The organism is uncultured Shewanella sp. (assembly GCF_947495455.1).
Taxonomy (GTDB): Bacteria; Pseudomonadota; Gammaproteobacteria; order Enterobacterales; family Shewanellaceae; genus Shewanella.
In genome coordinates this window covers 1-53,683 of the sequence record NZ_CANLZC010000029.1, presented here as the reverse complement: position 1 = coordinate 53,683, position 53,683 = coordinate 1, and the positions used below count along the sequence as shown (strand labels likewise).

Sequence of the window (53,683 nt, the reverse complement as noted above, 5' to 3'; positions counted from 1 at the left end):
GGGATTGATAAAAGACACAGACTTGTGTGACATGTCTACTTTGCTCCCTAATGTGACATCTTTAACTTGCCTTAACAAAAATACCGACCTTTACTCATTCTATGTGGGTATTCAAGCGGAACATTGGGTGCATTCATGCGGTTAAAAACAGCTCATTCATCAAAAAAGTGCCTATTGGATCAGTGCTTATTCACTATTTGGCGACCTGCTGCTATTGCCAAAAAAAGCACTGTTTTCGCCATTTTCGCACTGCTTTCTTTCACTGCTGACGCTTCCCCTTATCAAACCATTAGCGATGAATTCAAACTACAATTTCACCGACAGCTAAAGGCGAATAAGGTGCCAGGAGGGGCTTTTGTTATTGTAGAGGGCGACCAAATCCTCAAACTCAGTACTTATGGAAAGCGTCATAAAAACAGCAGATTAAATATCAATTCAAATACGGTATTTCGACTCGCTTCCGTGTCTAAAACCTTTGCAGCGACTTTAACCAGTCAACTGGTACATGAAGATAAACTTGATTGGCACCAACCCATTACTCAGTATTTACCCAAATTTAGCCTTGCAAAACCTGAACAAAGTCAAAAAATTACGCTGGAACACATCATAGGCCAAAGTACAGGGCTTATGCCTAACAGCTATGACAATATGATCGATGCTAATGTGCAACTTGATAAAATCATCCCTAAGTTTTCCAAGCTCAACCCCATGTGCTCGCCGGGTGAGTGTTATAGCTATCAAAATGTCGCCTTTTCTTTTATTCTGCCTGCAATAGAACAACAAACAGGTCAAAGCTACGCAAGTTTACTGCAGCAACGCATTTTTACACCATTAAACATGCATTCCGCTTCCGTCGGGTATGACGCGTTTAAACAACAGGCCAATCGCGCCGAACCTCACATCAAAACACACTCTGGCTTTAAGCAAGTGAAAGTGAAGCCTAATTATTATCAATTGGCTCCGGCTGCGGGAGTCAATGCCAGTATTAATGATATGGCTAAGTGGCTTATGGCTAATCTCGGTAATCAACCCAAAGTTATCAGCCCTTCAGTCCTTGAAGATATTACCACACCCGGTGTTCGAACCAGAAAAGAGCTAAGGCGTCGAGAATGGAAACAATATCTGAAAGATGCCCATTATGGTAAAGGTTGGCGGATCTATGATTTTGAGGGTCATCCCCTTATTTATCATGCTGGCTGGGTAGCCGGATATGTAACAGAAATCGCTTATTCACCCACACTCAAACTGGGCATGGTAATGTTATTGAATGGTGAATCTCGCGCCATTTCTACCCTTGGAGCCCATTTTTGGCATCGCGTCTTTGAGCAAAAAGACCATCTTGCATTGGAGTCAAGCAACAAGAAGCAATAAGGTTAATCAGATACTGACGAGGAAAGACACGTTACGTCACATTGACCACTCTATACGGCAAAAAATTCCCCCCGCATAGAGCCTACATAGCGTGAGTCACTATCATTTGAGCCAGTATTGGCAAAAATGATATTGACTTTAATTAAAATATTTTTATCAAGGTATGACAAAAACTGAGTGCTCCGCTGACACACTCTCAATACTTAAGATAAGCCTGTCCTAACAAAGTCATTCTCATTTTATTTCTTTAAAGCAAATGCATGCAATAAGGGGGTTAAGCCATAACATTATCCATGGCTTTTCATAAAATGGCTTTACGCTACACACAATGTTAGCTCAATAAGGCATACTCGTCCGACACGAGAATGAACATGCACCAATCAAACAGTATAGGTACTTGTAGACGACTGAAATCAAAAGCACTAAAAGCAAAAGATAAGCCTGTCCTAAATTATACTAAGCTATACTAATGATAAATATTACGAAACAGGATCATTACATTTACATTATTTGAATAGCCATTGCATAGATAAAATCAGATAATAATCCTCACCTTTTACTCAGAAGAGACCAACACTAGTGAAATTAGTGTGCTTCAGCGCTTTTTAAATGTATCGCTTTAGCCTCCTGCCGCCTTCGCCAGAACACACTGTTCATTCTAGAGACTTTTCGATACTCTTGCTCTCGATTTACGAGATAGCTTAAGTAATTGCGTTGGAGCAAGGTTTGATATACCTGTAAATATGCCGTGTCCCCTTTAAAGTAACGTAAAACGGCTTGGCTCCCATAAAAGGCGCTCGATAAAGCAGACGTCATACCATAAGAAGAGAGTGGATCAAAGCTCATCGCAGCATCACCCACTGCCAGCCAATTATGACCGATACATTGTTGCAATGCAGATGAATAAGCGGGACAACGTCTAAATGTATTAATCACAGGTTTTGATTGATGAAGGAGCTCTGTAAGCGACAATGTTGTTTGTGCTTGTTTTAACAACTCTTCTGCTGAAAGGGGTAAGCCAAGATCAGAGTCAGAAAAATAGCATAAGCTGCCTCTTGAATGTGAAAATTTAGCATAATACCACCACCCATTCATATCACTGACGATATTGGCAACACCACAGATACTTTGATCGGGAGTGTCAATATGGCAACAACTCGCCACCATTTTATCAAGCTGCTGACTTTTTATGCCTAATTGTTTGGTTAGCCCTCGCGCTCTACCACTCGCATCGATAACAAAATGCGCCTCTATATCAGGCATATCGACGCTGGCAAAAATGAACTGCCATAGACCATTCATTGTCTGCTTTATACGCTGAAATTTGCTTTTCCAATAGACATCTACATTACAGTCATAGCATCGCGCTAATAACAGTTCATCAAAATGGCGTCTATCAACAATCCAACCAGAGCCCGTCGGACTGGTCATTAAATGGCGCTCATAAGGCTGAAGCGCTCCCCAAATGACTCGATAAGATTGAAGTGATCTATATTTTGCTGCGATAAATTCATTCTCAAACCCTAATCGCGCCATAATGGGTAATGCATCAGCCATCAAACATTCACCAATATTAATCCTGTTATCTTGGCCACTCTCTATCAAGGCAACAGTGAGACCTTTACGCGCTAAAGCCGATGCGGCGGCCATGCCTGCCACACCGGCACCTATGATAGCTACATCATAGTACACTAACGATTACCTCCAAATAATTGTTTACGAGTAAATGTTTGCCTCGGCTTCACATCGCTATTTGCAAAATTAATATCATCTTGTTCAAGCTTACGTAGCATAGTTTGGTAATGGTTTGCGCCAGCATGCATTTCATTCTTAACATCTTGATTCGATGTCAAGCCTTCCATATGAAGTAACTCGCGATAGCTAGGATCATTCACGGTAAATTTAGTCGAGACTTCTGATTCGACCCAAAGAGAACTCAATTCATAACTGCCTAACGTTAAAGGTGGGTTAATAGATTGCTGTTTCACAATGCCAATTTTATCCCAGTCTTGCACCATGCCATTTATCTGAGTCTGATAATGGGTTGAATTGAAAAACCTAAGCCAATCTTGTCGATAATCAAGGTGTTTTAAACGCTGAAGCGGCGGTAAGGAAGGATCATTTAAACGCTCGAGACTACGCTGACTTAATACTTGATTCGGTACTCTGGCTGACCAAAAACTGGCCAATGGCAAATAATAAGCCGGATCATAATCTTGTCCAGAGCGGCAACTTGCCTCATCGGTTTGCCAAGGTATGCCCATAAAGCGAGTTAAGGTACCGGGACCACTGGCATTAAACATCTGTGCTAAGGCAATATCAGGCGTAAGCACAGGACCATAATAATCCTCTGGCTCTGTGGTCTCAGGCAAAATATTAAGACGCATCTTATCTATGATGTTGTCTGTATTCCACATGCTAATTAAACGCAGAAACCAAGTCAACTCAATACCGGGGTGAAAAGGCCCACCTAAACATTGCGCTAAATGTCCTTGAGTTAACGCCGATGGCTGATTCTGTAAGTCTAGATCGTCAACACCACCCACAGTGCAAACTTCACCATTATTGACAAAATCACCATCAGCCCAATATTTCAAGGCTCTATATTGTTTATCAGTGAGGCTCAAATTGGCCAGCGGATTATTCGAAAAGTCACCATATGTATCGCCATAAAATGGGGGTAATTGCTCCGCCTCAAGGGCTTCTTGACTCTCTGAAATCGCTTGTTTGGCAATCTGACCCACTTGTAATGTCAGACCGACATTCTTCTGCTGATTTATTAACATACACTCAATTTTAGCGATCAAGTGCTGTAATTTATCCCAAAAAATATCGGAGATAGGCATCTCCTTCATGGCTAGCAATTGATCTAACTCGGTTTGGGACACACTGGGATTCGGTAAGTGGGCTAATGCGTCAATTCGTTGAAACTGAGCAACAGTTTCGCTCGGCCTAAATTGTTTAAATAGTTTTTGCCTAAGTGGTAAATGGGCGGGATCATTACTTGATAACTGAGGTAGCAATGCCTTAGAGGTAAAGTCAGCAGGTGAATTCTCACCAAAAGAAAAATAAAAACCTGCATTCACAGCCTGATTATCGACGAGACTCTTAAATATGGGATAAATATCACGATAGAAATCAACCTCTTTTTGCGACTCAATCATACCTTGCTTCTCAAACAAATCGGCAACCACATCATACATGGTCACCGCTCCCTGAATACCCGGCGCAAAATTCGGCGGCGTCACGGCAACCATTGCTGGCTCCGCTTCAAAAACTTCGCCGTTAATGGTAATGCTCGCCCTGACCGTCCCATCAGACACATCATCATACCAACCGTCATTATTAGCAAATGTGACAGCGGGTTTTCCATCAAAACTGGCTGATTTTCCTTGACCGCCTAACACTAACAGACGTCCCTTTTCATCAGTTCTTAACTGGCCTAAATACACCTTTTGCTCATGGGTTGTTCCCTCAAAAAACCTTGCGCTATCAAAGCAAAAATTTTCCGTCTTTTCTGCGTTACTGGGCGCCCGAGATCGCCCAGAAATACTTCTAACACCTGAATCTAACAAGAGTTTTCGACGTCGTTCATCTTGTTCTGTGATATTTGCATTACGTAAAGGACAATCTAGAGCGAGCTGCTTACCCAGATCCATTGCATTTTGAAACTCGTAGTTAATCGCCTTACGGTTTGCTAAATGCACTCGCCATTCAATGGATTGAGTGTTATCTGCGGTCACTTCTTCTATGACATTGCCATCAAGATCAATGGCATAAATTCGAAACTTGGCCGCTTGGGGCTTCACTCTTCCCTCTTTATCTTTATAATTAATATCAGTCTCTAAGGCCTGATTGCTCACCTCTGGGGAGATTAAATGTTCAGTGTCACTGTTACCCACTCGCGCAATACCAATCGCTGGATAAATTAAATATTTTACGCTTGACGTGTTCATGGCTCTTCCTTAATCCCATTATCATGTTAATAAAAAATTATCAGTATTTCCTAACGCTGACCAACAGGAACCTATTCATGGTAATGTGTTTTAATAAAAAAAACGATTACACCAAATGACCAAAACGTTAAATTCAAACAGAGATCAAACCAACTTTGCCATCACAGCATGAACACCTTATACATGAACACCTTATAAAAGTGAGCTTGCTACTTTATCCTGACTCATTCATTCCACAATCAGTCTGCAATTAGAATCAACACCCAAAGTGGTACTTTTGACCAAGTATTAGCAGGACGATTTCGACGGTTTTTCGGTAAGAAAAAGGGATTTTTTGAAGCTTAGAAGGTGAATATCAACTGAGTGCTAAAGTTGCTGAGGGAAACTATTTGCTCTGTTAATTGGCTCAGTTAAGTGGAATTATTAAGTTAGCCCGTCTCTCATATCAATTGGGCTAAAAAGCGTTTTAATGATTTTTAGGTTTTGTTATGGGCTTTAATCAATTATTACATATCAGGCTTTTGACCATTCTGCCGCCCAGCCTTTAAGCTTCATAGGATCGACAATAGGATCACCTACCTTTGCTCCTCTTGTTGTTCGAGCCTCTTGTATAGACTTCTTGACATCCTGCCGAGTTTGAACTTTTTCGGCTACATACTCATCACCCCATATTTCCCAATCAAAATCACCGTCTAAATGTTTATTGCTTTTGATTAAGCTATCAATTGGAACCCATTCCTTTTGCTTGTTCACAGCCTCTGAATATTGGATTTCCCTTATACCGTTATTTATTCTACTATCTGTTATCAGTATCCAATGCGCAAAAAACAATTCTCTTCTGCGAGTTGCTACAGCGCCAGCATCAACTAGCTTTCTGAGCGAACCAAAATCTGCAACACTTATAGCTACCATTAAAGGGTTTGTACCCGATCCTTGAACTAGATTCCAAAAAGAGTCAGCGTCAGTAAAATTTTTAATTACCATATTGACTTCATTAACGCCATTTGCCAACGCTCTCATTTGCTCTCTAGTGAATATCTCACCAACTATTGTTCTTCGCGTCACATCTTGTTGGTCTTGTGCTTTGCGCAGATCAACAACCGAATGATTTTGTTTTACACCCAACTCATCAAATACATCTTGCAGAATAGCCGGACCACAAATACCTGAAGTTTTCAGCGCAACATCCCGAATTCGTTGGAGTGTATTTGTTTCAGTGTTAGAATAACTGGGAGAATTATTAATACCTGATATCAAGTGAGCGGAAAGCATTGTATTGCTTTCCTTTTTCTGAATGGATTGAGAAGAATATAATGATCGTATTTTTCTTTGTATAACACTCTCTGGCCTATGGTCAACAAACCGCACCCCCTGCTCCCTATTGTTTTTCTTCTGCACAACCGAATTACCGATTGCTCTACTTACATTCTCCTTTGGCTTCTCTACTTGTTTATACATATCTCATACCTTTTTAATTGGCTTTATCACTTGTTAGTCGAAAAGCTATTTCCTTCATTTTCGACATTTCCGATATACCTATCTGTCTAGGCTTTCCTTCATTGCCTTCGCGTCATGGATGGTGCTTATGACCGCTCATGTCAGAAACAATGCCCTTAATAACATGCGGTATTAGACCTCTACACTAGTAGTCTTTATTACGACTATATCTTTATCACTCATTATTTTTAAAGAGTGGCTCAATAACACCACTCTTAGTAAATAAAAGGTGGGTGTTATTAGACCAGTGCGTTACTATTCAATAATGTTAGCTAATGTAGATAGACTATAGTTCAAGTGACTTGGGGCGCTTTTGTTATCAGCAGAGACACCTTTATTTACAACATAATCTTCGATTAGCCATGAATGTCACATGCTCTTCAGTATATATTCCTCACTATCATTCAACTTGGTCAATATTAGATTTTAATGTGTAAGGTCTTGGGTCTTGAGTGTTTTAACATTGGGGTTTGGTGATGAATGCTTCCAGTGATAAGGCTCTTTATCACTGGTAAATTCAACTTATAAATGGACAAAATCAAGTTATGATTAACATTCTGATAATTAATAAATTATGGTAGTCAAATACACGGTAGCACCTGTTTAACTACTGCTGATTTCTGAAAGCCAAGAGTTGACTTTGATTATCATGTTCTCAGGAGTGCGAATTCTACTTATATTGATTTCGTTATCATTCAACATTCTTCTTCGTATATCATCATCACCTAAATCGAAACGGATTAGTTTATCTAAATGCTCTAGTGAGGGAAATAGACCATCATCTGTAAATTTCTTTAGACCACTTTCCTGGATAAAAGTCATATAATCTAGTTTCTCGTTAACCACCTTCAACGCATTTGGCTTACAGGCTTTGAGGTAACACACTATAGCTATTATATACTGTTCGTTTGATAAATAAGGCAAACTCCCCCTCATATTGTTAATGATAGAAAAGTAAGAAAGAACCCTTTCTATTTCTCTAAATGATGGTTGATAACACCTAACTAGATCGCTTAGTACCATAATAGCTTCTTTATTCACAGCACTTTCATTCTCATCTCTCATTGCTTTCAAAGCATATTGAAGGAATTGGTAACCGTGATCATTATGCTCGCTCGACGATCTAGGCATTGATAGCCAAACATTGATAAATTTATGAAGGTAATTAGTAGGATTAATACCCTGCCCATATCTTTCTTTAATCGATTCTTCTAGTTGCGTTCTATTTGTTACTAAAAGAAACGTTATCCCCTTAACAGAGAACAAATGTTTAACTTGCTCCAATAGTTCCAAGGCAAAATCTGGTTTACACCGATCGAGTTCATCAATAATGAATACAATAGGCTTACCTGTATTAGCTTCATGAGCAAACTTTGATAAATATTCCCTAAACTCTTTTAATGCTAGCTTGTCCTTCTCAGCATGCTCAAACCTTTCTTTCACTAAATCATCAACTTGGTTAGCAAGCAAATTTGAAATCTCTTTTTCAGCCTCATCAACAATACTACCATCAACAATACCTGCCGTACCCATTTTTACAGCAACTTTCATCCCCCCTCTAGCAAGAGACTTAAAAGCCTTTGTTGCCTTATCCTTAAAATCACTCTTTGTTTGTTCGTCTTTATCAGATATGAGCTGATAGATTTCAGATGCTAATGTCAAAAATGGATCTTTTTGATAATCGTTTTCAAAAGCATCAAAGTAGATAGATTTAATTTCTGTTTCTCGGTTATTAGCTAAGTAACCACGCCACATTTTTATAAACGTACTTTTACCTTCCCCCCAACCAGAATCCAAGGCTATTACTGGATTTCCACCGGAGTTTTCAATAAGATTGGCAAGCCTTTCTCCAAAATCTTTACGTTTAAATATATCTATATTCGAATTAAAGCCACAATCATCGGAGAACTCAATTTCTGGTACTACTATCTTCATATTAATCCTTATTATTTCAATTTGCGGAGTTGTCTATCGAGGTGGTGTAATCGATTATTCAATGGCAACAAGATTACGTTTTGACTGCTTACTTTATGAAGTAGACTACACTCACACCCCATTGTTGTAAAATCGTTAATTTCTAAAATAAGCGATTGATAAGCATGAGGCAAGACAATAAAAAACAGGTAGGTTGATGATGGCTTTTGCACGATAAAAGCCTACCAGTGATAACTGGCCTTATCACGGGTGTAGTCAAATTGGCTGTATATTCCAGTAATTATTTTTAAGGCCATTTTATGATAACTATCCATAATCGATAATTTTAGATATGGGAGAATGCCAACATCATCCTCGAAGAATAAGCCTTTGGGGTTAAGTTTCAACCCATTGTAATGGTATCACCCCCTGAGCGAGGTATTTATGGGTGGCAAAACTGACTTTATGACAAAGCGGAGTCCAAGGTGCAGGATAAGCCGCATCATAATTGAATCCAATACCTTTAATTTCAGTAAGGTAGAAGATATTTTTTAATTCTTTTTTTGAATTTAACATAACTGAAGCCTTATTATAAGGCTCAGGGGGGGCAACTAAACAATACCGAGATGATAATTCGGAACAGAAAAGAAGTCCCTACTAAGCAGTAGGTACACATGCCACACTAACACACTTTATAGATTTCTGGTTAATTTAATTGTATATCGGCCAAATAAGGCTTCTATTTATAAATAGCACTCATTTCTCTACCAGTGATAATAGTGCTTATCACTGGCTTAAGCATTTCATTTAGAAGGGGTATTACTTTCTTTAAAATTTTTATCTTTATAAATGAAGCATTTACCATTGTACAATTCCGCATTGTAGGCACTTTGCCCCCAAATACAAACCTTGTTACTTAATGCATTAAATTCAACCTTAAACGCTTGAACGTCAGAAGCGCCGATAAAATCATCAGGAAGACTGATGAACTCATTAAATGATGGATCAAATACCGATCCACATACCGCAGCTCCCCCACATGAGTACGTGAATAAATAATCCTCCGTATTAAAATTAGGTTTTTGATCATATATGTTGATAAAAGCTTGTTTGAATACACTTGAATAGTCTTCTTTATTCAAAATAGAATCAACATCTAGCTTTACCTCTCCAGAATGCGCGCAAGAAGAGATAAGTAAAAGAAGAGGTAATAATCTCATTGGCTGTTCTCTTTAGATTTACGTAATACGTCTTTCATCTTTTCAATTGATAAATGTGCTTTATTTAAACCATCTCCGGAATAATAAGACTCTCCACCGACTGCAATCCTCCCTTTGCTAATTTTTCTTCCTTTTTCTACCCCAGCTGAAGCAAACTCTTTAGCCCAATCATAGATAGCATCTTCAATTGACCCATCAGATTCTAAATAATTAATGATTTTAGGCCGCTTCACTTTAATTAAATATTCATTAAAGATCCTATCTTGGATCAATGCATCAAAAGTGTCATTTTTATTAATCGATAAATGTCGTACGGCTTCTTGCAATGTAATAGGAATAAGCTGAAACCGCCCAACAGCAAATGCCTCTCTTGCTTTTTGTAACTCAATGACTTCTGTAACAGTCTTTTGATCTAGGTCAGTATTAAAAAATGATTTCAATCCACCTTTTGTTCGATTATAAGCTGAATAATCATTTCTTGATTCCACATGACCTAATAACATACCAAACTCACTATTTGCCCAATCATATCCTTTGAACTTCCAGTTTTCACATAAGGCCTCATCTAATGCTAAGATAGTGCCTCGATCAACCTCTCCATGAATAATATTGAATTCATACTGCTCATGTGTATTGTGCGTGGGCTTATACCTTTTCTGAAATTGTTTGACGACTCGAATTGTTTTCTGACCAAAATGGCCATCAGCACCTCTATTGCCTAAATCAAATCCAACCGCAATCAATGCTTCTTGTGTCTTTAATACTTCAAAGCTTTTTATGCCCATTTTAAGTGAAGAAAAAGCACCTAAAGCCAATGAATTAAGATTTTCCTCATTTTTTAGTAATTGTGATTTAAGAGGAGGAGCCACATTTTTATCATCAAACCTAGCTTTACTTTCTTGTTCTCTTTTCTTTATCCGTTTCTTTATCCGTTCAAGTTTTTCAATGTTACTTGCCATACTTGGGCACGGTTTATAAGATTCTGTCGCTTGTGCTAAGCGTTTTCGTTCGATATAGGCTAGATTTTCCCTGTTTTTGAGTTCACGTATAGATTGTCCTGCCGTTGGTAATGGTGACGTGATTGGCCTTTGCCTTCTCTTCGAAACACAGTAATGACATTGACAACTCATAACAATCCCTTGTTTTCATATGTGAATAAAAAAGGTAACAGAAATACAGCTAACACATTGCTAATTCAAGGGTTATTTTTAGGAATAATAAAAAATGGGGGGTATGTCGCAAAGTTGAAAAGCTAATTTCAGAAATGAGTTTTTTGGACAATACAAAAAATCATGGGTTATATTTCCCTACCAGTGATAAACAGGCTTTATCACTGGCACTTTTAGCTCAAACGACCCACTTACCCAACATTCGTCATACCGACTAATGAGTGAGATCCTCTGGTATGTCTTGTTTTAATGGAATAGGGGTAGGTTTGCGGCCTTTACCTTTTTGGTATTCCCGTAATTGATATACATAGGCTAACACTTGTGCCACTGCCGTGAAGAGCCCTTCTGGAATATCTTGGTTAATTTTGGTGGTGTGGTACACGGCTCGCGCCAGTGGCGGCGCGGACACGACGGCCACTTTATGATGCTTGGCTATTTCACGAATTTTAAAGGCCACTTCATCCACACCTTTCGCCACGACAAAGGGCGCTTTAGAGCGACTGACCTCGTATTTCACCGCTACGGCATAATGTTCAGGGTTGACAATAATGACATCCGCATTAGGCACGTCTTGCATCATACGTTGCTGCGCCATATCTCGCTGCATCTGCCGAATACGCCCCTTAACTTCGGGTTTGCCTTCCATGTCTTTATGCTCATCTTTAACTTCTTGTTTGGTCATTTTAAGCTGTTTATTATGGTTCCAAATTTGAAAAGGCACATCAATAATCACAATAAACAGAGTCGAAGCACATAAAAGAATAAAAATCCAAACCACTAAGTCCAATGCATGATAAATATTACCGGGTAAATGTTCTTGAGATAAGGCAAGAATGTCATTCAAATAAAGAATGAGTAATCCATAGGCCATTAAAGCCACCACGGAAAATTTGGCCAGCCCTTTAGTGAGTTCAACCAAAGCCTTAGTCCCAAACATGCGCTTAAAACCGGCAATGGGACTCATTTTACTGGGCTTGAGCATAAAGCCTTTTACCGAAAAAGACAGTCCACCTAATGCAATATTCCCCACGAAGGCAATCAAAGCCAAAAAAGCAATGAAGCCCAGTAACGGCAATGCCAGCTCACGGCCAATATCACGCCAGATAAGTAAGCTGGTATGATCGTCAAAAATTTGCGCGCGAGTTAAGCTCATGAGTGAAGACATAATGTGTTTCAGAGCAAGGGCTAACTCTTGTCCTGTCATCATCAAACCTAGGCCTGCCGAGATCAATACTGCCGATGTCCCCAATTCTTGAGAGCGAGCAACTTGGCCCTCTTTTTTGGCTTTCTCTAACTTATGGGCGGACGCTTGTTCGGTTTTTTCCTGACTGCTGTCATTCTCTGCCACTGATCATCCCCCCTTTAAAACTGCTCATCTTTTTGAAATAGACTCATTCGTTGTTCGGCTTTTTCCTGACATTCTTCTAACGACTCCCCTTTTCTGCCACTTAATTTTTCTTAGCAAAAAACCGATTAGATGCCACCAGTTATATTACAACTCAGCTGTAAAATATCGCAGAGAAGCAGCTGGCTTTGACGCCAAATGTCATCAAAATGGGCCATAATCGGTGACAGTGTTAACCATAAGATAAACAAGCCACTGACCATAGTGACCGGAAAACCAATAGAGAAAATATTTAGCTGAGGGGAAGCCCGTGTCATCACGCCAAAGGCCAAATTGATGGTCAATAAGGCTACGATGGCAGACAATGACATGGTCAGCGCAGCGCCAAACATATAACTGACAAACTCAGTCAGCGCTTGATAGCCACTTAAATGTAATCCAGCCATTGATACCGGAAGGGTGTCGAAACTGGCCACCAACATTCTAATAAACACTAAATGCCCATCGACACTTAAAAAAATGAGCGTAGTGAGCAGTAAGAAGAAATGACTGACCACAGGCGTTTGTTGACCCGAGCTAGGATCCACCATAGACGCGAACCCTAAACTGGTTTGCATGCCGATAATTTGCCCTGCAAGCACAAAGGTTTGCATCAATAAAATACTGACAAAGCCCATTGCCACCCCGATGATCACTTGCTGAGCAATCACAAACACCGCACTTAAAGACAGTAATTCAATGGGTGCCATCGGCGGTAAAATCGGCGCAATAGTAAATGTAACGGCAACGGATAGCAGCAAGCGTATTCGCTTAGGGGTGGTGGTCGAACCAAAAACGGCCATCACCATGAATAAACTGCTAACACGAATAAAAGGCCACAAATAGCTCGCAATGCCTTGCATTATGGTATCAAGCAGGAAAAACATCGATTAATGTCCCGCATTATTTTTTAAGAATAAAGTGAAAAGATTAAAGAAAATACAAAGCCAAAACCGATAGTAAGTACTTACTTTTTTATTTGTGGTCAACATAATCAAACTCAACCTATGACGCTTGGGATCATGTTCACCATTTCATAGAAAAACTCCATCATAGTGCGCACGAGTAAATGCCCTAACAGCATCAAAGCAAACAAGGTAGTGAGTAATCTCGGCAAAAAACTCAAAGTTTGTTCATTAATGGAGGTTGCCGCTTGAAACACCGCCACCACTAACCCCACAATGAGTCCCGGCACAATAATCATAGACACCATGACTACGATAACGCTCAGGGCTTCACGAAACACATCCACTAATGATTCTGGACTCATACGCTATCACCCAAAACTATTGACCAAACTATTCCAAGACTAGACACTGTGACAAGGATAACGCTCAGGGCTTCACGAAACACATCCACTAATAACTCAGGACTCATAGGCTATCACCCAACACTATTGACCAAACTATTCCAAGACTAGACACCATGACAAGGATAAGACTCAGAGCTTGACGAAACACATCCACTACATTCACTAATAGCTCAGGACTCATACGCTATAACCCAAAACTATTGGCCAAAGTGCCCATCACTAAACTCCAACCATCCACCAGCACAAATAGCATTATTTTAAAGGGCAAGGACACTATCATCGGCGATAACATCATCATGCCCATGGCCATTAAAATACTGGCCACCACTAAATCCAGTACCAAAAACGGCACAAATAACATAAAGCCAATTTGAAAGGCCGTTTTTAATTCACTGGTAATAAAAGCGGGAATGATCACACTCATGGGAGCCTCTTCAGGCTCTGTGATCCCAGGATAGGCTGAGATTTCCAAAAAGGTATCCAGATCTGTCATGCGCACTTGTGACAGCATAAAGGCTTTTAACGGCGCTTTTCCACGTTCAAATGCCGTATCGATTGCCATATTCTGCTCGATATAAGGTTGCACCGCATCGTCATAAATTTTATCGAACACTGGCGTCATAATAAAAAAGGTTAAAAATAGGCTGATCCCAATTAATACTTGATTCGACGGCGCCTGCTGTAGCCCTATGGCCTGACGCAAAATCGATAATACGATAATAATACGTGTAAAGGAGGTCAGCATAATCACCATGGCAGGAATAAAACTCAGTGCCGTCATCAAGAGTAAAATTTGCATAGTCACCGAATACTGGGTTGAACCGTCAACTCCGGTACTGACCGTAACTGCGGGTAAAATCCCATTATTGGCTAAGGCTTGAGATGGACAGCACAAACACACCAATAGCACTAAGAGAAAAAGATATGCATGTTTAACGTATTGAAAAGCCTGTGTTCTGTTTATTATTATTTTTATCAATATCATCAACTTATATACATCATCATAAGTGACGTTATCCCTAGCGCTCAAGCAAATTGCTGTACATGTTCTTAGGGATAACGGGATAACGCCCTTACGACTAAATTAAGGTTTAGTGGATTTTGCTTGCCGTAAACGACTGGCAAAAGACTCAGCTTGCTGCTCTATGGGCGTCTCTAATTTATCGATTAAATTCACTTGATGCGGAGTCACGCCTAATAAATACTGACGCCCTTCCACTTCAACAATCATGAGTTTTTCTTTTTGCCCCAAAGGTGAAGTAGCAATGGTTTTAATCGCACTATTACTATTAGGCGCTAAATTAAAGCGTTTCACTAAATAAGCTAAAAAGAAAATAATCAGTAACACCACCACTAAGCCGCCCAACATACTCGCTAAGCTGGCGATACTGGAAGGATCGTTACCCGCCTTATTGAGTGCTGAAGCATTATCAGGGCTCGGGCTCACTAACGTCTGCGCTTTGACTGTATTGTTGGCCGTTTCTGCCGTAGCAGGATCGCTGGCCAAGGCATAATTCACTTCCGTCCTCACTTTTTGTGCGCTATCCGTTGCGACTTCACTTGTGGCTGCTGCAATATTAGCCGTTTGCTTGTCTGCTGAAGGACTGCTTACACTCGCATTCATATCGCTAGCTGCCACTTCATTGTTAACTTGACTCGCAGCACTGTTGGCAACGAACAGGGTACTCATAGGCTCTCCGGGTTATTTAAGCTTTTTAATACGCTCAGTTTGGCTGATCACATCGGTTAATCGAATGCCAAATTTATCATTTACCACTACCACCTCACCATGGGCAATTAAGGTACCATTGACCATCACATCCAGTGGCTCACCTGCAATTCTATCAAGTTCTACAACCGAACCTTGATTTAATTGTAATAAATTTCGAATGCTAATATAACTGCGCCCAACTTCCATTGATATGGTTACCGGAATATCCATGATGGCATCAAGCTTTGCCGCCTCGTCATCGCTTAAGGTTTTTTTCCCCGTGGAAAAATCATCCAATGGCACTTTTTCAGTCTCATTTATTGCTTGCTCAGACATGGCCGCACTCCATTCATCCGTCACTGCTTCACCTTTCATTTCATCTCTGCCTTATTCTTTCAACTTAGCAATGGCTCATTATCGTCATTTCAGCTTTAATACACTCGGCAAAACATACTCTTCAAACCTGATTAAATATCCATAAATATCTCTAAATATCAAGAGTATCTCGCGTTCGTCCATGGCGTGTTACCAGTTGTAATTCCGATTTAACGGTTTCTGGTCTAGGAATTTTTTCGCAAATTTTTAACGCTAGATTTTCCCCCGAGCGACCCATTTTACAGCGATAACTCGGTAAATCTTCGACTTTTAATACCACATGCTCAGGTAATTCAACGGGAATCACATCCCCCTCATTAAGCTCAAAGACTTGCTTCAGGCTCATCTTATGCTCAACCACAGTGGCATTCATCGCCACATCTACATCCATGATCTCATCCCTTAATGCTTGAGACCAACGCATATCGGTATCTTGGGTATCACTTTGTACACCGGCGTCTAACAACTCCCTGATAGGTTCAATCATCGAGTAAGGCATAGTGATATGAAAATCCCCTCCGCCGCCATCCACTTCAATATGAAAAGAGCTCACTACCACCACTTCTGTGGGGCTGACAATATTTGCCATGGCGGGGTTCACTTCTGAATCTAAATACTCAAACTCAACATCCATCACTGGCGACCATGCTTCTTTATAATCTTCAAAAATAATTTTCAGCAGAAGCTGCACAATGCGTCGTTCGGTAGGCGTAAATTCACGCCCTTCAATTTTGGCATGAAACCGCCCATCCCCTCCAAAGAAGTTGTCGACTAAAATAAACACTAACCTCGCTTCCATAGTGATTAAGCCTGTTCCTTTTAACGGGCTAAAGCGCACCATGTTTAAGCTCGTCGGCACAAAAAGCGTATGAACATACTCACCAAACTTGAGCATTTGAACACCATTGATCGACACTTCTGCCGCTCGGCGCATCATGTTAAACATGCTGATCCGTAAATGGCGAGCAAAACGCTCATTTACAATTTCAAGGGTGGGCATACGGCCGCGAACGATACGATCTTGAGAAGAAAAATCATACGCGCGCAGATCTTGGTTAACGTCTGCCACCACTTCTTCTTCATCGACCCCGTGTAACAAGGCATCGATTTCATCTTGGCTCAATAAATCAGTCACAATTATGCCTATAAAATATTAAATACGATCCCATGTATTATTGAATAATAAAACCAGTAAACAATAACTTGTCTACAATTTTTTGTCCGGTTACTGGCTGTAAAGTATTTTGCAAATGTTGCAAAGCTAACTGGCGCATTGCTTCTTTTCCAGACTGAGTACTTAAACTTTGCAACTGGCTACGACTAAAGGTTGTGAGCAAGGCATCTTCTATGAGAGGAATATGCTTTCTCACTAACAGATCATGCTCTTCACCTCTGACTTGTAACTGCACTGTAATTTCAACTAATGCGGTGCGATGTTGTCCTGGCAAATTAAACAAAAATGGTCTCGGCATGGCCACATAAAACGCCTCTTGTTGGCGATTATCCATCACACTGTCTTCTATCGAGGCTGGGCTATCAGTGGGCTTACCTACAATCAACCAAGTCAGTACTCCCATCACCACAATGAGACTTGTGACTATCGCCCCTATAATAAAGGGCTTAGTCATTAAAAAATGTTTATTCCCCTTCAGGGCCGCTCCCCCTTTTCTGCCTTGTTCATTTTGCTCTAAGGTCAAAAACTCTTCTGCCATTCTCTTCCCTCTTCCTTAACGAATGTTCGACACCGTTTTTTATTCGACCAAACAGGTATCCTCTCTTAAACGCTTTAGGCATAATCATCGATTCCGTGTTTAAGAGTGTCGACTCCATTTTCTCCTCGGTTATTCAATTCGACTAAACAGGCATCCTCTCTTCAACGCTTCAGGCGTAATCATCGATTCCGTGTTTAAGAGTGTCGACGCCATTTTCTCCTCGGTTATTCAATTCGACCAAACAGGCATCCTCTCTTAAACGCTTTAGGCGTAATCATCGATTCCGTGTTTAAGAGTGTCGACGCCATTTTCTCCTCGGTTATTCAAAGCGTCGGTCCATAGTTCACTATCACTCTCAAAAGAAGCTTCTGAATTGCGCTTTGCTAAATCTTGTGCCGACAATATGTGCTCACCCCTTTGTTGTTGATCGCTCTCACTCTCTTGATGAGATTCTTGATAAGAGCCTTGATGGGAGTCTTGATAAGAGACTTGCCCCTCACTGAGCTGCATTCCTTGTTCTGCTAACATATCTTTTAAGCGCGGCAATGCTTGTTCGATGAGATCACGGGTTTGGGCTTGATTGACTTGAAATTGCACTTGAGTGGTATCACCTTGCACTTGAATTCTCACCATCATTTGCCCAAGCTCTGCGGGATCTAGCCTGATCTCTGCTTGCTGAACACCTTGGCTCACCATAGTCACTAATTGTTGTTGCATAGCAGGTGAAAAACGCATAATCATATTCTGCATGGAAGGAAGCGGATCTGTCGGGGTCTTCAGCGACAATGCGCCTTGTACATCAGTATTGAAAAGAGAGCGGGATTGTCCCTGCGTACTCTCCACAAAGCGCTCATTACCCTCTCTAGTGTTAAGGCTTAGCTGAGACAAACTGAGTTCACCCTTTAAGCGACTATCGGCACTCAATAGTCCACTCCTATTGTCACTTGAACTTTCACCAGAGCTTTCGCCTGCACTTTCTCCTGCAACAGTACTCGCCATCGTTGAGCCCATCGTTGAATCCATCTTTGAAATTAGTGCTGAGTTTAATCCTGAGCTTGATGCTGATGAAGCCTTATTTTCATCGACTAAGCCTTGCTTGACTTGCTCAGCCACATCGAGCGTCTCGCCACTGCGCCATTGACCTTGTGCATTTAAGCTCACCGCTTTTTGTATTGAATGTTCATTGGATTTAAAACCAGTAGACTGAGTCTCTAAGGCTGCCCTTTGACTTGCATCAAGACTACTTACTTTAAAAGTGCTGGCATCAAGAGCGCTGACATCCGCTCCTTTTGTATTAAGGGCACTTCCGTCAATATCTTCATTTAATTGACTCGCTAAGGTCAATTGAGACAAAAGCTGCGTGACTTTCACTTGGGCTTGGGCTTTTAAATCTGCTTCATTGAAGCTTGTTGCATTAACGCTCTCTTCTATATTATTGTTTTCTTGAGTCTTGTTTTCTTGAGCATTGTCACCTGCAACTTTTTTGTCTTCAATCCGCTTTTCTTCGATATCAGCCTGTGTATTTTTCTCTTCAAGGTCGCTTTGACTGTTTATTGATTTAAATGACCCATTAAGGTTCGTTTCGCTCACATGGCGCTTAGCCGCTTGATGGGGATCGCTAGCACTGATGACATCATAAGAGCTCGCATTGGCCGATACATTAGCCCTTGCTCCACTGCCAATTGCAGAAGATAAACGAGAAGAAAAATCAGCCTCCTTATGGGTATTGGATACCACTGGACCTCTTTCCCCTTTGAGCGCTAATCCTTTTATATTCACATTTATCATTTTTGCCATCACTCCCTCAATTCAGGCATTAACGGCCTTCAATATCAATACGCAACATAAAGCCACTTATTTGGCAATAAACGTCAAATTATCGGCTTACCTGACACTGAGCACTAACAAAAAAGCCCATAAAATCACTTAAACAAGTCTAATGCTAGCAAGTCTAATGCCAAGTCTTATTATCATTCCTTGTGCACTGCATATTATCGTCGTTAGTGACTTTTACGATAAAATTGCTGCATCGCAAACTCATCTGTCATTTTTTGCTCATACACATTGGCTTTTTGCTGCGCTTTTCGTGCCTGGTTTGCTAATAAAATACCAACGGCTTGATGCTTTTGCTGACAAGTCTGCCAATGACTTTGCCTGTGCTGCTTCATCATTGCCGTTTCCTTTACCGCCTTGAGCTGATTGGTAATGGCATCATCAATTTGTTTTACGAACTGGTGAAATTGATGATATTGGCTGGCAGTAATAGTGCTGCCTTGCTGACTTTCCATTTGTTTCATGTAATCAAGGCGATATTCTTGCAATGCATTGAGTTGATCTTGCTGTTTTTGCCACTCATATTGAGCATTTTTAAGCTGTAATCGCGCTTGCTCTTCAGCTTCAAAAGCTAATGTTAAGACTTTTTCTAACGGCTTGGCTTTCATTCATACATCCTTAAACAACTTACGAGACTTTACATTAGGCTTTACATTAGGCTTTACATTAGGCTTTACATTAGGCTTTACATTGCGCGGCAATTTGCGACAGCATCAAAGCACTGCTTGCAAAATCAATGGGATCATTCATATTTTGTCTTAAAAAGGCGTTCATCGCAGGTTGTAAGCGAATAGCATTATCCACTCTAGGATCGCTACCTTGGCTATAAGCTCCAATCGCGATCAAATCCTTATTTTGCTGATAAGCAGAGTACACTTGTTTCACTTTACGCATACTCTCTAAATGCTCATGACTTACCACCATAGGCGCCACTCGGCTGATGGACGCTTCAATATCAATGGCAGGATAATGACCGCTATCGGATAAGGCTCGAGACAAGACGATATGTCCATCTAAAATGGCACGAGAAGCATCGCTAATGGGATCTTGCAAGTCATCCCCTTCGGTTAACACCGTATAAAATGCGGTAATCGCGCCTTGTTGGCCTCCGCCATTACCGGCTCGCTCAACTAATTTAGGCAATTTTGCAAAAACCGAAGGTGGATAACCTTTCGTTGCAGGCGGTTCGCCAATGGCCAAAGCCATTTCACGTTGCGCCTGAGCGTAACGGGTCAAACTGTCCATTAACAGCAATACGCTATAACCTTGATCGCGAAAATACTCCGCAATGCGGGTAGCCGTTTCACAAGCTCTCAGGCGCATCAAGGGAGACGTGTCGGCAGGCGCTGCAACAACAACAGAGCGAGACCGTCCTTTTTCACCTAAAATTTCTTCAATAAATTCTTTCACTTCACGGCCACGCTCTCCCACTAATGCCACCACAATAATGTCGGCATTGGCCCCTTTGGTCATCATGCCCAATAGCACACTCTTACCCACTCCAGAGCCTGCAAACAACCCCATACGTTGTCCTTTGCCAACGGTTAACATGGCATTAATAGCTCGCACTCCCACATCCAATGGCTCGCTGATTGCGCGACGTGACAATGGATTAATGGTATTTGTGTGTGAAGGGACTTTATATTGAGTATTCAGAGGCCCTAAATCATCAATGACTCGACCACTGCCATCGAGTACACGGCCTAATAGTTCAATCCCCACATTCAAACTTTCTTGTTCGCCAATAGGCGTTACGCGCGCCCCTGGTAATACCCCGCGTAATTCTTCCACTGGCATTAAATACAACACGCCTTCATTAAAACCTATAACTTCAGCCATCAACTCACCGTATAAGGTTTCAATACTGCATAAACTGCCTATCGGCGCGCGGCAACCTCTTGCCTCTAATGTGAGTCCAACCACACGAATGAGTTGACCACTGGCTTGGGCGATAAACGTCGGCACTTTGCCTTGATAACTTTTTAAAGACGTTAATAAATGATGAGTACGAGAAGATAATGGATTCACACATCACTCTCTGTGCTATCTAAATTGGCAGCGATAGCAGAGACAGCATCAGTAAAGTCAGGATCATTAATTTCATGAGTCCTTGCTACACTTTGTTGAATATGCTGCTCTTTTTTTAATCTTAATGCCTTTTGTGCCTGTTCCCATTCACTAAACACTGTTTTTAAACGCTTTTCCAAACTCAAGTCCAATTCACTGGGCTCACAACGCATCATAAGTCCCCCTTGAGACACAGTGGGATCGTCTTCAATGTGCCAGGCTTGACTGGCTTGCTCCTTATTTTGAGCTTTGTTTTTATCTTTGTTTTTATCTTTGTTTTGATAAAACTGGCGAATAACGTCGCCATCGATGGGATTCACCCTTATAGTGATCTGCTCATTTTTGATGGGTAAGGCATTCAGTCCTTGGCGAAGCAAATGAAGAATATGCTCTTGCGTCAAGGTGAGTTCGTGCATGATCACCCCTTCGGCCAATTGCTTGACTAAACTGATTAATTGCCATTCAATCTCAAGATCCAGTATGGCCAACGGCTGAGTAAATTGTGCTAATAAGGCCTCAAACTGCGCAATTTTGGCTTGAGCCTGCTTCATACCCTCTTCATAACCTTGAGCTTCACCTTGTACAAAGCCTTCTTTATGTCCTTGCTCTAGGCCAGTCAATCGTCCTATCTCTAACCCTTCTCCAAAACCTTGTGCTTTACCATGTTCAAAGCCCGCTTGCTGCGCTTCTTGTTGAATGGCTTCAATTTCACTTAAGGTGGGCGGCAATATGCTTTCTTCTTGCTCCTTTGACTCAATGTCCACATCTGTTGACGCTCTTGTAGACACGCTTGTAGACACTGGGGAGGCTTGACGACCAAAAATATCAGCCGCATCTTCATCAGTGCAAAGGGTTACATCGGGAAGTTCCCAATGACTAAATTCACTATTAAAAACATCATTAGCCGACATTGCTACCTCTCATCGAACCATAAACATAGCACTCTCTCGGCTACACTCCCAGCAGTTCCCAATGACTAAATTCGCTATTAAAAACATCATTTAAAAACATCATTTAAAAACATCATTTAAAAACATCATTAGCTAACATGGACATCTGTCATCAAAGCATAAACGTAGCACTCTCTCGATTACACTCCCAACAGTTCCCAATGACTAAATTCGCTATTAAAAACATCATTAGCTGACATTACTACCTCTCATAGAGCGCTCCCTACAACACAATTATTCTCTTAAGGCTGATTATAAATACTCATCATTACCAGCAGTTGTCAGCATAAGCTCGCCACTTTCACTTAAGCGCCGTGCAATAGATAAAATCTCTTTTTGTGCAACTTCGACTTCACTTATTCTTATTGGGCCCATGGCCTCTAAATCATCACGCAACAGCTCAGCTGCACGTTTAGACATATTATTGAGCATCTTATCTCTGAGCTGATCATCCGCCCCTTTCAATGCTTTTAACAATACATCTTGCTGCACTTCTCTGAGTAAAACTTGAATCCCCATATCATCAACAATATTGAGATTTTCAAAAACAAACATCAGATCTTGGATCTGCTGCGCCATTTCCTCGTCAGCTTCGCGCATGGTACTCATCAAATGGCTTTCCACTCCAGTATCTAAGTAATTCATAATATTGGCCGCCGCTTTTAACCCTCCCATTTTGGCCGCCTGGGCACCACCTTGCCCAGCAAACTGTTTCTCCATAATGTCATTAAGCTCTTGCAGCGCAGCGGGCTGCACCTCTTCAAGGTTGGCTATGCGCATCATTAAATCTAAACGAGTATTTTCAGGAAATTGTGCAAAGATTTCTGCGGCTTGATCCGGATCCAGATAAGACAACACTATGGTTTGTATTTGCGGATGCTCATTTTGAATAATGTTTGCCACTTGACGCGCATCCATCCATTTAAGTGAGTCAAGCCCTTTGGCTCCACTGCCCATAATAATTTGATCGATCAAATTGCCCGCTTTATCTTCACCAAGCGCTGCGGTTAGTGCTTTACGCACAAACTCTTCACTATTAAAACCAATGGAGGAGTATTTTTGAATGTCATCCAGAAACAATCTGTGCACGCCAATCACTTTTTCTTGACCAAAATCTTCCATGCTCGCCATCGCCATACCGACTTTTTGAACTTGCTTAGGCTCTAAATGCTTTAAAATCGATGCGGCATCGGCTTCACTCAAACTCAGTAATAAAATGGCCGTTTTTTCAATACCAGTCAGTAAACTAATATCATTACCGATTTTACTCTCTGTCGTCACTTCATTACTCATCGTTTAATAACCAGTTTTTCACAACTTGAGTGGATAGTTCGGGTTCATTGGCCACAATGGCACGAATGGCTTTGATTATGTCATCATCTTTATGGAGATCAGGAATGAGAATCGAACCATCATCGGCATAACTGTATTGCGCATTAGGCTTTTCTAACATGCCTAAGGTATCTGCTGCATATTGATCTTCAATTTCAGCCAACTCATCCCCTTTGGTTTTTTCATCAAGCAATAGCGTTTCATTGGGATACAAGAGCCGTTTGAGCATAGGTCTTATCACTGCCAAAATAAGCACTAGCACGACTAAGGCACCAAGCAATAATTTCATCCCACGCCAAAACCAAGCTTGCTCCCATAAAGCTTGTTCAATTGGCTCTAGCATTAATTGATTTAAAAAGGGCACACTGACCACTTCAATAATATCGCCACGCTGAGCATTAAAACCTATGGCGCCTTCAAGTAAACGTCGAATGCTCGCAAGCTCAGCATCTGTTCGTGGCACACGGTTGACACTGCCATCTTCAAGAGCTTGACCCGTTTTAAAATCAATGGCGACAGACACACTCACGCGGGTTAATGTGCCCACTTGTTGCCGAGTGTGGCTAATGGTGCTATCAAGTTCAAAATTGCGGGTTGCTTCTTTGTGAGTCGTTCCCGTTTGATTGAGCGTATTATCAAATTGCTCCGCCTCTTCAGGAATTTGCGAGTCCATGGGAGGTTGATTCGACAAGGCTCCAGGGATCCCCCCATTCATCCTTCCTAAGGTATTATTTTCAACAATCATTTCACTGCGCAAAGAAGATTGCTGAGGATTATAGCGCTTTGCTGTTTGCTCAACCGCAGTAAAATCCATGGTGACATCGACTTGAGAGGTAAAATTTTCAGGCCCCAAAATCGGCATTAAAATGGATTCTATTTTATGTCGATATTCTGCTTCTTTTTGCTGCACAAGTTCTTGCTCTCGACGGGCTATTGCTGATGCCCCATCTTGGCTTCCTGAATTGAGTAAACGACCATTGGCATCGGTCACTGTGACTTTTGTGGGCGTCAAATCATGGACGGCAGAAGCGACAATATCGACAATAGCATCGATTTCTTCTTGCCCAAGCTGGCGTTTACGCGTACTAATAACAACCGTCGCACTGGGTTTAGCGCGATTTCGAGCAAAGACATTTTCTTTGGGTAACGCCAATATCACTTTGGCTTTGTCGACATTTTTGAGCGCCTCAATGGCGCGAGCTAAGTTCAGTTCTTGACTGTATTTCAACCTCGCGCGTTCCATACGTTGGCTGACACCAAACCCACTATCTTGATTTAAAAAGTCTTCATTTTCACTGCTATTATCGATACCTGCACGGCTTAAGAACAATTTCACCTCTTGATATTGCTCCTCTGGCACTTTGACTAAATCACCTTGAATTTGATATTCAATATTTTGTTTGTCTAATTCATCAAGAACACGGATCATTTCCTCTGTGTTCATTTTGCCTAATGGACGAAATTCACTCTCTTGTGCCCAAAATAAAATGACAACGACTAAGGCAAAACAAATCGCCAAGGCTAGAATCATCGTCACTTGCCTTAACATATCACTGCCACCGAGACGACTCAAAAAGTCTGCTTTGTCGACTGTCGACTCATTCCCCTGATTGCTGGCGCTTAAAGCGGGATCATTATTCGCCACCATATCATTACTCACAATCGCTTTTCATCCTCAACATCCATCAAACGGGCATACTCATAATTTCTTTGTAAGCATCCACTAACTTATTTCTCACTTGTATTGTCGCTTCAAACGCCACACTGGCTTTTTCTCGTGCAATAACAGTATCCGTTAACGTGACACTAGGATCCCCACTATCCAGCTTATTGGACATTTGACTCCCATTGGACTGCAAACTATTCACCTTTCCTATGGCTTGAGTAAGTAATTGCTCAAAATCGCTACCCGCTGTATTTTGCACTGACTGCGTCATGTTTGGCAGAACACTGGGGGGGTCTATTTCATTTGTTCTCGTCGCGGTACTTAGTTGCTCACTCAGTGCCTGCATTTCTTGCAGTAATGGATTGCTATTCAATTGCATTTTCTCTCCTTAACAGCCATTTGCTCACGCTAGATCCCCATCAACTCATCACGCTATCTTTTTTAATACAACAGCGCTTTGAAACGATCCCTTTCAAAGCAATAGCACACGCTATGAACGCTAATGCGACAAAAAATTGACACCTTAGTTACGGTTTGTCGCTATTTTCAGCTCGTTAAGCAAGTAGCAATATCTCGGCCACTTTTAAAAAACCTTTAGCAATAAACTCAGAAAAAATACCAATACTCAAAAAAGGCCGTTTATAAAATCAAACTAAACATGTTAATATTTGAGAAAATTTGACATAAACCTTGCTTACCGAGAACACCATGGATCCGCTAGACACCATCATTACTACCGCACATGATATTGCCAGTCGCGGAAAGTCGCCCAGTTTAGCCTTAATTAAACGCCAACTTGGCACTCAATATTCAATGCCGACGCTCATTCAAGGCTTACAGCAATATAAGGCTATGTCAGAGCAAGAAAAACACGCATTATCTCAAAATATTCAGATCTTAAAAAATCAGCACAATGAAAACGAGATCACCAATGCGCTAAATCACATCGATAACCCCATCAATACACAAATACAAGAAATGATGACTCAGTTACAGCAACACGTCAGTGTGCTCACCACTCGACTCGATGCATTAACCCAAGAACACGCAATATTAAAAGAAAAAGTGGCTCAGCTTGAAAAGAACAAATAGCCCCTAAAGCATCAACTGACCTAAGCTCAGATTAACGACCAATAGACATGCATTAAGAGCCCCTCGGGCGGCCATCAATACTCAACAGGAAACAAGACCCATGCAAGTTATGGAACTCAGGTTTGAGTGCTTTGCTGACACCACATTGACTGCAGCAGAAAAAGCCATCAATCACCTACTAGAAGCACTGCGCGCTAATGGGCAAATATTAGGCCGAGAATTTGCGGTAGCCTTTAACGAAGGAGAATTTAAAGTCAGGCTATTAATGCCAGAAAAAAACAGTCTCAGTCATAAATACCATAGTCCCTGGGTCAAGCAGGCTTGGTCAGCACTCACAGAGGCAAAACTCTTAGCCCCTAGAGAGAAGTATATTGGCCAAGATATTAATTCTGAAGTCAGTTGCACTCAAGTGCCTTCTTGGCAAATTATTTACACTAGCTATGTACACATGTGCTCACCTCTTCGCAGTGGTGATACACTACAACCCATTCCACTTTATCACATACCAGCCACCTTTAATGGGGATCATAAACGCATTATCCGCTGGCAAACAGAATGGCAAGCTTGCGATGAGCTACAGATGGCGGCAGGCTGCAAAGCTGAATTTGCCAACTTAAATGAACTCACCCATCACCAAAGCGATTTATTTAGACGAGGTTGGGACATTAGAGGAAGAATTGAATATCTCACTCAAATTCCCACTTATTACTACTTATATCGCGTTGGGGGCGATAGCTTAAAAACCGAAATGAACCGACCTTGCCCCCGTTGCGGCAACCCTGATTGGCGAGTCGACACGCCCCTGTTAGATCTCTTTCACTTTAAATGTGATGACTGCCGAATTGTCTCAAATATATCATGGGATTATTTGTGATCTTATCAGCCTTTATTACGTAAGTACTGATACATAGTTTTTAGGCGTTGCCAAATCCCCGGATGATCCGCCGCGCCCTCTAAGCCAGTGTCTAATTCATCATACACTTTGGCAGCCGCCACCCTAGGCGTCAATTGACTCAAAAAATCATCAACACTACTGGCTAGCTGTATGGATTGCACCTCCCCAGGCTTTTCTATCCATACACTGCCTGTTTCATTATTGACTGTGATCATAGTATCCCCTTCCTCCATGACGCCAATAAACCAAGTTAACGGTTGTTTTAACTTTCTCTTCATCATGAGATGACCAATGATATTTTGCTGTAAGCATTCAAAATCATTTTGGTTCCATGGTTGTAAAACTTCTCCTGCCCCCCATTGAGAATGAAACATTAATGGGCCTGAAAAAAAATGACCATAGAATCCATTAATATCGGAATGTAAGCGAATATCCAGTGCACTGGCAACATTATCAAAATTGCCCACCTGATCTCTTACGACACTCACCCATTGAACTGGCATATTCTCATCCAGATCTGTTTCTTGCACGATACAAGCAGAATCTTCCCCTTGAGCATAAAAACGGGGAAACTCATCACATTCTTCTTGATAGATTGCTTGATAGCGTTTTAAAAAATTTGTTAATGCGGATAAAGAAGACACTGAGGATGATTCCAAAATCAGTTATAATGTTGGCCTATTTTGACACGGAAATTGTATTGATGACACAAGATCATGATCCCTACGGTGATGCTCATGAACTTTCAGAGCTAACACTGGGTAAAACAAGCGAATACCAATCTAAATATAACGCCAGCCTTTTACAAGGTGTACCTAGAACATTAAACCGAAATGCCATTGCCCTCGATGCTGATAACTTACCTTTTCATGGTAGCGATATTTGGACAGGCTATGAATTATCTTGGCTTAATACCAAAGGCAAGCCTATGATCGCCATTGCTGAATTTTCGGTACCTTTTGACAGTGATAATCTTGTTGAATCAAAATCCTTTAAACTCTACCTCAACAGTTTTAACCAAACACATTTTGACAGCGTGGCCGCCGTTCGCGATACCTTAATTCGAGATCTTAGCGCCTGTGCAAAAAGTGATGTTAGCGTGACGATTATTGAGCCTAGACTCTTTTCAAATCAACGGATCATCAACCTTCCCGGTACTTGTATTGATCATTTAGATATCGAAATTGACAACTATGACTTTAATCCTGAGTATCTGCAAAACAGTACCGATGAGAAAACCTTAGTCGCTGAAACCCTTAATTCAAATTTATTAAAATCTAATTGCTTGATCACCAGCCAACCAGACTGGGGCAGCGTCATGATCCGTTATCAGGGGCCTAAAATCGATAGAGAAAAACTATTGCGCTATTTAATTTCATTTCGTGAACACAATGAATTTCATGAACAATGTGTCGAGCGAATTTTTGTCGATTTAAAGCGCTTTTGTCAATGTACAAAGCTAACCGTTTACGCCCGTTATACCCGCCGTGGTGGTTTAGATATTAACCCCTATCGCAGCGATTTTGAAACGCCATCAGATAATCATAGAGTGGCTAGACAGTAGTAATCTTCACTTCAGCATTCACTTTGCTTGTCTATTTCAATGACCCTACATGGACCTACATGGACCTACATGCAATAGACAAGCAATAATTTTTTAATTCAAAATGTTAATATATCCATTAATTTCGCCTTTCATATTCAGCTTAGTATGCAAATTGATATTCATTTTTCCTGTTTTTAAGGCTTCAATAGCACTTGGTTCCATATGTTCCCATTTACCTTTGAGATAACCACTATTACCCGATGGGCATGTTTTTTCCAGCCCTTTTCGGCCCTGATTATCTTTTGTGTTAGGCCAATCTTTCACTATTCCCGGTTTTTCTGGTTGCCCACAAATCGTTTGAACAATGGGATTACCTTGTGTATCTTTTGAATGAAAATGTGCCATCACTACCCCTTCACCGGATAACCCTGTATAACTAATAAGAAAGTGTAAATTGGCTTTTTCAACATCATAACTCAATACCGCCGCGCCCATCGCCCCCTTAGGTGTATTAGACTCAACCGCTTTTCCATCTAGATCTTTTTCTAATTGCGGCGATAAATCCACTTCATAAGTGATGAAGCCATTCTGTGCAGCTTGCCCTTCAGCATTTCCCCCTTTATGCCCATGAGCTTGCACAGCACTTATGCGAGTAAATAGCAATACACAACTGAAGAATGCGAGTAATAATATCTGTTTAATTGTTTTCATAAATATCCTTTTATAGATTAATGCGGTAAACTAATAATTGAATCATTTGAACAAACTTTTAAAATCGATAACGCATATTCATACCAAAACTATTGACTTGGTAATACATAAAATCCTTATATCCACTATCATTTTCTATCTCATAACTCAACTCATTAGAATTAAGGTGCTTATACTCAAGACTCATTTTTAGCTTTGAATTAATATCATAGCTAAAACCAAGAGTAAATTGATATGCCATCACATAATCATCTTGAGAGACATAATTATTAATATCCATATTGACACCAATTAACCCCATTCCCACACCGATAAAAGGTTTAATTGGCAGTTCCTTTATTTTCCAATCATAATAAAGATTACCTAAATAAGTTGTCGCGCTGCTTTTACTTGTTGCTAGAGATGAAGTCCCCGTTTGTGATGTTTTCATATCATTATTATAATGATCAATACTGAAAGCCATTCGCCATTCATGTGCTTGATACCCTATCGCTCCTCCAAAATTTAGTCCTGGATCATAGCTCATCTGTAACCCACCACCTATGCCTCTCACTGTCACATCACCATTGTAATAAACATTCTGATTAAATTGAAAATTTGCGCCAACAGATAATTGAGCGTATACCCACTTCCCACCCATTCTACTAGGGCCAGTTCTATGGTGATCCGCTATTGCTATACTGGAAAAAACACAAGCAAAAAAATAACCAGAAACTAGCATCAATACCTTTATACCCTTCATTCTCATACTCCCTTATTTGCCTGAACTGCCAATAGCCAAAAATATAAAATGACTTTTATTAAAACAGACTCCTGATTAAACAACATATGGAGAACATTTTAAATAACACAAAAGGTACTCATCAAATGTACTAGAAAACATTATCCATTGACTCTAAATAAACAATAAGTATTATAATGACCAATATAAAAAGTATTAGTTTATAAATAGCCACTTTCAATTTGAATTATCAATAACGACAACTGAGTATTCGTTTTAAAGATAAAAGGTATTATGCTTTATTTGATGACCCTAACTGGAAGGGCACCAATAGTTATGATGATATATTTCCTTGTACTACTAACTGATATCAATTCGCTAAAGACAGCATAAAATTAACCGTTCAAAAAGGGGGATCTTTGATAGATCACTTCAAGGCACCTTATATGAAAAATTTATTCTTGATAATGCTTTCAAATATCCCTGTAAAGTTTCGCTTTCACTTTTAATACGCACCCACTCTGTCATACAGCAACAGTTCACGTGCCATACTCTTTATTTTTTACCTTTATGATGTCTGTGTTACTGATTATTCTATTTTGCTGGACTATTTGAAGCACTTGGCTCAATGTAGGTTCAAATGATGAACTTGATTTAAAGTGACCCAATACCTTCAGTCTTGTTAGCCTGCCGCCATAGTGATAGTGTTTGTTATCGGCCCGAAGTGGTTATAAGCTATCTCAACACTTCCCTTATTATTTTATACTCACCCATCAATAACACCATTAAAATTAGAATGTTACACAATAATTCAATATCTAGATTAAAAAAATATCGTAAGATACGCTTTTTAAACTGGCTCCTCGGAAAATTAAATGGCCGAAAAAACAAATTAAAATAATCAGTTAGCCAAATCCCTAATAAAAAAATGCTGGTGTTACTGTATGGCTATTGGAGACTGACCTCTATTTTTCTATTTTGGGCTGCGATGCTAAAAGCCACTCGAGAATGGGGAAACGAATCTAACCAAGGTCGCGCTTTTGGATTACTCGATGGCGGCCGAGGCTTAATCGCCGCCATTGTCGCCTCTATCGCTGTTTTATTACTGAGCCAGCTTATTCCTACTAGCTTAACGCAAGCCACTTTACAACAGCAAACCCATGCTTTTAAACAAGTCATTTATTTTTATACTAGTATGACTATTATCAGTGCATGCTTAGTCTGGTGTAGTATTCCAAATGTTAAAGCCTTCAAGACTAAAACAGTACGCCTATCTATTTTCAACAACTTAAATATTGTTAAACAACACAATGTTTGGTTGCAAGCAACTATCGTTGTTAGTGCTTATTGTGGTTACAAAGCTATTGATTATTATAGTATATATGCTGTTGATATTTTAAAGCTTGACCCATTAGATTCAGCAAGTCTCATTTCTCTATCAGCTTATTTACGCCTCATTGCAGCCATAACAGCAGGCTACCTTGCCGATCGTTTTTCTGCCAGTAAAGTCATTTCTATCAGTTTTAGACTCATGGCTATCAGTTACCTTACTTTGAGCTTAAGCTCTCCTTTGTCACTCAATAGTCAGATTATCTACTTAACCTTAGACCTCACTTTTATCACAGTCTTTGCCGTTAGAGCTATTTATTTTGCCCTACTGGAAGAAAATAAAATCTCTCGATATCAAACAGGGATCACTATCGGTTTAATCTCTGTCATAGGTTTTACCCCAGATGTGTTTTTTGCACCGATAGCAGGGTATTTACTGGACACTTATCTAGGCATAATAGGTTACCAATATTTATTTTCATTGCTCTTGTTGTGCGCCTTCATTGGCATGATAACAAGCCTCTATTTAAGAAGCCATATCAAAAAACAGTCACTGAAAATTCCCATAATGATTGAAATATAAAACTAAAAAAATTTGAAATCACCCCAACATATTCAGTCCGCTATCATTAATTGAAATTTCGGAAGAATATAAGGCAGTCTCGTGATCGGCTAAATAGGCGCCTGCTTGGGTTATTTTTGCTTCAGCCGACTCTATTCGTGTTACGATATCATCAATGGCTGTGGTTTTTGTTTCAACAGCAGTCACTGTTGTTCCAATTTTAGTCAGGGTTGAATCTATCCTATTGACCGTTGTATCAATTTTTGCTGAATGGGCGGTAACTTTCGAATTAATCGCTCTGACTTCTTGTTCTAATGCTTCCAAGCTAGACAAAGCTGCTTTTTCTTCTGCTGCAACTACTTTAGTACGCTCTCCAAACAAACTATCCGCTTGAAGCTTAACTTCAGATGATTTAACTTCTAAAACGGTTCCAGTATAAGAGCAGGTTAAAAAATTTGCGTTATAACTAAATTTAGCCGCAACATTGAGTTCAAACTTCAAACCTAAAGTCGCTTCAACCGAAGTTGATACTTTTAAATTATTATATTCACCTAAGGTAATCGAGGTATAGCTACCAAAGGTATAAACTAACGTACACTCAGCAACAATCTTCATCCCTAAAAAATCACTTGTTGTTGTGCCATCGATCTCTGTCGACATAGGAATCCCCCAATTTTATTATTTTTATGAATAACAAACACTGAATTGTGTTTTGTCAGTTCATCCTTGTGCTCAATAAATAAGCGCTCTTAAATTAACCAACCCTAATATTAAGAAGTGTAACACCAAAGTACATAAGACCAAAGTACAACCCTGTAAGCTTACTCGAATTAAAATAGCCAGAACAACATAGTTAAACCAACAGGGTAAAATATTAAAATATATGAAAGACAATAGATTACAAATAAATAGGGTGGAAGATAAAACATTGACTTATTTAATGCATTGAAAAAATGAATGATTAATTATTCTTCACATTAAAAATTTCCTTTTTCTCTCTTATTTTAAACGATTCAGAAGACTATTCTAATATTATTCCAACATGATAATTTTTATCTTATCTTTACACTTAAAAAGAAACCTATAATATTTTGTATTTTTTTTAAAATTTAAAATAAGAAAAATTAAGATTAAACTCAGATTCAACCTTAATTTTCACAAAAAACTCAGCAATGGAAAATATCATTTTTTACCACAACTTTGTTAGAATCATAATATCTATAATCCTATCAATCAAAAGCCGCTTTGATATCCTCATATTTTGCAACAATTGCATGCACATTAGTGTAACCCATTTTCTGCAATGATAAGGCAGCTAACGTTGCTCTACCGCCACCGGCGCAATGTACTAAGATTAGCGTACTTGGATCGGTAAATAAGCTTGGCATTTTCATTTCGATTAGTCCCCTAGGAATATTCAGTGACCCATCCACTGCTGATTTTAAAGCCGCATCACTTTCCCTGACATCCAAAATCACCTTGACTTCAGAACGTTCATGTAAGGCCTTTGCCGCAGCAATATCAATGCAACTTACCTGTAACTTCGCTTCATCGATTAATATATCAGCTGTTTTAATCATCTCTCATCCTTTTATCCATTAAACAAATATCGTTTACATTATACCAATTCCATTATATAAGTGATCTTTCAGCGGGAATTCAACATGCTGTAGGCAAGGTCGTTAATTGCTTCATGCATTAACAGACAGTCCCACCATCCATGGTGATCGCAGATGATTGAAGCTAATAGTGATCCTCGGCTTGGGTTCAAACGTCGCCCTACCTCCTTCATCCATGAAGTCGTATATCAAAAGCAGCTAAGTCACATAAAGTATGTTGAAACCCGCACAAAGTGAGCTACTCAGACATTCCACTTCTGCGTTGCATTCATTTGAAAGGGATCACCATTACAGCATAAATGCGCCTTGAATTGAAAAGCCTGAGAAGCTCTGAATTGCTCATCTATATAATAGAATTGGTATTACTTATATCCACTATAGAAAACGATTCTGTTAACGCTAACACAAAATAAAAACCCTTAACAAATACCTTCCATGACAAAAAATAACCTAGAATAAATAGGCTTAAATAATATATACTTAACGAAAGTCTTCCCTTTTTGTTTTTTCATCTTTAAACTAAGGTACAAATGAATAAATTGCACTTACTCATCCTTTTTTTACCTTTCTTATTTTCCTGCACCAAAGGCGCCATCTACCCACAAGATTTTTCAGGTAAAATTACGGATTCCTTTACGACGTCTATTGCTAATAATGGCTTAAAATTGTTTACTTATCGTGTGTCTCTATCTTCTATGAGCAATAGCACGCCGAATGTAAACTCTCCCTCAAATGGTTTAGCGCAAAAACACAAACAGCGAAATGATCAATTACCTTCAAAAATACAAAGAAAGCAAAATGACGTATCCACCGAATTACTCACAGAACAAACCGAATTAGGCCTTAAAAAAACATTGGAAATGACAGACTTTTGCCATACAGGCTATATTGAACTCGATCGGCTTATTGAAGATGAACGTGGCATGATAAGAGGAGAGTGTTTAGAAGGGGCTAATACACTCGATAAACAAAAGTTTGACAGCCTATAATTATATCGCTAAATCAATATAAGTACCTGAGTTTACGTTATTCGGCATTTAGTGTTAATATTGGCCGCTCATACGATGTTGATAATTAAATAGTATATACCCGTGATAGTTAGAATGCTTCAACCAGGCTAAATTCAATCATAAATAACGAACTGATCCCAGGATAAATATCTTGGATCAGGCTTTTTAATTGCGTTAATGTCATATTTTCTTGCTCGGCATGCCTCTGTGTTAACGCATCAAAGTCAATATCCGTTGTTCTTTCAACCAAAATACTGCAAAAGCACTTACCTGTTTCTAGTGCGACCACATTCAAAATTTGACCGACTTTAAAATGGGATTCTGATGCATCACGTAAGGTTATTGTTTTTCGTTTTGCCAATATATCCACTTCAAATCGTTCAAAAAAAGAGATACTTTTTACTAATTCTGTCATTGTTCCTATTCCTCTTACGAAACCGTCGTTAAGATACAATGAGTCCCTTGAAAGGGCAAGTTGGTAATGTGAATACTGAACTGCAAGATCACTCTGTTGTGGCGAGGATTAACGCTTTCAGGTAAAATTAATACCATTATTTAGCGTCACACATAAAAGATTATGAACAGAAAGCAGAAAATCATTAAAAAAACGGCGAAACGCGCTAAAGCAAAACTCAATAAACATACACCACCCACCATCAAAAAGTATGTCTCTAAAGCTGAGCGTGCAGCCAATCAAGCCTTAAAAGAAGCCTCTATGAAGGTCATCGATGAGGTGTCTTCCACACAAACAGACAAGGCTGAGCAATAAACTCTTACATTCAATTCGCAATATTCTGAATATATTATTCAGGATATTGCGAATTAAATATCTCAGTTTCAATAGTGATTATACCAATTCCATTATATAAGTGATCTTTCAGCGGGAATTCAACATGCTGTAGGCAAGGTCGTTAATTGCTCCTGCATTAACAGACAGTCCCACCATCCATGGCGGTCGCAGATGATTGAAGCTAATAGTGATTCTCGGCTTGGGTTCAAACGTCGCTCTACCTCCCTGATCTGATGTTTACGGATGAACAAATGTCGTGCTCACATGGATGTGAATGAACGACCATGAAATCGTATATCGAAAGCAGCTAAGTCACATAAAGTATGTTGAAACCCGCACACAGTGAGCTGCTCAGACATTCCACTTCAGCGTTGCATTCATTTGAAAGGGACTCACCATTACAGCATAAATGCGCCTTGAATTGAAAAGCTTGAGAAGCTCTGAATTAATCATCTATATAATAGAATTGGTATTATTTATTGTGTTTTAACCTTGCTTCATCATTCATGCGAATAAGCTCAATACTGGCGTCACAATCTTGCTCTTCCGTAAGCTGTGCCATTTGCGCGCATGAAGAAGACAAAGGGTTTTGAGTTGTCATACTAAAATCGGCCTCCTCAAGAGTCCTTACCGCTTCAACATCGCCGCCACTGACTTGCTGCTGCAATTTTATATCATGAGCCCTGTGGACCTTATCCACCAATCGATAAGCGATAATAATGCCTAACAACCCAAAAGCAATGGATCCTAAGGCTTGCCCTATCAGCACACCTTGTATTCCTCCCCACTTGGCCCCCAAATAGACGAAGGGCATAGTGCCTAATGTGGCTTTTCCTAAATTCAACACCGTTGAATATTTCGCCTTGCCGAGATTATTAAAAGACGCATTAGCAACAAATAAAGCCCCCGAAAAAACAAAAAATATTGCCATATATCGACAGAAGAAATCGATAATATTGGCAGCGTCGCCTTTCATGTCAAACAATACTATAATTTCTTGCCTCAAGAAAAATAAAATAAGAGAAACCACTAACACATACACAAAACAAAACTGTAATGCCTTAGTCAAAGTTTCTTTTACTCGCACAAAAGATAACGCGCCATAGTTTTGTCCCACGATGGGGCCTATCGCCCCCGATAACGCGAAAATCATACCAAATGACACAGGAATTAAACGACCTATCACAGCCCAACCAGCCACATATCCATCGCCAAAATCAGCAATAGTATGAGTGATAACACCGTTTCCTATAGGCGTCGCCACATTGGTTAACATTGCTGGGCCTGCGATACTAAAAATAGGTTTAAGATCATGCACAAATCCTTGTAAAGTAAAACGCCCAATGAGCTTATGTTTAACAATAATGCCATGACCTGATACCATCAAAACAGACAAGCGAGCAAATACTGACGCAATAGCTGCCCCCTCAATATTCATTGCTAATGCAAAAATAAAAATAGGGTCTAAAACCGCATTTACCCCTCCACCGACTAACGTGGACACCATAGAAAGTTTCGCATCACCCACTGCACGTAAGGCAGCCCCCAAAGACATGGCTAAGCAAATAATAGGCAGTGATGGGACTAAAATATACAAATAATTCGCCGCAAGTTCTGCTGTACGGCCTTTAGCCCCTATCATAGCTAATAATTCAGGAATAAAGGCCATCACTATGATAGCGACTACAATACCCACTATCACTGTCACAATCGCACTATTGACCAATAGTCGCTTTGCTTTTTCGACTTTTTTTGCACCAATGGAACGTGAAACTAATGCGCCAAGAGAAATAGACAAACCTATGCCTATCGCTGTGGTAAAAAATGAAATGGTGCCCGCATACCCAACCGCAGCGGCAAGCTCAACCTCTCCTAATAGACTTAAAAAGAACATATCGAGTAAATCAACAATGAATAAGGCGGAAATACCCACAGCAGCCGTTGAACTCATTACTAAAATATGCTTTAAAATCGAACCTTCTACAAACTTAGCCGTCGCCATAGGTACCCTTTTTCATTATATTGTTAAACAACATCTTGTAATTCATTGCCACACTGATAACAAAAATTGGCATCAGTATCATGGCCCGACTTTAAACAATTACTACAACGCCTTAAATCCCTATTTCGGCGCATTTCTTGGGAAATCTCAGCAGAAATTATACCTGTTGGAATGGCGATAATAGAATAACCAATCAGCATTGTCAGTGCAGCTATTCCCTGCCCCAGTTCCGTGACTGGCGTAATGTCACCATAACCCACAGTGGTAATAGTGACTATGGTCCAATATATAGACTTAGGAATCGATGTAAAACCATTCTCAGGACCTTCAACCGCATACATTACCGAACCTAATACCGAAACGATAAGGCTCACGGAAAAGAAAAACATAATCACTTTTCGAGAAGATTGTGTTAAGGCTTGTAGAAGCACATTCCCTTCACTTAAATAACGCAATAACTTCAGAACTCGAAACACTCTAAACAAGCGTAAAACGCGGATCACCATAGCGAAATTTGCACCAGGAAAGAATAAAATCAAGTAACTGGGCAAAATAGATAATAAATCAACAATACCGTAAAAACTTTTCGCATATTGCCATCGATTAGCAGAGCAGTATAACCGGGTAATATATTCAATAGTAAATAAAAATGTAAAAAACCATTCTAACTTTATAATCCAATCACCGTATGCGCCATGAATTGACACTATCGTATCCAAAAAGATCAAAGCAACACTCAAGGTGATACAGATAATCAAGCAAATATCAAAATAACGCCCTGCTGGAGTCTCCGTGCCAAAAATGATCCGTCTTAAACTCAACCTTAAACTCGATGCTTGCTCTCGCTCTTCTGACATACCCATATCACCTCCCTCTGTATAGAACGCCATACTAACAAAAAACCAAGCTTACCATTCATTTTATTCGCTAAAATAATGTATAACTAGACTATAATTTATTTATACTCGTGACTGAGGGATCCCATTAACGGGAGCATTTTGATTCAATATCTCAGCGACATCAGAGTCAGCCTTATTCTCACACAAACATTCCAACTCGTATTTTGACTATGTTTGAGTATAATAAGCCTCTTTTAATACTTCCTCTATTGGATTGGATATATGGCGTTACCTTTTTATGCTTTTATTGTCTTTCTTCTAACCCCCCTAACAGCTCACGCCCATTCTTCCACTAAAGCCGATTTAGTCGTTGTCACAAAATCTCAATTAGCACTCTCAGTGTTTAAAGAAGGAAAGTTATTGAAAAAATTCAATATTGCATTAGGCAGCAACCCTGTCGGCCCTAAGCGCAAAAGAGGTGATAAACGTACCCCTGAAGGTCGCTATACGCTAGATTACAAAAAAGAGGACAGTGCTTATTATCGCGCGATACATATTTCTTACCCTAATGAATACGATCTGCGTTACTCCAAAGCCAACGGGGTCGATCCCGGTGGGCAAATTATGATCCATGGCCAAGATCCCAATTCATCCATTCCGGTAGACAAAAGACAAAAATTTAATTGGACCGATGGCTGTATCGCCTTAACCAATAAGGATATTGATGAGCTCTGGCAATTGCTCGATGAAGGCACCCCTATCGTTATCCACCCATAGCACGCAAAAAAATATTAGAAAAAATATCAAAATATGAATACTATGACTTCTCCTCTTTCTTTTTCAAACTTACTACACTCTTGGCCTTCTTTTTGTAAAAAAATCCAATCTTTCATGAATGAACTTGATATTAGTACTTATCCTTTTGAGTGCGATCATGTCGCTATTCGCATTAACCAACTCACCGATGCGCTGCAACTTAAAAATAATGTTCATGAATTCGGTGACATTATTTCAGAAAATATCATTAATGGCCGCCCCATTTTAATCATTAAACTCCATCACTCCCTTCACCTTGGTGCCTTAACCATAGATTATTTAGAGCTGCCCTTTCCCAGTGAAAAACGCTACCCAGAACAAGGTTGGGAACATATAGAGCTTATCTTTCCTTCCAATGCCATAGATTGCCAAACACTCAGTGATGAACTGCTTCTTGCCATTCCCAAATTAGCGCCCATTATTGCTAACCAAACAAGTATCAAAGTGAAAATGAGTTCACCTAGAGGCGATAAGGAACGACTTCCCAATCCTACCATCGCCTTTAAAAAACATAATATCTGTATAAAAATACATCCACACCACATTAAAACAATCATTGCCTCTGAGCATAAATAAAAAAGCAAAAGACATGCTTCGAGCATGAAATATAACCGTATATTTCATGCTCAAAATATGATTATTGTCATTAATTCTCCTGAGTTACACACATTATTACAATTTGCTCACAAGTATCATCAACAATCCCTTTGCCATCAATAGCTCCTTCATTTATTTCTGAATTAACAGCCACTTTCATTCACTCATAATGACTCATATGCCTTGATTTTACTGTCACCTTATTATTTTCTGGCAATTTAAAGCAAAGTAAGTTGTACACTCATTGACTGAATCCAACAAAAGCCTTATACATTAACGATTATTAAAAAAACAATTTTTCTCGGAGTTTGCCTAATGATAGCGCTATCTAAATATATTGCCTTGGTTTTATTGCTCACTTTCTCGCTTCCATCGTCAGCGGAAACTTATACCATTGGCACGGGAAGCCAAAGCGGCACCTATTATCCTCTAGGCGGCATGTTAGCCAAAATCTGGTCTGAGAATATTCCCAATTTCGATATGCGTGCAGAGGTCACTTCGGCATCCGTTGAAAATATTGTAAAGGTCGCCTCAGGCCGACAGCTTGCTGGGATCAGTATGGGTAATGTCATGGAACAAGCCTATGAAGGCACAAAGCCTTTTCCAAGAAAAATGGATGTATCCGTTTTATTTACACTTTATCCTAATTTAGTCCAATTTATCGTACCTGCTGACTCTGACATTCACAATATAGAAGATTTAAAAGATAAACGTGTATCTTTAGGTGCACCAGGCTCAGGCACACGTATTAGTGCCCTCAATATCCTCAGTATTTTAGGGATCAATAAAAACGATCTAGACAGTCAAGCCCTCAATTACAGTGCCACCACTCGTGCTTTAGCCAATGGCCAAATTGATGCTGGAGTCATTGTTGGCAGTTTAGGTGTCGGCGCCATTACTGAATTATCGTTAACTCGCAATGTTCGAGTTTTATCATTTTCAAAGCAACAACTGGATAAAATATCGAAAGCCAATCCCGCTTATTATACTTATATAGCCCCTGCTGGCAGTTATAACAATGTGCCTGCATTTACCGTTCCTGCCGTATGGAATGTCTTATTCGTCAATAATAATCTCGATGATGATTTAGCCTATCAAATGACCAAAGTCGCTTTTGAGCATATTGATGAATTGCGCAATGCCATTAGTGTGACTCAATCAACGACTGTGGATAATATGGACGAACTCGCCGATGTCCCTCTGCATCCAGGGGCACAAAAATATTTCGACGAACATAGAAGCAAACAATAATATTCCTCATCCCTTAAGGGTAGGGATCTTTTCAGATCACGCGAAAGTATCATCCTAGCGCTCGTGGGCACTTTATTTAAGACCATCAGCAACTGACACGTTAATAGTCAACAGCATCAATATTCACACACTGCATTAATTCTGACAATAAATGCAGTGTGTGTCCCGATAGGAGAAAAGTATGTCTGCTCCCCTAATATCTGGCCGATATCTAAGCGATCAATTAGTACAAGTCGCCAGCCTCATTGCCATTTCATTGTCCGTCTTTCAACTATGGCAAGGAGCCACTGCCGATTTACCTGCCACCAGCTTTAGGCCCATTCATCTCACTTGGGTCCTCGTTCTGGTTTTTCTCGTTTATCCTTCCATCAAACATGAAACATCACCGCGTTTATACCCTATTGGAAGATTGATAGATCTCGGTTTAATCGCGGCTGTTATCTTCAGTGGTTGGACAATTCTTACCTTTGATTATGATGATATGAGTTTTTTATTTGACGGACTCAACTTACAAGATCGCATTGCAGGAGGGTTACTACTATTATTATTACTAGAAGCGACACGCCGCACCGTGGGCATCGTCATGGCTGGAATCGCTATTTTCTTTCTCACTTATGCCATGTTTGGGGATTTACTCCCATCAGTGGTTGCCAGTAAAAGCTTTTCACTAGAAGAAATTATTCGTTTTCATATCTTTTCAACAAATGGTGTCTTTGGTGCCCCCTTAGCCATTGCCGCCGGTGTCGTGTTCATTTTCGTTTTATTTGGCGCATTTCTCCAAGTGTGTGGCGCAGGACAATTCTTCATCGATTGCGCCTTTGCTATCGCAGGAAAATATCGAGGGGGCCCTGCTAAAGCCAGTGTTATTGCTTCTGCTGCCTTGGGATCGATTTCAGGCTCAGCCATTGCCAATACTGTGACAACCGGCGCTTTGACCATCCCTATGATGAAAAAGTTAGGCTATAGGCCAGAAGAAGCGGCGGGCATAGAGGCATCGGCTTCAACGGGCGGGCAGATCATGCCGCCTGTTATGGGAGCAGGCGCCTTTGTCATGGCTCAATTTACCGGCATTGCTTATGGCGATATTTTACTTGTCTCCATTGCCCCTGCCATTTTATATTTTGCCTGTACTTTGCTTTACGTTCATCTCATGGCATGTAAATTAAATTTAAAAGGCATGGATAGGATAGAACAATTTAGCACTGTGATGGCTAAAGGTTGGCACTTTCTCATTCCACTCATTTTAATTACCAGCTTACTCGTCCTGAGCTATTCACCGGTTTTAGTTGGCATTGCGGGTTGTGCTGCTGTTATCTTTTCCGCCATGTGCCGAAAATCAACGCGTATTACGTTAAGCACTTTCTTTTCGGGAATGAAACAAGGTGCGCTGCAAGCATTACCGATTTCTGTTGCATGTGGCAGCGCCGGCATTGTGGTTGGCGTCGTCGGGCAGACAGGGATCGGCTTACAATTCACACAATTTCTCATGGTACTTTCGAGTGGATACTTATGGTCGGTGCTCGCGCTCATCGCCTTTGCTGCTGTAATTTTAGGCATGGGACTTCCAGTAACGGCTGCCTATATAGTGTTATCTATTATGGCCGTTCCTTCACTCACCGAACTAGGTGTTGACTTACTCACTGCACACATGATTGTTTTTTGGCTCTCTCAAACTTCCAATGTGACGCCACCCATTGCATTAGCCGCTTTTGCGGGTGCCGCAATAGCAAAAGCCTCTCCCATGAAATCGGCAATACAAGCCTTTAAACTCTCTCAAGGGTTTTTCATCATTCCTGCTATGATGGCTTTCTCGGGTCTTATTTTTTATGGTGAAGTGTCCTTAACAAGTTACTTCTATGCCATCTTCATCACCATCATATTGATTTTAGGCTTTGCTGCTAGTATTGAAGGTTTCTTTTTCCATCCATTACCCGTTTGGCAACGCTTGCTACTACTGAGTGCCAGTTTAAGCATCCTACTGAGTCAAGATACACTCAGATTAATTGGTATCATCATGGTTGGAATAATACTCATTTATGACTTTTTCAATAAGAAAAAAACACAATCGAAGTAATAAAAAAGAAGCCTATATCCTCCACTTTTAAAGCACACGATAAGTAAATGACAAACTTACAATGGATTAATTTAAGTTTAAATTAATCCATTGTTTTTAAATTAAAAATATTATTAGTATAAATACTCATTCACAAAGTATTACAAATCAAAGGTCTGTAAACATCAATATTCAGGATATATTCAGCTTTAAAGGCGCATTCTTCCCGCCACCATTGAATTAATAGGATTCAATATTATGTTCGGTCATAGAGTCAACTCTGCAAAGAAGCTCAACTGTCAACGTACTGCTTCATCGCATACTTCATTTTTAAAGCCGATAAAAATCAAACCTATATTTCATAAGTTTCATAGGCCAGTTCAGGGTCAAAAAACACGCTTTAAAAATACCATCACACCACTACTCTTATTCTTGACGTTATTTTTTTCTCTCTATATCGCTGTCCTTGTTGGTGCAAGAATTGCCTATTTTCTGCCATTTTAATTCAAAATGCTGCCAGCAATAGCAAAGCGAACCTAATACCCATTCCATTATATAAGTGAGCTTCTCAGACAGTCCAATTCAGCATTACATTGAATTGAAAAGCCTGAGAAGTTATTCATACAACCTTTTCAGTAAACGCGATCACCATCCCGCCAACGCACGTGCAGGCTGAGTTTTACTGGCTTTATAGGCTGGATAAAGTGTAGCAATCAGACTCATGAAAAAAGCCAATGACGTCACACTAATAACATCTGACATGAGCAGTTTTGAGGGGAGGAAGTCGATAAAATAAACATCGGCAGATAAAAGCTGTATACCAAATAAAGCCTCAATACTCTTGGCTATATCGCTTAAATTAAGTGCAATCAAACCCCCTGAAATAACCCCTAATGCGCAGCCTAAAATCCCGTTAAAGGCCCCTTGCACAACAAAAATTCCCATAATACTGCTTCGTTTCATTCCCATGGTTAATAAAATGGCTATTTCGGATTGCTTATCCCGCACCGCCATCACTAAAGTCGATACAATATTAAAGCAGGCAACTGCAATCACTAATGCAAGTACTAAGTACATGATCATCCTGACCATTTGAATATCTGAATATAAATTACCCTGAGTGCGCGTCCAGTCATTTATGTATAAGTATTGCTGTTGATTATAACCTAGCTCTCTGATTAAACGGGGAGCATCAAACACTTTATCCACCTTAATCCGAACGCCAGTGACATCACTGCCTAAGCCCAATAAGTGACTTGCATAAGCCATTGGAATATAGGCAGTTGTTAAATCTAATTCCCCGCCAATGGAAAAAATACCCGACACCACAAAGCGATGACTTTTTGCTTGGCGGATCTGTCCATTTTGAGATTGAGCCCCCAATTCTGGCGTATACAGACTCAAAGATTGACCCACTTTAAGATCTAACGCTTTTGCCAATCCTTTTCCAAGGACAATATTGTTACTGTTCGACTGGCTTAAACTCTGCCAACTCTTAGCTGACATAAACTGACTGATACTGGAGACTGTCGACTCTAACTTAGGATCGATGCCAATCACTGACACCCCTTGAAAACCTTTAGGCTTTTGCACTAAACCTTGAATTTGTATCAAAGGCGCAGCCGACACTATTCCAGGAATGTTAATGGCCTCTTTCACTATTTTTTGCCAATCACTGATCCCCCCATTGACACCCGTCAGCTCTCCATGGGGCACGACACCCAGCAAACGCTGCTCTAATTCACGTTCAAATCCATTCATGGCAGACAGCACAATAATCAGTACTGCCACGCCCAGTGCAATCCCTGCTGTCGATGCAAATGAAATAAAACTGATAAATCGATTAGATTGTCTAGCAAGATAAAACCGTAAGCCCACCCATAGTGCTAACCCTTTATTCATGTGTTATCACCTGCTTGAATATGCGCGACGCCATTGACAGCATCTAACTGACTCAAATGACCATCTTTCATGTGCAATTGTCTATCCATTCTTGCCGCCAACTGAAGATCATGAGTCACAACAACAAAAGCCGTTCCTAGCTGCTGCGCCAACTCTTTAATGAGTACATACACATCTTCACCACTTTTCGCGTCTAAATTCCCCGTAGGCTCATCGGCTAGCACTAACTTAGGTTTGTTAATTAACGCGCGAGCAATGGCAACACGTTGACGCTCTCCTCCCGACATTTCGGCTGGAGTGTGATTAAGTCTATGTTCAAGTCCAACTCTCGACAGTAAGGCTTTTGCCTCAAGGAGTACTTGCTGACGAGGTCTTCCCTCAATAAATCCCGGCATCGCCACATTCTCAAGGGCAGAAAATTCAGGTAACAAATGATGGAACTGATAAATAAAGCCTAAATCGGTATTTCTTAATCGAGCTTGGCGCTTATTCGATAGCCCATAGATATCTTCTCCTTCCAATAGCACTTGGCCTTCACTGGGACTGTCTAAGGTTCCTATGATATGCAATAAAGTGCTTTTTCCAGAGCCCGAGCTTCCGACAATGGCAAGCTGCTCACCTTTAAACACTTGTAAATCCACTTGATGCAATACTTTGGTCTCAAGACGGCCTTCCGTATACACTTTACTCACTCGACTCACATCTAATAAAATTTCTGGCTTCATCTTAGGACTCGTTTCTTATCACCCATTGAGTGACAACTTAAATTTTCAATTTCAAAAAAACTCTGACTTCTTTCTACAAAAGCTTAATTACTCATATCGCAATGCGCTAGCGGGCTCAACACGGGCCGCTTTCATTGCAGGATAAATTGTCGCAATCACACTAATCACCAAGGTTCCCAGCACAATACTTAATAATTGATGGGTCTGTAATAACACAGGTAAACGTTGCCCGGCACCTAAAATCGATAATCCTAGAATATGGGTGATTTCATTTAAGTTTGTTGTTAATAGCAGGCCAATCACTACTCCGCCAATCAGGCCAATCGCAGCGTTCAAGGAACCTTGAATAATAAAGATCCCCATAATCTGACCTGTGCCTAAGCCTTGGGTTTTCAATACTGCCACATCCGTGGTTTTATCGACCACCATCATGACCAAGGCTGATACGATATTAAACGCTGCCACGGCAATAATCAGACAAAGCATGAGCGACATCATGTTCTTTTCCATTTTCACTGCACTAAATAAATCACCATAAGTATGGCGCCAATCTGTTGTGGTCACTTCAATGCCCTGTTCAGCAAATAAGGCTTTCACTTGAGGTGCTAACTGAGCCGCACTAAAAGGATCGGTTAAATATAACCTTAGCTGTTTCACTTCCCCGGGTGTTTGCCTCATCAAACGCTGTGCATCTTCATAATAAATATAAGCCACACTGGCATCGACCTGCGAGCCCATTTCAAAAATGCCCGCAACGGTAAATTTACGCTGACTTGGCATAGGTCCTAACGGCGAATAAACCACGCCATCGCCACTTAATAAGCGTACCTTATCCCCTGTTGATACATCCAGCAATCGCGCCAACTCGCCTCCTAAAATCACTTTATATTGCTTAGACTTCAGCGCATCAAAGTTTCCTGAATAGATCTGCTTCGCCACATTCAGTAAAGGATCTTCATATTGAGGATAAATACCATAGACTTGCACGGCGCGAATATTATTGGCTGATTGCACCATAGCTTGCGTTGAAACACTGGGGGTCGCGCCTACCACACCGGGTAACTGTTTCAATTTTTCTATTTGCGCTTTCCAATCCGTTAAAGGGTGATTTGCATGAACAGTCAGCTGAGGCACCGCCCCCAAAATACGTTGTTTTAACTGACCTTCTAGGCCACTCATCACTGAGCTCACCACAATCAGTGCTGCAACCCCCAATAAGATCCCAGAAACAGAAAAAAGCGTAATAAATGAAGCAAAGCTATTGGTTTTTCTCGCTTTCCAGTATCGAAAGCCTATGTATAAAGGTAATTTTAAATTCATGGACAATGTTGTACTTTTATCGTACAGCCTTGCTAAATCATAGAGATAGGAACAATAATAGAGGGAATAGATATAAAAACAAGAGGCAATGCCTTGTTCACCGACTCAACACCTTATTTTAGTGTCACCCATTCCTTTGAGGTTTTTCTCGAAACTTGGCCCAAAGGTCGTCCACTTCCTACAGAAACACAGTTGCATCATTTACTTCCAACAGGTATGCAACTCATGAGTGATGTCAAAGCCCTTGAAGCTGATTGTTTATTGCAACTGCGTCACTTAGATGATGAAAGTCAAACCATTATTGACTACTTAAAATTACAATCGCGAAAAATAGACTTAGTACTGCAACATGTCCTTGCACAAACACCCCACTCTGGAAAAGCCGTTAAAGGCATACGTTTTGGCGGAAGTGGTATTCAAGTGTTAAGCGAGATGCCCCTTCCTCTCAATGGGCAATATAAAGTCACACTTTTTATCAAAGAGGAGCTTATTTCCATCATGTGTTTCGGCCAAGTCACTCAGTCAAACCAAGTTAACACGCTTGTTAATTCTAATGAAAAAAATCACATTGACATGGCTCCCTTGGCAAGCAATAACAGCGCCGAGACTGAGCATGCCAAGTCTTTTATGAGCGAATTAACCTTTAATATTATACAAGACGGTGATATCGAGCAATTGGTCAAAGCCAGTTTAAATGTGCAACAAAAACAACTTAAACAGCGCAAATTTCACCCTTAACACGGTACGACCCATTCGTTAAAGTGGGCCTTTATTCAGATGCACTTTCTGTCATGAAGGCAAGCTAAGCTTCAGGTTAGCTATAGTATATTCCCATCATTTGGGTATACTATGGCCACCCAATTTGTTGTCAATTGACTGGTTTACCTCGACTTCATGAATGCATTCTCAATATTAACCCCACCAGGCGTTAAAGCGGCGCCTCAAGTTCAAACCTTGAGAACGCCAATTGGCGCTGCACAGGCTATTACCCTTGCCAACATTGCTCAGCAATACACTGGACTCACACTTGTTGTCACTCATGATACGCCTAGCGCCATTGCACTTGAAGCTGAGCTGAGTTATTTACTCAAAGAAAAAAAACTGCCTATTTGGCTATTCCCTGATAGAGAAACCCTACCTTATGATGCCTTTTCCCCTCATCGAGATCTGATCTCTCAGCGTCTGGCTACTTTATCACAATTACTGCAAGCTAAGCAGGGGCTTGTCATCGTACCAATGGCCACTCTAATGGTGCGTTTACCGCCAAAAACGTTTTTAAGTGGTAATGTATTGATGCTCCAAAAAGGCGATACCTATCATTTAAGTGACATGCGACAACAGTTAGTCGATACAGGGTATCATTTAGTGGAGCAGGTCTATGAACACGGTGAATTTGCTGTCAGAGGCGCCATCATTGACATCTTTCCTATGGGTTCCAACAAGCCGTTTCGCATTGAATTATTCGACGATGAAGTCGAATCAATTCGGCATTTTGATCCTGAAACTCAACGCTCTAATGAAGAAATTGACCGTATTCGTTTATTACCGGCAAAAGAGTTTCCAACCGATAACAAGGCCATTGAAGGATTTAGGCAACGTTATCGTCGTCAATTTGAGGTATTAGTCAAAGAGCCGGGCTCCGTTTATCAAATGGTCAGTAAAAATACCTTACCTGCTGGCATTGAAAATTATCTCCCCCTCTTTTTCGATGAAACCGCCAGCTTATTTGATTATTTACCTAAACAAACACAACTCATTGCATTAGGGGAACTAACCCAAGCGGCCAATAATCATTTAAAAGAAGTGCAAACCCGTTATGAAGAGCGGCGGGTCGATCCACTTCGTCCCTTATTGCCGCCAAAAGACTTATACCTATTAACAGAGCAAGTCTTTGCCGCATTTAAACACATGCCGCAATTGCAATTAAAAACGGGGGAAATAAGCAGTACCCACATCAAGGCTAAAACGGCCTCATTACCCGAGCTGACCGCTAATCATAAACTCAAACAACCCCTTGAAGCACTCAAAAACTATGCCAGCACTCAAGTGAATTTACTTTTCAGTGCAGAATCGGAAGGACGACGTCAGGCCATCGTTGAACTCTTGAGTAAAATTGGATTAAAACCCACTTTATTTGATCATTTCGATGATTATCTGGCTAACCCGACTCCCGTGGCATTGATTGTATCGCCGCTTTCTCAGGGATGCATTATCACTCCACCTTCGGATCAGGATTTTAGCTTAATTTGTGAAACAGAGCTCTTTGGGCATCGTATTTCTCAGCACAGGCGCCGTGAAAAACAAAAACAGATAAGCAATGATGCATTAATTAAAAATTTAGCGGAACTCAAAGTCGGTCAGCCTATTGTTCATCTTGATCACGGCGTTGCTCATTATCAAGGACTCGAAACCTTAGATACGGGTGGACTTGTCGCCGAATACTTAGTGCTTGAATACGCTGGAGGTGACAAGCTCTATGTTCCCGTCGCCGCTTTGCATCTCATTAGTCGCTACAGTGTGGGGCCCGATGAAGAAGCCACACTCAATAAACTGGGCAATGAGAGCTGGACCAAAGCCAAACGTAAGGCCATTGAAAAAATCCGTGATGTTGCCGCCGAACTTCTGGATGTCTATGCCAGACGGCAAGCGCGACCTGGGGATGCGTGTAAACTGGAAGAACAAGAATATGCACAATTTGCCAGTAGTTTTCCCTTTGAAGAAACCGTGGATCAAGAAACCGCTATCAAGGACGTGCTCAATGATATGTGCTCTCCTATTGCCATGGATAGACTCGTCTGTGGTGATGTGGGCTTTGGCAAAACAGAAGTCGCCATGCGTGCCGCCTTTGTGGCCATAAATGACGGTAAACAAGTGGCCGTTTTAGTGCCTACAACCTTACTCGCTCAACAACATTTTGAGAATTTCAGCGACCGATTTGCCGACTGGCCCATTAAAGTCGAAGTGCTATCCCGTTTTAAAACCGCCAAAGAACAACAAAACGTCATGCTTGAACTGGAAGCAGGCAAAGTCGATGTGGTCATAGGCACGCACAAATTACTGCAATCTGATGCCAAATTTGAAAACTTAGGCTTACTCATTATCGATGAAGAGCATAGATTTGGCGTAAGGCAAAAAGAAAAAATCAAAGCACTACGCGCCAATGTGGACATACTCACATTAACGGCCACGCCGATTCCACGCACCTTAAATATGGCCATGTCAGGCATGCGTGATTTATCCATAATTGCCACACCTCCCGCCAAACGACTCGCAGTCAAAACCTTTATTCGTGAGTATGACGATGCAACGATTCGAGAAGCTTTATTAAGGGAAATTCTCCGCGGCGGACAAGTTTACTTTTTACATAACAGCGTCGAGACCATAGAGCAAAGAGCTGCTGAAATTGCGGACTTATTGCCAGAAGCAAGAGTCGTCACCGCCCATGGACAAATGCGCGAGCGAGAGCTGGAGCGAGTCATGTCAGACTTTTACCATCAGCGCTTTAATGTCTTAGTCTGTACCACTATCATAGAAACGGGCATTGATGTGCCTTCTGCCAATACCATTGTTATAGAGCGAGCGGACAAATTTGGTTTGGCGCAATTACATCAATTACGAGGTCGAGTCGGCCGCTCTCATCATCAGGCCTATGCGTATTTATTAACGCCACACACAAAACGCTTAACAAAAGATGCCCGTAAACGGCTTGAAGCCATTAGTGCCCTTGAAGATTTAGGCGCAGGATTTATGCTCGCCACACAAGATTTAGAAATTCGTGGTGCGGGTGAACTATTAGGGGATGAGCAAAGTGGCCATATTTCTAAAATCGGCTTTAGCCTGTATATGGAAATGCTTGAAGATGCGGTGAAATCCCTCAAGCAAGGCAAAGAGCCTTCCCTTGAACATATGCTCAAACATCAAAGTGAAATCGAACTGAGGATCCCCGCTTTATTACCCGATGATTATGTTGCCGATGTGAATATTCGCTTATCTTTATATAAGCGCATAGCCAACTGCACCAGTCAAAAAGCCCTTGATGAGCTCAAAGTAGAACTGATCGATCGTTTTGGTTTATTGCCTGAGCCCACTAAAAACCTACTGGCATTAAGTTTTTATAAGCATCAAGCCACAGAGCTTGGGATCAAGAAAATTGAGATGCACGCCAAAGGTGGCAGCTTAGAGTTTAATGATGATCACAGTATCGATCCTGGCTTTATTATCGGTTTATTACAGCAGCAGCCACAAATTTATCGAATGGATGGCCCTGCTAAGTTAAAATTCAATCTGCCGTCGAAGTCTTATCAAGACAGGCTGGCCTTGCTTAAATTGCTCTTGGAGCAATTATCCCAACATCGTCTTGGAGAATAAACGTGCTACGACTTAGTCTTATTTTACTTAGCTTATTATCTGTGAGTGTTCATGCAGAAGATGAGCGTTGGTTTGAAGTTGAAATTTATGTGTATCAGCATAATAGTAACAGTGTTGAACAGTGGCCCACTCAAGTCACACCACTCAAGCTCAACAATGCAATTGATTTAATCGCGCCTGTCACCAGTACCGATTTAAGCTCAGTACGCAACGGCCTTACCAGCTGCAGCTCTCAAGATTGGGCAACCAATAGTGATGAGTGCAACGCCCAATTAACCACCCGCTCCAATGTCAATACACCAAAAAACCTACCGGTTGAAATCGCCGCCCCTCAACCTGCTACGGCTTACACTGGCGATGGCCCCGTATTATTGGCTAAGAGCCAGAGTCAATTTAGCGATATCATCAAAAAAATAGCCAGACAACCCGGCACCACCAGCTTATTGCATATGACATGGCAACAAGCCATGAAACCAAGAAGTCAAGCCAAGCCATTACACCTTTATGCTGGGCACGATTTTGAAAACGCCTATGATTATGATGGACAAGCCCTTAGCGTCAATCAAAGCAGTGACGACATTCCCCGCTTTGATTTTATGCAAGATATTTATGATCATTCAAGCAAAGGCCCAGTTTGGCAGCTCGATGGCACCTTAAACATTTACCTTAATCACTATTTATACATAGAGGCGGCGTTAAACTTAAGGGAGGAAGGCACTAAGCAAGTCCTCGTCACTAAAGACCATCTCAGTGACACCGCTAACGGTTATCAAATCAATAATGGGCTTACCGAAACAGAGTCAACCCCTTTTCTATACGCCATTCCACTTAAACAAAACCGTCGCGTACGTAGTGGCGAGATCCACTATTTTGATCACCCCCAAATGGGCATGATCATTCAAATTCGTAAAATGACGCAGCCTAGTACGCTATCGACAGGTTATTAAAATCAATGCCTAATGCCTCTTGCCTATTCGAAAACTCGATTGGGCAAGAAGAGCATATTCGAAATAATGATATCGATGGGATATTAAAAAGTCTATTCATTATCAATGGGTAAACAAAAGTACTGGACATAAGCATTTATATTCGTAAATGAAATAAACTCAGTCCAGTACGCTATCAACAGGTTATTAGGTAAACGGTTAGCAGCCCATTATTTTGCCCTCAAATTAACGATAGACACGACTCAAATAATGGGCATGATCATGCAAATTCGTAAAATGACGCAACCTAGTACATTATCAACGGGATATTAGTTGAACGGTTCATTATCGACAGATTATTAAAAAAGCTATTCATGATCCAAAGACTAGCAAATATGGGTCCATTATTTTGCCCTCAAACTAACGATAGACACGACTCAAATAATGGGCATGATCATTCAAATTCGTAAAATGACGCAGCCTAGTACGCTATCGACAGGTTATTAAAAAATTTATTTTTCCAATTACTTAGGACTAGTGAGTATAAGCCCATTATTTTGATCACACACGACTCAAATAATGGGCATGATCATGCAAATTCGTAAAATGACGCAACCTAGTACATTATCAACGGGATATTAAAATCAATGCTTCTTGCCTATTCGGAAACTCGATTGGGCAAACTAGTCAAAACGGGGTCATTATCGCTTCATTAATCATGATAAGCAGGCCGAATAATATAACAACCTTCTTGAAATCTAGTACTATCAACATAAGCCTCAATAGCTTTAAAAACCTTATCGTCATTACATCTATTCTTTGACGACAATGGTGCAGGATCATTGAGTAAGGCTTCAATTTTATAAATGAAATCTCCAATTAAATTTATAAAGTCATTAGTTTGATCTACTTTATATATCAGTACATTATCATTCCTTTGTCTTCCTGATATAACAAACTTTTGTAAAGCGATACTTTTTTCACCGCACTCTTCAGCTTCCTTATATGCTAAGCTTTTCCAGTTTCCTTTTTGTAACTGTAAATTTATTTTACTGGTTAATGCGGCGTTGTTGCTTAAATCTAAGGAACCATTTGGTCATTCTGTGATCTGATCTTGTCAGTACGAAAACGAGACAGATG

At 40.5% G+C, this 53,683-nt stretch carries 47 protein-coding genes; 14 read left to right on the top strand and 33 right to left on the bottom strand.

Translation table 11 applies throughout. The features are described 5' to 3' along the window. Positions 1-135 precede the first annotated feature (135 nt). Positions 136-1,371, top strand: a complete 1,236-nt coding sequence (locus tag Q0791_RS10145; protein WP_299005651.1) for a serine hydrolase — start codon at positions 136-138, stop codon at positions 1,369-1,371. Between the two features lie 585 nt (positions 1,372-1,956). Here the strand turns inward: Q0791_RS10145 and Q0791_RS10140 are convergent. From Q0791_RS10140 to fliE, 22 genes are all read right to left on the bottom strand, one after another. Next, entirely contained in the window at positions 1,957-3,063 is a 1,107-nt protein-coding gene (locus Q0791_RS10140; RefSeq protein WP_299005648.1) for an FAD-dependent oxidoreductase, read from the bottom strand. Further along, the gene (locus Q0791_RS10135) at positions 3,063-5,327 is read right to left on the bottom strand and encodes a LodA/GoxA family CTQ-dependent oxidase (protein ID WP_299005645.1); all 2,265 of its coding nucleotides are present in this window, start codon (positions 5,325-5,327) and stop codon (positions 3,063-3,065) included. The genes Q0791_RS10140 and Q0791_RS10135 overlap by 1 nt, the downstream gene beginning before the upstream one ends. Positions 5,328-5,840: 513 nt before the next feature. Then, positions 5,841-6,785 (bottom strand): hypothetical protein, encoded by a 945-nt coding sequence (locus Q0791_RS10130; protein ID WP_299005642.1) that lies wholly within the window; start codon positions 6,783-6,785, stop codon positions 5,841-5,843. Between the two features lie 642 nt (positions 6,786-7,427). After that, positions 7,428-8,759, bottom strand: a complete 1,332-nt coding sequence (locus Q0791_RS10125) for a P-loop NTPase fold protein (RefSeq protein ID WP_299005639.1) — start codon at positions 8,757-8,759, stop codon at positions 7,428-7,430. A gap of 375 nt (positions 8,760-9,134) precedes the next feature. After that, a complete protein-coding gene (locus tag Q0791_RS10120) occupies positions 9,135-9,314 on the bottom strand; it encodes a hypothetical protein (RefSeq protein ID WP_299005636.1) in 180 nt (59 codons plus the stop codon). A 227-nt stretch (positions 9,315-9,541) separates the two neighbouring features. Next, entirely contained in the window at positions 9,542-9,958 is a 417-nt protein-coding gene (locus Q0791_RS10115) for a hypothetical protein (RefSeq protein ID WP_299005633.1), read from the bottom strand. Continuing rightward, the gene (locus tag Q0791_RS10110; RefSeq protein ID WP_299005630.1) at positions 9,955-10,917 is read right to left on the bottom strand and encodes a peptidoglycan-binding domain-containing protein; all 963 of its coding nucleotides are present in this window, start codon (positions 10,915-10,917) and stop codon (positions 9,955-9,957) included. Before Q0791_RS10110 ends, Q0791_RS10115 begins: the two co-directional genes overlap by 4 nt. 424 nt (positions 10,918-11,341) lie before the next feature. Further along, positions 11,342-12,475 (bottom strand): flagellar biosynthesis protein FlhB, encoded by a 1,134-nt coding sequence (gene flhB / locus Q0791_RS10105; RefSeq protein WP_299005627.1) that lies wholly within the window; start codon positions 12,473-12,475, stop codon positions 11,342-11,344. 125 nt (positions 12,476-12,600) lie between these two features. Then, positions 12,601-13,398: a flagellar biosynthetic protein FliR gene (fliR, locus tag Q0791_RS10100; RefSeq protein WP_299005624.1), complete on the bottom strand. Its 798-nt coding sequence runs from the start codon at positions 13,396-13,398 to the stop codon at positions 12,601-12,603. A 113-nt stretch (positions 13,399-13,511) separates the two neighbouring features. Beyond that, positions 13,512-13,781, bottom strand: a complete 270-nt coding sequence (fliQ, locus tag Q0791_RS10095; RefSeq protein WP_298768909.1) for a flagellar biosynthesis protein FliQ — start codon at positions 13,779-13,781, stop codon at positions 13,512-13,514. A gap of 226 nt (positions 13,782-14,007) precedes the next feature. Beyond that, on the bottom strand, positions 14,008-14,733 hold the full coding sequence (fliP, locus tag Q0791_RS10090) for a flagellar type III secretion system pore protein FliP (RefSeq protein ID WP_299005663.1): 726 nt from the start codon (positions 14,731-14,733) through the stop codon (positions 14,008-14,010). 174 nt (positions 14,734-14,907) lie between these two features. Beyond that, the gene (gene fliO / locus Q0791_RS10085; protein WP_299005660.1) at positions 14,908-15,270 is read right to left on the bottom strand and encodes a flagellar biosynthetic protein FliO; all 363 of its coding nucleotides are present in this window, start codon (positions 15,268-15,270) and stop codon (positions 14,908-14,910) included. Between the two features lie 255 nt (positions 15,271-15,525). Continuing rightward, positions 15,526-15,909: a flagellar motor switch protein FliN gene (gene fliN / locus Q0791_RS10080; protein WP_299005621.1), complete on the bottom strand. Its 384-nt coding sequence runs from the start codon at positions 15,907-15,909 to the stop codon at positions 15,526-15,528. 112 nt (positions 15,910-16,021) lie between these two features. Further along, positions 16,022-17,044, bottom strand: a complete 1,023-nt coding sequence (fliM, locus tag Q0791_RS10075) for a flagellar motor switch protein FliM (RefSeq protein ID WP_299005618.1) — start codon at positions 17,042-17,044, stop codon at positions 16,022-16,024. A 37-nt stretch (positions 17,045-17,081) separates the two neighbouring features. Then, positions 17,082-17,621: a flagellar basal body-associated FliL family protein gene (locus Q0791_RS10070; RefSeq protein WP_299005615.1), complete on the bottom strand. Its 540-nt coding sequence runs from the start codon at positions 17,619-17,621 to the stop codon at positions 17,082-17,084. 264 nt (positions 17,622-17,885) lie between these two features. Continuing rightward, positions 17,886-19,418: a flagellar hook-length control protein FliK gene (locus tag Q0791_RS10065; protein WP_299005610.1), complete on the bottom strand. Its 1,533-nt coding sequence runs from the start codon at positions 19,416-19,418 to the stop codon at positions 17,886-17,888. A 203-nt stretch (positions 19,419-19,621) separates the two neighbouring features. Beyond that, on the bottom strand, positions 19,622-20,062 hold the full coding sequence (gene fliJ, locus Q0791_RS10060) for a flagellar export protein FliJ (protein WP_299005607.1): 441 nt from the start codon (positions 20,060-20,062) through the stop codon (positions 19,622-19,624). Between the two features lie 70 nt (positions 20,063-20,132). Further along, the gene (gene fliI, locus Q0791_RS10055; protein WP_299005605.1) at positions 20,133-21,482 is read right to left on the bottom strand and encodes a flagellar protein export ATPase FliI; all 1,350 of its coding nucleotides are present in this window, start codon (positions 21,480-21,482) and stop codon (positions 20,133-20,135) included. Then, entirely contained in the window at positions 21,479-22,432 is a 954-nt protein-coding gene (locus tag Q0791_RS10050; RefSeq protein ID WP_299005602.1) for a flagellar assembly protein FliH, read from the bottom strand. Before Q0791_RS10050 ends, fliI begins: the two co-directional genes overlap by 4 nt. A 291-nt stretch (positions 22,433-22,723) precedes the next feature. Continuing rightward, a complete protein-coding gene (fliG, locus tag Q0791_RS10045) occupies positions 22,724-23,764 on the bottom strand; it encodes a flagellar motor switch protein FliG (RefSeq protein ID WP_299005599.1) in 1,041 nt (346 codons plus the stop codon). Next, a complete protein-coding gene (gene fliF, locus Q0791_RS10040; protein WP_299005657.1) occupies positions 23,757-25,451 on the bottom strand; it encodes a flagellar basal-body MS-ring/collar protein FliF in 1,695 nt (564 codons plus the stop codon). The genes fliG and fliF overlap by 8 nt, the downstream gene beginning before the upstream one ends. A gap of 37 nt (positions 25,452-25,488) precedes the next feature. Continuing rightward, complete coding sequence (gene fliE / locus Q0791_RS10035) at positions 25,489-25,848, bottom strand: flagellar hook-basal body complex protein FliE (protein WP_299005596.1); 360 nt, start codon at positions 25,846-25,848, stop codon at positions 25,489-25,491. Between the two features lie 329 nt (positions 25,849-26,177). Between fliE and Q0791_RS10030 the strand changes: the two genes are divergently transcribed. Together Q0791_RS10030 and Q0791_RS10025 are read left to right on the top strand one after the other, a co-directional pair. Continuing rightward, entirely contained in the window at positions 26,178-26,561 is a 384-nt protein-coding gene (locus tag Q0791_RS10030) for a hypothetical protein (RefSeq protein ID WP_299005594.1), read from the top strand. Positions 26,562-26,661: 100 nt separating this feature from the next. Next, positions 26,662-27,435, top strand: coding sequence for a Zn-ribbon-containing protein (locus Q0791_RS10025; RefSeq protein ID WP_299005591.1), 774 nt, complete (start codon positions 26,662-26,664; stop codon positions 27,433-27,435). Positions 27,436-27,440: 5 nt separating this feature from the next. Here Q0791_RS10025 and syd read toward each other — a convergent pair whose 3' ends face one another. Then, the gene (gene syd / locus Q0791_RS10020; RefSeq protein WP_299005589.1) at positions 27,441-28,100 is read right to left on the bottom strand and encodes a SecY-interacting protein; all 660 of its coding nucleotides are present in this window, start codon (positions 28,098-28,100) and stop codon (positions 27,441-27,443) included. Between the two features lie 59 nt (positions 28,101-28,159). On the opposite strand from syd, the gene queF reads away from it, so the two are divergent. Further along, a complete protein-coding gene (gene queF, locus Q0791_RS10015) occupies positions 28,160-29,020 on the top strand; it encodes an NADPH-dependent 7-cyano-7-deazaguanine reductase QueF (RefSeq protein WP_299005587.1) in 861 nt (286 codons plus the stop codon). Between the two features lie 93 nt (positions 29,021-29,113). Here the strand turns inward: queF and Q0791_RS10010 are convergent, their stop codons facing one another. After that, positions 29,114-29,713 carry a CHRD domain-containing protein gene (locus Q0791_RS10010; protein WP_299005585.1) on the bottom strand — a complete coding sequence of 200 codons (600 nt, stop codon included), beginning with the start codon at positions 29,711-29,713 and terminating at the stop codon, positions 29,114-29,116. Between the two features lie 58 nt (positions 29,714-29,771). Then, the gene (locus Q0791_RS10005; protein ID WP_299005581.1) at positions 29,772-30,455 is read right to left on the bottom strand and encodes an outer membrane beta-barrel protein; all 684 of its coding nucleotides are present in this window, start codon (positions 30,453-30,455) and stop codon (positions 29,772-29,774) included. A gap of 907 nt (positions 30,456-31,362) precedes the next feature. Here Q0791_RS10005 and Q0791_RS10000 point away from each other — a divergent pair. Continuing rightward, entirely contained in the window at positions 31,363-32,346 is a 984-nt protein-coding gene (locus Q0791_RS10000; protein WP_299005578.1) for an MFS transporter, read from the top strand. An 18-nt stretch (positions 32,347-32,364) separates the two neighbouring features. Here the strand turns inward: Q0791_RS10000 and Q0791_RS09995 are convergent, their stop codons facing one another. Continuing rightward, complete coding sequence (locus tag Q0791_RS09995; protein WP_299005573.1) at positions 32,365-32,985, bottom strand: hypothetical protein; 621 nt, start codon at positions 32,983-32,985, stop codon at positions 32,365-32,367. A 569-nt stretch (positions 32,986-33,554) separates the two neighbouring features. Continuing rightward, positions 33,555-33,905, bottom strand: a complete 351-nt coding sequence (locus Q0791_RS09990) for a rhodanese-like domain-containing protein (protein WP_299005571.1) — start codon at positions 33,903-33,905, stop codon at positions 33,555-33,557. A gap of 569 nt (positions 33,906-34,474) precedes the next feature. On the opposite strand from Q0791_RS09990, the gene Q0791_RS09985 reads away from it, so the two are divergent. After that, the gene (locus Q0791_RS09985; RefSeq protein ID WP_299005568.1) at positions 34,475-34,933 is read left to right on the top strand and encodes a hypothetical protein; all 459 of its coding nucleotides are present in this window, start codon (positions 34,475-34,477) and stop codon (positions 34,931-34,933) included. Between the two features lie 109 nt (positions 34,934-35,042). Here Q0791_RS09985 and yqfB read toward each other — a convergent pair whose 3' ends face one another. Further along, positions 35,043-35,369, bottom strand: a complete 327-nt coding sequence (gene yqfB / locus Q0791_RS09980; protein ID WP_299005565.1) for a N(4)-acetylcytidine aminohydrolase — start codon at positions 35,367-35,369, stop codon at positions 35,043-35,045. A 162-nt stretch (positions 35,370-35,531) separates the two neighbouring features. On the opposite strand from yqfB, the gene Q0791_RS09975 reads away from it, so the two are divergent. Continuing rightward, the gene (locus Q0791_RS09975; protein ID WP_299005562.1) at positions 35,532-35,723 is read left to right on the top strand and encodes a DUF2986 domain-containing protein; all 192 of its coding nucleotides are present in this window, start codon (positions 35,532-35,534) and stop codon (positions 35,721-35,723) included. A gap of 493 nt (positions 35,724-36,216) precedes the next feature. Here the strand turns inward: Q0791_RS09975 and Q0791_RS09970 are convergent, their stop codons facing one another. Continuing rightward, positions 36,217-37,746, bottom strand: a complete 1,530-nt coding sequence (locus Q0791_RS09970; protein WP_299005559.1) for an MATE family efflux transporter — start codon at positions 37,744-37,746, stop codon at positions 36,217-36,219. A 23-nt stretch (positions 37,747-37,769) separates the two neighbouring features. Beyond that, positions 37,770-38,603, bottom strand: a complete 834-nt coding sequence (locus tag Q0791_RS09965) for an ion transporter (RefSeq protein WP_299005654.1) — start codon at positions 38,601-38,603, stop codon at positions 37,770-37,772. 264 nt (positions 38,604-38,867) lie between these two features. Here Q0791_RS09965 and Q0791_RS09960 point away from each other — a divergent pair, with 264 nt between their 5' ends. The 4 genes from Q0791_RS09960 to Q0791_RS09945 all read left to right on the top strand — a co-directional run bounded on the left by Q0791_RS09960 (position 38,868) and on the right by Q0791_RS09945 (position 43,323). Further along, a complete protein-coding gene (locus Q0791_RS09960; protein ID WP_299005556.1) occupies positions 38,868-39,362 on the top strand; it encodes a L,D-transpeptidase family protein in 495 nt (164 codons plus the stop codon). A 33-nt stretch (positions 39,363-39,395) separates the two neighbouring features. Continuing rightward, positions 39,396-39,977 (top strand): VOC family protein, encoded by a 582-nt coding sequence (locus Q0791_RS09955; RefSeq protein WP_299005553.1) that lies wholly within the window; start codon positions 39,396-39,398, stop codon positions 39,975-39,977. Positions 39,978-40,313: 336 nt separating this feature from the next. Further along, positions 40,314-41,249 carry a TAXI family TRAP transporter solute-binding subunit gene (locus Q0791_RS09950; RefSeq protein WP_299005550.1) on the top strand — a complete coding sequence of 312 codons (936 nt, stop codon included), beginning with the start codon at positions 40,314-40,316 and terminating at the stop codon, positions 41,247-41,249. A 181-nt stretch (positions 41,250-41,430) separates the two neighbouring features. Next, positions 41,431-43,323, top strand: coding sequence for a TRAP transporter fused permease subunit (locus tag Q0791_RS09945; RefSeq protein WP_299005548.1), 1,893 nt, complete (start codon positions 41,431-41,433; stop codon positions 43,321-43,323). A 624-nt stretch (positions 43,324-43,947) separates the two neighbouring features. Here Q0791_RS09945 and lolE read toward each other — a convergent pair. From lolE to Q0791_RS09930, 3 genes are all read right to left on the bottom strand, one after another. Beyond that, positions 43,948-45,204, bottom strand: coding sequence for a lipoprotein-releasing ABC transporter permease subunit LolE (lolE, locus tag Q0791_RS09940; RefSeq protein WP_299005545.1), 1,257 nt, complete (start codon positions 45,202-45,204; stop codon positions 43,948-43,950). After that, positions 45,201-45,929 (bottom strand): lipoprotein-releasing ABC transporter ATP-binding protein LolD, encoded by a 729-nt coding sequence (gene lolD, locus Q0791_RS09935; protein ID WP_299005542.1) that lies wholly within the window; start codon positions 45,927-45,929, stop codon positions 45,201-45,203. The genes lolE and lolD overlap by 4 nt, the downstream gene beginning before the upstream one ends. Positions 45,930-46,016: 87 nt before the next feature. Next, positions 46,017-47,249 carry a lipoprotein-releasing ABC transporter permease subunit gene (locus Q0791_RS09930; protein WP_299005539.1) on the bottom strand — a complete coding sequence of 411 codons (1,233 nt, stop codon included), beginning with the start codon at positions 47,247-47,249 and terminating at the stop codon, positions 46,017-46,019. A gap of 93 nt (positions 47,250-47,342) precedes the next feature. Between Q0791_RS09930 and Q0791_RS09925 the strand changes: the two genes are divergently transcribed. The 3 genes from Q0791_RS09925 (at position 47,343) to Q0791_RS09915 (ending at position 52,564) form a co-directional block, all read left to right on the top strand. Then, a complete protein-coding gene (locus Q0791_RS09925; RefSeq protein ID WP_299005536.1) occupies positions 47,343-47,987 on the top strand; it encodes a hypothetical protein in 645 nt (214 codons plus the stop codon). Positions 47,988-48,143: 156 nt separating this feature from the next. Then, the gene (gene mfd, locus Q0791_RS09920; RefSeq protein WP_299005533.1) at positions 48,144-51,617 is read left to right on the top strand and encodes a transcription-repair coupling factor; all 3,474 of its coding nucleotides are present in this window, start codon (positions 48,144-48,146) and stop codon (positions 51,615-51,617) included. Positions 51,618-51,619: 2 nt separating this feature from the next. Further along, positions 51,620-52,564 carry a peptidoglycan binding protein CsiV gene (locus Q0791_RS09915; protein ID WP_299005530.1) on the top strand — a complete coding sequence of 315 codons (945 nt, stop codon included), beginning with the start codon at positions 51,620-51,622 and terminating at the stop codon, positions 52,562-52,564. The last annotated feature ends 1,119 nt before the right edge of the window (positions 52,565-53,683 follow it).

What these genes read in the sequence shown, in the direction of transcription:
- Q0791_RS09960 (WP_299005556.1), top strand. Translation starts at nt 38,868, where the DNA reads ATGGCGTTACCTTTTTATGCTTTTATTGTCTTTCTTCTAACCCCCCTA.
- Q0791_RS10030 (WP_299005594.1), top strand. Translation starts at nt 26,178, where the DNA reads ATGGATCCGCTAGACACCATCATTACTACCGCACATGATATTGCCAGT.
- fliE (WP_299005596.1), bottom strand. Translation starts at nt 25,848, where the DNA reads ATGCAATTGAATAGCAATCCATTACTGCAAGAAATGCAGGCACTGAGT.
- Q0791_RS09950 (WP_299005550.1), top strand. Translation starts at nt 40,314, where the DNA reads ATGATAGCGCTATCTAAATATATTGCCTTGGTTTTATTGCTCACTTTC.
- Q0791_RS10050 (WP_299005602.1), bottom strand. Translation starts at nt 22,432, where the DNA reads ATGTCGGCTAATGATGTTTTTAATAGTGAATTTAGTCATTGGGAACTT.
- queF (WP_299005587.1), top strand. Translation starts at nt 28,160, where the DNA reads ATGACACAAGATCATGATCCCTACGGTGATGCTCATGAACTTTCAGAG.
- fliG (WP_299005599.1), bottom strand. Translation starts at nt 23,764, where the DNA reads ATGAGTAATGAAGTGACGACAGAGAGTAAAATCGGTAATGATATTAGT.
- Q0791_RS10145 (WP_299005651.1), top strand. Translation starts at nt 136, where the DNA reads ATGCGGTTAAAAACAGCTCATTCATCAAAAAAGTGCCTATTGGATCAG.
- Q0791_RS10025 (WP_299005591.1), top strand. Translation starts at nt 26,662, where the DNA reads ATGCAAGTTATGGAACTCAGGTTTGAGTGCTTTGCTGACACCACATTG.
- Q0791_RS09955 (WP_299005553.1), top strand. Translation starts at nt 39,396, where the DNA reads ATGAATACTATGACTTCTCCTCTTTCTTTTTCAAACTTACTACACTCT.
- Q0791_RS10000 (WP_299005578.1), top strand. Translation starts at nt 31,363, where the DNA reads ATGCTGGTGTTACTGTATGGCTATTGGAGACTGACCTCTATTTTTCTA.
- Q0791_RS09995 (WP_299005573.1), bottom strand. Translation starts at nt 32,985, where the DNA reads ATGTCGACAGAGATCGATGGCACAACAACAAGTGATTTTTTAGGGATG.
- Q0791_RS09930 (WP_299005539.1), bottom strand. Translation starts at nt 47,249, where the DNA reads ATGAATTTAAAATTACCTTTATACATAGGCTTTCGATACTGGAAAGCG.
- Q0791_RS10115 (WP_299005633.1), bottom strand. Translation starts at nt 9,958, where the DNA reads ATGAGATTATTACCTCTTCTTTTACTTATCTCTTCTTGCGCGCATTCT.
- mfd (WP_299005533.1), top strand. Translation starts at nt 48,144, where the DNA reads ATGAATGCATTCTCAATATTAACCCCACCAGGCGTTAAAGCGGCGCCT.
- fliR (WP_299005624.1), bottom strand. Translation starts at nt 13,398, where the DNA reads ATGTTTTTCCTGCTTGATACCATAATGCAAGGCATTGCGAGCTATTTG.
- Q0791_RS09985 (WP_299005568.1), top strand. Translation starts at nt 34,475, where the DNA reads ATGAATAAATTGCACTTACTCATCCTTTTTTTACCTTTCTTATTTTCC.
- lolD (WP_299005542.1), bottom strand. Translation starts at nt 45,929, where the DNA reads ATGAAGCCAGAAATTTTATTAGATGTGAGTCGAGTGAGTAAAGTGTAT.
- fliQ (WP_298768909.1), bottom strand. Translation starts at nt 13,781, where the DNA reads ATGAGTCCAGAATCATTAGTGGATGTGTTTCGTGAAGCCCTGAGCGTT.
- Q0791_RS10130 (WP_299005642.1), bottom strand. Translation starts at nt 6,785, where the DNA reads ATGTATAAACAAGTAGAGAAGCCAAAGGAGAATGTAAGTAGAGCAATC.
- fliN (WP_299005621.1), bottom strand. Translation starts at nt 15,909, where the DNA reads ATGAAAGGTGAAGCAGTGACGGATGAATGGAGTGCGGCCATGTCTGAG.
- Q0791_RS09965 (WP_299005654.1), bottom strand. Translation starts at nt 38,603, where the DNA reads ATGTCAGAAGAGCGAGAGCAAGCATCGAGTTTAAGGTTGAGTTTAAGA.
- Q0791_RS10005 (WP_299005581.1), bottom strand. Translation starts at nt 30,455, where the DNA reads ATGAAGGGTATAAAGGTATTGATGCTAGTTTCTGGTTATTTTTTTGCT.
- Q0791_RS09945 (WP_299005548.1), top strand. Translation starts at nt 41,431, where the DNA reads ATGTCTGCTCCCCTAATATCTGGCCGATATCTAAGCGATCAATTAGTA.
- Q0791_RS10010 (WP_299005585.1), bottom strand. Translation starts at nt 29,713, where the DNA reads ATGAAAACAATTAAACAGATATTATTACTCGCATTCTTCAGTTGTGTA.
- Q0791_RS10120 (WP_299005636.1), bottom strand. Translation starts at nt 9,314, where the DNA reads ATGTTAAATTCAAAAAAAGAATTAAAAAATATCTTCTACCTTACTGAA.
- lolE (WP_299005545.1), bottom strand. Translation starts at nt 45,204, where the DNA reads ATGAATAAAGGGTTAGCACTATGGGTGGGCTTACGGTTTTATCTTGCT.
- Q0791_RS10065 (WP_299005610.1), bottom strand. Translation starts at nt 19,418, where the DNA reads ATGGCAAAAATGATAAATGTGAATATAAAAGGATTAGCGCTCAAAGGG.
- yqfB (WP_299005565.1), bottom strand. Translation starts at nt 35,369, where the DNA reads ATGACAGAATTAGTAAAAAGTATCTCTTTTTTTGAACGATTTGAAGTG.
- Q0791_RS09990 (WP_299005571.1), bottom strand. Translation starts at nt 33,905, where the DNA reads ATGATTAAAACAGCTGATATATTAATCGATGAAGCGAAGTTACAGGTA.
- Q0791_RS09970 (WP_299005559.1), bottom strand. Translation starts at nt 37,746, where the DNA reads ATGGCGACGGCTAAGTTTGTAGAAGGTTCGATTTTAAAGCATATTTTA.
- fliF (WP_299005657.1), bottom strand. Translation starts at nt 25,451, where the DNA reads ATGGTGGCGAATAATGATCCCGCTTTAAGCGCCAGCAATCAGGGGAAT.
- Q0791_RS10135 (WP_299005645.1), bottom strand. Translation starts at nt 5,327, where the DNA reads ATGAACACGTCAAGCGTAAAATATTTAATTTATCCAGCGATTGGTATT.
- fliJ (WP_299005607.1), bottom strand. Translation starts at nt 20,062, where the DNA reads ATGAAAGCCAAGCCGTTAGAAAAAGTCTTAACATTAGCTTTTGAAGCT.
- Q0791_RS10125 (WP_299005639.1), bottom strand. Translation starts at nt 8,759, where the DNA reads ATGAAGATAGTAGTACCAGAAATTGAGTTCTCCGATGATTGTGGCTTT.
- Q0791_RS10070 (WP_299005615.1), bottom strand. Translation starts at nt 17,621, where the DNA reads ATGGCAGAAGAGTTTTTGACCTTAGAGCAAAATGAACAAGGCAGAAAA.
- Q0791_RS09975 (WP_299005562.1), top strand. Translation starts at nt 35,532, where the DNA reads ATGAACAGAAAGCAGAAAATCATTAAAAAAACGGCGAAACGCGCTAAA.
- Q0791_RS10110 (WP_299005630.1), bottom strand. Translation starts at nt 10,917, where the DNA reads ATGGCAAGTAACATTGAAAAACTTGAACGGATAAAGAAACGGATAAAG.